Consider the following 55,576-nt stretch of genomic DNA (forward strand, 5'->3'; position numbering starts at 1 on the left):
CGATGGACTCGGCTGACACACGCCGGGCCAGGAACGCCAGCGCCTTCACCGACGACCGGTCCAGCCAGTGCGCGTCGTCGACGACGCACAGGACGGGGCGTTCCCGCACTGCCTCCACGAGAAGGCCCAGGGAAGCCACGCCGACCAGGAACGGATCCGGGGTGCCGGTGTCGAGCCCGAAGGCGATCTCCAGAGCCTTGCGGTGCGGCGCGGGCAGCGCGGTCAGCCCGCCGGTGACGGGGGCGAGCAGCTGGTGCAGTGCGGCGAAGGGCAGTTCCATCTCGAACTCCGCGCCGGACGCCCGTACCACGAGGAAGCCGCTCGCGGCGTCGCCGAGGTGCCGCAGCAGCGCGCTCTTGCCGATGCCCGGCTCACCACGCAGCACGAGGGCGCCGCCGCGCCCCTCCCGTGCCGCCTGCAGCAGGGCGTCGAGGCGGCGTATCTCGTCCTGGCGGCCGATCAGTGCGTCCGTACGTGTCTGGGGCATGTCCCAAAAGCTATGCGGTGAAGCGCCGTTGGCGGAATCGTCACCAGCCCCACCAGCCCCACCAGCCCCACCAGCCGCACCAGCCCCGCCGGCCTCCCCGGGCGGGCCGGCCCGCCCGGTCCCGGGCCCCCGGCGCGTCACCCGCGGCGCCCGACGGTACGGCAGTTACGGCCGCCTCCACCTACGGGTCCCGTCTCGGCGAACCGCGTATAGGTGATGACCACCGACGCGAGCGGAGTCCGCCGGCCGCGAAGCTGTGGCCATGACCCGCACCGCACCGGAAACACCCGCCGTCACAACCGGCTGGACCCCACTCGGAGTTCTGGCCACGGCCCAGTTCCTCGTCGTGCTGAGCACCTCGATCGTGAACGTCGCCCTGCCGCAGATCCGGGCCGGACTCGCCCTGACGGACACGAGCCAGGCCTGGACGGTCAACGCCTACGTCCTGGTCTTCGGCGCGCTGCTGCTGCCGGGCGGCCGGGCAGGCGACGTGTACGGCCTCCGGCGGGTGTTCCTGCTCGGCACCGCGGTGTTCGCCCTCTCCGCCCTGGGCGCGGCACTGGCCCCGTCGGCGATCGCGCTCATCGCCTTCCGGGTGACGATGGGGATCGGGGCCGCACTGCTGGCGCCGACCGGGCTGGCCCTCGTACTGACGCTCTACACCGGCCCGGACCGGCGCGGCACCGCGCTGGGGGTGTGGGGCGCGGTCTCCGGCGCCGGCGGTGCGGCGGGCGTACTGCTGGGCGGGCTGCTCACGGGTCTGTACGGCTGGCGGGCGGTGTTCGCCGTCATCGTGCCGCTCGCCCTGGCCGTGCTGGTGGCCACCCGGCTGCTCGTCGGCCCCGACCGGCCGCGCGGCGGCAGCATGGACGCCCCCGGCACGGTGACGGTGACGGCAGGGCTGGTCGCCCTCACCTACGGGCTGTCCGGACCGTGGCCCCTGGCCCTGGCCGGCCTGGTGCTGCTGGGCCTGTTCACCCTGCTCCAGCGGCGGTCGGCCGCCCCGCTGCTGCCGGCCCGGATGAGCGTCGTCGCGGTGCCCAACGTACTGATGGCCCTGCTCGGCGCGGTCTGGCTCGGAGTCTTCTACTTCCTGCCCCACTACCAGCAACGCGTCCTCGGCTACTCGCCCCTGGAAGCAGGTCTCACCCAGCTCCCGCTGGCCCTGACGATCACCCTTTCCTCCTGGTTCACCGGAAGGCTGCCCACCCGCAGGGCGCTCCCCGCCGGCCTGCTGGTCCTGGCGGCCGGACTGGCCTGGCTGTCGCGGACCCCGGCCGACGGCACCTTCCTCATGGATCTCCTCGGCCCCACGCTCCTCATCGGCGCGGGCCTCGGGACCGCCTTCGTACGGCTCACCACCACGGTCTCCACGGGCGTCCCGGCCGCCGACAGCGGTCTGGCCGGCGGCCTGGTCAACGCCACCCGCCAGATCGGCGGAGCCGTCGGCCTGGCCCTCCTGACCCTGCTCCCCACCTCCGGCGCGGCCTTCCTCGCCTGCGCCGCCCTGACCCTCCTGATCTCCGCACTCTCGACCCGAAAGGCCTGACCATGTCCCTCCGGAAGCCCTACATCAGCGAGCACTTCACCCCGGTCGCCGACGAGATCACCGGCCACGACCTGAAGGTCCGCGGCACCCTCCCGCCCGAGCTCGACGGCCGCTACTTCCGCAACGGCCACAACCCCAGGCCGGGCGTCACGCCGACCCACTGGTTCCGCGGCGAGGGCATGCTCCACGGCGTCCGCCTCCGGGACGGCCGGGCCGAGTGGTACCGCAACCGCTGGGTGCGCACCCCCTTCCTGGACGGCGTCCCGTTCACGGGAACCGAGCTGGAGGTCAGCGCCGCCGCCACCAACATCATCTTCCACGGGGGCCGCTACCTGGCCCTGCAGGAGGCCAACCTTCCCTGGGAGGTCGGCGCCGACCTCGAAACGATCGGCGTCCACGACTTCGGCGGCAAGCTCACCAGCTCCATGACCGCCCACCCGAAGGAGGACCCGGAGACCGGCGAGCTGCACTTCTTCAGCTACAGCCCCTTCGCGCCGTACCTCACCTACTACGTGGCCGACGCCTCCGGCGCCATCGTCCGTTCCGAGGCCGTCGACGGCTCCGGCCCCTCCCTCATGCACGACTTCGCCATCACCCGCGACCACGTCGTCTTCCTCAACTCGCCGGTCGTCTTCGACCACGCCGAGCACTCCGGCATCCCCTACCGCTGGCACGACGACGTCCCGCTGCGCATCGGCGTGATGCCGCGCGCCGGTGGCCGGACCACCTGGTACGAGGCGCCCGACCAGGCGGCGCTGCTGCACGTCGCGAACGCCTACACCGACCCGCACGGCCGGATCGTGCTCGAAGCACCCCGCTTCGACCGCTCCGCCTGGGAGAACTCCTGGAAGTGGTGGGTCGGCGCCCCCGGCCACGGCACCAGCCCCGCCGCCGGCTCGACCTTCCACCGCTGGATCGTCGACCCGGCCCAGGGCAAGGTCACCACCGAGTCGCTCAACGAGCTGGTCACCGAATTCCCGACGATCAACGAGGCCCGCACCGGCTCGGACCACCGCTACAGCTACGCCATCGCGTTCCCGGGCGCGGGCCTGTCGGGCTACCACACCGTCAAGCTGGACTCGCGGACCGGCGGCCAGACGCTGCTGGCACACGGCGAGGGCCGGATGCCGGGCGAGGCGGTCTTCGTACCCGCCGAGGGCGGCTCCGCGGAGGACGACGGCTACCTGCTCACCATCGTCAGCGACGTCAAGGCCGATGCCTCGGAACTGCTCGTCCTGGACGCGGGCGACCTGAGCACCGTGGCCGCGGTGGAACTGCCCCGCCGGGTCCCGGCGGGCATCCACGGCGACTGGATCCCGAACCCCACCGCCTGACGCCCACCACCCACCCCGTCACCCGCCGGGACCAACCCGGAATCGAGAAGCGACCATGACCTCCACGGCCCCCCAACACGACCACCACCCCACCACCATCGACGAGACCGCCCCCGTCATCGCCGACCACTCCATCCGCATCACCGCCCCCCTCGACCGGGCCTGGCAACTGCACACCGACATCGCAAGCTGGCCGCAGTGGCTGTCCGCCGTCACCGAGGCGCGCATCGACGGCCCCCTCACCCCCGGGACGGCCTTCCACTGGGCGACCGCGGGGATGTCCATCGAGTCCACCGTCTACGCGGTCGACCCCGCGGTGCACCGCATCCTCTGGGGAGGCCCCGCGCACGGCATCACGGGCATACACGAGTGGACCTTCACCGAAGACGGCGACGACGTCGTGGTCCGCACCCGCGAGTCCTGGTCAGGCGCCCCCGTCGACGCCGACCGAACCACCCTCGCCGCCGCCCTGGACGACGCCCTGACCACCTGGCTGACCGCCCTCAAACAGGCAGCGGAGTAACCGCCCCGCACCAGGCCCGGCCCCCAACGGGGCCGGGCTCCTCGCCGTTTCCCCACACAAAATCCGGCCACCTCCGCCCGCTTCCAGCCCTTCGCTCCCATCCTCGCTTCCCCATCACCGCGACGGCGCTACACATGAAGGCAGGGTGGCCCGCCGCCGTCTGCCGGTGAGGCCGATCGTTGGGGGAGGTCTGGACGGTTGCTGACCATCAACGTGGCCGTGCTGCTTGCGATCATCGTCTTCTTCCGGCTGCGGCGCCGTACGCAAGCTCGCAGCCGGAACGAGGAGCGCACCACGGCGCTGATCATCCTGGCGCTGGGCGTGCTGCTCGCTCCTACCCCGGTCGGCCAGGGAATCCAGGATGTCCTGACGCAGTTGGCGAGCGGCGTCACGCAGGCCAGTCGATGAGCCCGGGAGCCCGGAAGGGACGGCCCCGGGCGCGGCGGCGTACCCGCAGGGCGAGCCGGCGGCAGCGCGCGAACGAGCGTCTGACCGGCCTCCTGGCGGCTGTGGTCATGTCCATCGCCGTCGTGGTGACCGTCGTCAACTGGCTGCTGGCGCACTGGTGGATCCTGCTCGCCGCCGGCCTCCTCGTCCTGTCGGCCGCCGCGGGCCGACTCCACCAATTGAAGCAGAGGGCGCGGTGGGAGGCGGTACGCGCGCAGGGCCTGCGATACGCGCTGTCCCAGCTGGACAGCCTGCACCACACCCGGTTCGAGGACGCGGTACGGGACCTGATGCGCCGGGACGGCTGCCAGGACGCGGTGCGCGTCGGGGGCCGCGGAGACCTCGGCGCGGACGTGAAGGCCACCGACCCGTACGGACGGCGCTGGGTGATCCAGTGCAAACACCGTGGCAACGGTCTTGCCGGGTCTGCGGTCGGCACTCCCGATCTGCAAGTCCTCAACGGCACCGCTCGCCAAGTCCACGGCGCCGACGTCGCGGTGATCGTGACCAACGGCCGGGTCACCGCGCCGGCCCAGGCCTTCGCCGAGCAGCAGCGTCTCCATGTGGTGGACCGCCACACCCTCGCAGCGTGGGCATCCGGCTCACGCCCTCTCTGGGAGCTGCTCCGGGCCGTCCCGCCACCCCGGAGACCGACCACCCTGTCCTGAACAGGGCTACGTGCAGCCGGGCGGGTCACCCGGCGGCCGCGACCTCGCCGGCGGTGACCTGGGGAGGGTTCGGGAGCAAGGACGCGATGTTGTCCCGTACGAACTCAGCCGCGCGCCTGACCGACTCCTCGGCCCCGGCCCGGTCCTCGTAGACGCTGGTGGACACCATCACGCCACCCCCGGCGTCGATGAAGTAGTAGGCCACGAACCCGGTGACCTGGCGCAGCACGGGAACGAAGCCCTCCGCCACCCGGCGCCCCGTCTCCGCCGGATCGGTCACCCCTTCATACCGCCGAACCACTGCGTACACGGCTGCTCTCCTCACCCATCCCGAGGTCACGTTGCGTCAGACGACAACCTCCCCACGCACCGCCCCGCTCGCGGTACGACCGGAAGGCACCCGATAGGTGCAGCGGGACCGGCGGCACCTGGTACCCGGGAACGGGAAGCGGGCTGCGGGCCAGAGGGTGCAGTCAGGACGGAGCGCCGAGCGCCCGCATCGCCTCCGTCCACGGATCCGCGTCCTCGCAGCACGCGCGGAACGAGGTCGTCATGCCGCCACCCTGGCGCGGGCCGGTGGCCGAGCAGACGGCGGCCCCCGTCTCACGCCGGTCTCCCCGTCCCGGTCGCACCGCCGGGACCGGGGGTTTTCCCCCGCAACAGCCCTGCGGCGCACCGGATGTCGGGGCGCGCGGCGCATCCGTAGCGTTCCGGGCATGACGACCACGACCCGCACTCCACACACCCGGAAGGCATGGCTCCGGCGCGGTGCCGCTGCCGTGGCCCTCGCGGCCGTACTCGGCGGCACCGCCGCACCGGCAGCACTGGCCGCCGCGCCCCCGGCCGCGCCCGCCACCCACGCGCCCGCGCCCGCCCGGGGCACCCTGACCGGCATCACGCGGCTCGACACCCTCGGCCGCGCCCAGGTCGTCGACGCACTCGGCACCCTCGGCATCGACCCCGGCACCGTCCGGTACGGCGTCACCGCCCACCGCCTCACCTACGCCACGGTCGACCCGTACGGCCGCCCCACCACCGCCACCGGCCTGCTGGTCCTGCCCCGCGGCGGCCCGCACCGCCTCGACCTGGTCTCCGACACCCACGGCACCGTCGCGCACCGCGACGACGCCCCCTCCGGCGGCGCCGGCTCCAACCGCCTCCTCCCGTACCTGCACGCCTCCGCGGGCCGCGCCGTCGCCGCCCCGGACTACCTGGGCCTCGGCGGCGGGCCGGGCCGCCACCCGTACATGGACACCGCCTCCGCCGTCACCGCCTCCGCCGACATGCTGCGCGCCGCCCGCACCGCCGCCGCCCGGCTCGGCCGGCCCCTCACCCGCGACGTGTACGTGACCGGCTTCTCCCAGGGCGGCCAGGTGGCGATGGCCCTGGGCCGCGAACTCCAGCACGGCGGGCACGGCCTCCGCCTGCGCGCGCTGGCCCCGATGGCCGGCCCCCACGATCTCCTCGGCTCCGAGATCCCCGGCATCGCCGACGGGCGGGTGGCACCCCGCAGCGCCGTCTACTACCTCTCCTACTTCCTGACCGCGCAGAACCGGCTGCACCCGCTGTACGAGGACCCCGCCGAGGTGTTCCGCGCGCCCTACGCCCGGTCGGTGGAGGGCCTGTTCGACGGGAGCCACCAGGACGCCGAGATCGTGAACACCCTGCCCGGCACCCTGAGGGAGCTCCTGACCCCGGAGTGGGCCGAGAACGTCCTCGCCCCGCGCGGAGCCCTCCGCACCGCCCTCGCCGCGAACGACGGCGGCTGCGCCTGGCGGCCCACCGCACCCGTACGCCTCTACGCGGGCGCCGCCGACACCGACGTACCCATCGCCAACTCCCGCGCCTGCGCCGCCGACCTGGCCCGGCACGGGGCCCGGGCACGGGTCGTCGACCAGGGCCCGCACGTGGACCACTTCGGCAGCGCGATCCGCTCGGCTCCCCAGGTGGTCCGCTGGTTCGACACCCTCGCCCACCGCTAGCCCGCAGGGGCGCGCCGTGAAGGGGCCCCCACCATGTGTGGGGGGCCGCTTCGGGTACTTCTAGCGGGCCAGCGGCCCGACGGGGCCGTTGTGGCCAGCCGTGCCGAGGGATCCCCGCCGCACGCGCTGCCAGGCGGTGATGCCGGCGGACGTGCCGGCCCTCTTGACCTTCAGGACGTACAGGATGCCCGTCGACCGGTCGGATTCGGTGGTCGCGACGGGAGCGGCGAGGGCGAGTTCGGCCGTGCCGTCGCCGTCCACGTCCAGCAGGGCACCGCTGACGAGCTGGTCACCGTCGGTGTCCTGGGTGGCCTCCCAGGTGAAGTGGCCGGCGGTGGCGGGGCCGCGGGTGGACCCGAACATCAGCCCCGCGTACCCGGGGACCCGGTGGTCGTCGCTGCCGTCGTTGATCCGGCGGGAGATTGCGAGCAGGTCGTCGGTGCCGTTGGCGTCCACGTCGCCGACCGCCAGATCGTCACCGAACAAGGCACCGTGCACCCGCGGCCGTCCCACGCCGGCGGCGGTGAGCACGGTCGTCGCCGTCGCGGGAAGGCCCTCCTTGCCCCCGCGCACCACGGCCACCGCCCCCTCGCCGCACTTCCCGCCGTTCGCCTGCCGTCCGGAGACGGCCAGGTCCGCGTACGTGCCGCCGTACAGCCGGCCCGTGACGGCCGTGTTGGAGAAGGAGGACACGCCGCCGGTGATACCCCCGAGAGCGAGCTTCGCGGCGGTCAGGTACTGCACGCCACTGCTCGTGAGCGGGCCGCTCGTACCGCCGCGCAGCACCGTCACCGAACCCGAGGGCCTGGAGCGCTGGGTGGTCCCGGCCGGGCCGGCGCAGATGAACTCGGGCGTGCCGGCGGGCGGGCCGTCGTTCGGGGCGACGACGACCAGCTCGTCCGCCCGGCCGCCGGCCAGGTTGCCGGCGGCGAGCCGCAGGCCGAAGCGGGCCATGGGGTCCGCCGTGCCGGGGATGCCCCGGGTGTCCTGGGTGAGGAGCTTCGCGCCGGTGGCGGTGAGACCGCCCGTGCCGCCGCGCAGGATCGTCACGGACCCGGCGTCGGCCTTGCTGCCGAGGTCTTCCCGTGGGGTGCCGACGGCGAGGTCGGCGTACCCGTCGCCGTCGAAGTCACCGGCCGCGAGGGCGTCGGCGAACCGGTCGGAGCGCTCGGCGACGCCCGGGACGCCGGGGGTGTTCTGGGTGAAGAGCCTCGCCCGCGCGTAGTACGGGGTGCCTGCCCTGCCGTACAGGACGGTCACGGCGCCCGCCGAGGTGACGCCGCCGACGCTCGCCTCGGGGGCGCCGACGGCCAGGTCGGTGCGGCCGTCGCGGTTGAAGTCGCCGTACGCGAGGACCGTGCCGAACTCCTCGAAGGCGGCGGGGTCGTTCCCGAGCGGGATGCCGGGGTCGTTCTGGTTCACGGCGACCGCTCCGCGGCCGAGCCGGCCGACCGTCCCACCGGGGACGAGCTGGACCTCCTGGCCGCCCCCGTACCAGCCGCCGTAGACGGCGAGGTCCGCCTTCCCGTCGCCGGTCAGGTCCCCGCGGGTCGGCGCCGCGGCGGCCTCGGCCGGGGCGGGAGCGGCGGCCCGCGCAGCGCCCGGCCCGCCCACCCCCAGCCCGCCCGCAAGGGCTCCGGCCGCGGCGACCGCGACGATCCCGACCCTGAACTTCGCCATGCCCATGATCATGCCCATGCGGCGCACGCTACCTGTCGCCGCCTGCCGCGCGCCCGGGTCCTCGTCCGTGGGGAGGCACACGTTTGAGCGATCGGATTTCCGTGCAGGCGGGCCGCCGGAGGAGCGGAGGTGCGGGGAGGCGCGAGCGGGGGTCAGCCGGTGTCGAGGCCGTCGACCAGGCGGTTGAGGAAGCGGGTGAAGGTGGCTTCGGGAGTCACGGGGCGGCCGGGGGCGGCGAGCGCCTCGGCGAGTTCCGGGTGGCGTCCGTCCGCGGCGACGGCAGCGAGGTAGCGCGCCTCCAGCGCGGCCTGGCCGGGGGACTGCGCCGCTGCCGCCTGCGCGATCTCGTGGCCGACGTGCCCGGCCACGAAGCCCGTGAGCTGGGCGAAGACCTCCAGCTTCGCCGCACCGTCCAGCCCCGTGGGCCGCAGGGCGGCGAGTACGTGCTCCAGGAAGGCCAGGGCGTTCGGCCCGGGGACGCGGGGCGTGGCCAGGGCTGCCGGCAGCCAGCGGTGTCGCAGCATCAGGGCCCGCTGGAGGTGGGCGACGGCCTTGAGGTCGGCCCGCCAGTCGCCGGTGAGCGTGCCGCTGGCCGGCAGTTCGCCGCTGACGTGGTCGACCATCAGGTTCAGCAGCGCCTCCTTGTCGGGGGCGTAGCTGTAGAGCGACATGACGCCGGCTCCCACCTGCGCGGCGACCTTCCGCATGCTGACCGCTTCGAGCCCCTCCGCGTCCGCGAGGTCGACGGCCGCCGCCGTGATCGCCTCGCGGCTGAAGGCGGGCCTGCGGCCCCTGCGGGGCTCGGCGGGCCTCAGCCACAGCTGCTGGGGATCGACGCCCGGGGCGCCGGCGCCTCCGTCACCCGCCATGGTCCACGTTCCTTCCCTGATCGGCCGCTCGTACGCTGCCCAGTCAAGCATCCCCTATTCTCGTACACTGTACGGAAATGATGGAAGGGGAACGAGGAACGATGACGTCACGCACGCACGGTCTGCCCAAGCCGGCCTGGACACCACCCGCCGGGAAACCGCCCCTCGCCGCCCGGCTGATGAGGGCGACCTGGCGCCGCCTCCCGGCCAAGCGGCACGACGTGGGCTGGGAGCCCGGCCTGGAGGTCCCGGCCGCCGACGGCAGCCCGCTGATCACCGACCACTACTTCCCGCGCACCGCGGGCGACTTCCCCACCCTCCTGGTCCGCTCGCCCTACGGCAGGGGAGCGCCGTGGGCCCCCATGTACGGCCTGCTCTTCGCCGAACAGGGCTTCCACGTGGTCCTGCAGAGCTGCCGCGGCACCGGCGGTTCCGGCGGCGCGTTCGACCTGTGGCGCAACGAGCCGGCCGACGGCCGGGCCACGGTGTCCTGGTTGCGCGACCAGCCGTGGTTCAACGGAACGCTCGGCACCGTCGGCCCCAGCTACCTGGGCTACGTGCAGTGGGCCCTCGCCGCGGACCCGCCGCCCGAGCTGAAGGCCATGGTGGTGCAGGTGGGCCTGCACGATCCCCACGCCCTCTTCCACGCGGGCGGCGTTCCGCGCCTGGAGACCGCCCTCGCCGTCGCCGTCGGCATGACCTACCAGCACCAGGGCATGAGACCGTTCCTGACGGCGACCCTGCGCCTGCACCGCCGCCTGCGTGACGTCATCGGCGCGCGCCCGCTCCGCGGCGCGTACACCTCGGCACTCGGTGCCGAAGTGCCCTGGCTGGACGACGTGCTGACGCACCCGGACGGCACGGACACGTACTGGAGCGGCGCGTCCCTGGCCGGCGTGGCCGAACGCCTCCGCGTCCCCACGAGCCTGAGCACCGGCCGGTACGACGTACTGGCCGACCAGACCTTCGAACAGTACGAGCGGCTGCGCCGGGCGGGATGCGAGAGGGCCCTGCTCGTCGGCCCCTGGACCCACACCTCCGCCCTTCAGCAGGGATGGCCCGAGGTGTTCGCCGAAAGCCTCGCCTGGCTCCGCGCCCACCTGTACGGGGACCCCGCCGGCCTGCGCCCCGCCCGGGTGCGCGTCCACACCGGTGGCCAGGACGCCTGGCGGAACCTCGACGACTGGCCGCCGACCGCGGCCGTAAGCCCCTGGTATCCCACCGCGCAGGGACACCTCACCCCGCAGGCCCCCACCGACCCCGCACCACTGGCGGCCTTCACCTACGACCCGGGCGACCCCACCCCGTCCCTGGGCGGCCCCCTGCTCTCCCGCACCGCCGGTCCGCGCGACAACGGACCGCTGGAGGCCCGGGACGACGTACTGACGTTCACCGGACCGCCGTTGACGGAGCCGGTCGACGTCCTCGGCCCCGTCTCCGCGCGGCTCACCGTGTCCACCGACACCGGGCACGCCGACGTCTTCACCCGCCTGTGCGACGTGGATCCGCACGGCCGCTCCGTCAACGTCTGCGACGGACTGGCCCGGCTGCGGACGGACGGGCAGCACCCCTCGCAGACCACCGTGCCGATGAGCGCCACCGGTCACCGCTTCGCCGTCGGGCACCGCATGCGCTGGCAGATCAGCGGAGGCGCCCATCCGCGCTACGCACGCAACCCCGGCAACGGGCAGCCGCCACTGGACGCCACCACCCTCACACCGGTGCGCATCACCCTCCATGCGGACTCGGTGCTGCTGCTGTCCGGGCCCCCCGGCCCCGGACACAGCCGCGCCGCAACCGCATGACGGCCGGTCAGCGGCTCCCTGACCAGGCTGCGTTGTCAGTGGCGGACGATACGTTCGAGGTCTTGGAAGCGCTGTTGTACGACAGGAGTGGACGATGACCGAGAGCACTGTGCCGCCCGCGCTCAGGGTGGTGCTGACGGACGTCAACGAGCGTGTGGTGGAGGCGTGGCGCGCCGCGTTCGCCGACACCCCCGGCATCGAGATCCGCAAGGGCTCGATCCTCGACGAGGACGTCGACGCCTGGGTCACCCCCACGAACTCCCGGGGACGGATGGACGGCGGGGTCGACGCCGTCATCAAGCGGCACCTGGGATCCGGCATCCAGGTGCGCGTCCAGCGGGCGATCCGCGACCGGTTCGCCGGCCCCATGCCGGTCGGCAGCGCGGTCTGCGTCCCGTCCGGCGCGACCGTCCCCCGCTACCTGATATCGACGCCGACGATGGTGCGCTCCTCGCAGAACGTCAGCGCCACGCTGAACGTGGCGCTGGCGTGCGCGGCCGCGTTCCAGGCCGTCCACCGGCAGAACCGCAAGAAGCCCGGCAGCATCCGGTCGGTGGCGCTGGTCGGCCTGGGGGCGCAGACCGGCCAGGTGCCCGCCCGGGTGTGTGCCAACCTCATGTGGACGGGCTACACCCTCTTCCACGACCACTGGTTCGAGGACGACGACGAGCTCCGCGCCACGATCGTCTCGCAGCTCCACGGGATCGAGAGCGCGCCCGTCGACCAGCGGGTACGCATCGTCCCGCCGGCGGCCGCCCCGCCCGCCGCCCCCGCTCCGGCGCCGGGGGCCCTGGCCCCCGCCCCGGTACCCGAAGCCCCTGCGCCGGTGGCCGATGCTGCCGCTCCCTCTCCCACCCATCCTCCCCAGCCCCAGCCCCAGCCCCAGCCCGAGTCCGAGTCCGAGTCCGAGCCCCAGCCCGGGGCCGAGCCCGAGACCGGGCCCGACGCGAACGACCCCCTCGCCCTCACCGAACTCTTCGACGGCGGCGGGGAGGCCTGGCTCCCGCTGCTGAAGCCGGTCATCGAGGCCCAGCCGGACGCCGAGCGGTTCATCGGGAAGGGCCGCAGCCACGAGGTGGTCCCGGTCCGCGAGCTGACGTTCCAGGCGCTCAAGCCGAATCCGCCGCACAAGTGGAAGGTCGTGGTCTTCGGCCAGAACCCGTACCCGCGGCCGGAGAGCGCCACCGGCATCGCCATGTTCGACAACACCTTCAGCGACTGGAAGGACAGCCAGTTCGGCCGGGTCGTCAGCATCCGGTGCCTCATCAAGGCGGCGGCGATGTGGAAGTACGGCATCGCCAAGAAGACCCCCATCGCCGAGGTGCGGGCGCTGCTGAAGGAGCGGGACACGGTCCAGCCGCCGGAGTGGTTCCAGGCGATGCTGACGCAGGGCGTGCTCCTGCTCAACGCGTCGCTCACCGCGAGCGGCGACGGCGCGATGGGTGCCGACCAGCACACGGCGTTCTGGCGGCCGGTCGCCGAGCGGATCGTGGAGGAGATCCTGAAGGCGAAGCAGGACGCTCCCGAGGAGGACCGCGGGGTCGTGTTCGCCTGGTGGGGTGCGCACGCCCGCAGCCTGAAGCGGGTCGTCCTGCGGCTCCAGCAGAAGTACCCGGACGTCGAGGTCCGGCACCTCGACCACGCGAACCCGGCGGCACAGGGCGACATCTTCTGCGAGGGCGACCACTTCGCCCAGGTCAACGACGCGCTGACCTCGCTCGGCGCCGGCGGCATCGACTGGCTGCCGAGCAAGGGGTGGAACACCACGGCGGCCGGCGCGGGCGGCCAGGCCGGGGACGTCGCGGCGCGCATGGGCGCCTTCATCGAGTCGACGATGAACCTGCACCAGCTCTATCTGGAGCGCCTCACCAGCGTCAAGGACGAGGGCCTGGTCCTGCCCGCGATCACCGGCGTCTTCGACACCCCGCTGATGGACTTCCAGGGCGCCGTCGCCCCGGTCTCCGAGGCGCTGGCCGGGCTCGCCGGACACATCCGGCGCTCCCACGACTTCGGCAAGCACCGCGCGGACCTGGCGGCCGGCGGCGGCCTGTCCGCAGACGCGATCGCCGCGCTCCACCTCTACACCTGTGAGTCGGCCTTCTACCGCGAGATCAACAGCGTCCTGCGCTCCCCGGACCGCACCAAGGTCACGCCCTACCTCCCGTACCTGCGACTGCTGTTCTCGGCGGTCTCGGAGCTGCCGGCCTACACGCAGCCGCTGTTCCGCGGCGTGTCGCTGGACCTGCGGGCGCAGTACCCGGTGGGCCGCACGGTCACCTGGTGGGGCGTCTCCTCGTGCACCTCCGAGCTGAAGGTGGCCAAGGGGTTCCTGGGCAGTCGCGGCAAGCGGACCCTCTTCGAGGTGACACCGGCCCGAGCGGTCGGGATCAAGAGCTTCTCCGCCTTCACCGGCGAGGAGGAGTACATCCTCACGCCGGGCACCCAGCTCAAGGTGACGGAGGTGAGGAACGAATCCCGCGGGCTGTGCACGGTCCGCCTGAGCGAAGTCACGGACGCGCCCCCCGTGGTGTCCTGACCGTGGTCCGCTCCAGTCCCTCCCGCCCTCTGCGGGCGGGCGGGCCCGGAGCCCTCCGGGCCGGTCCTATACCGTCGCCCACTCGATGCAGACCCACTCGCCGTGGCGCCATCCACGCTTCACACAACCGCCGGTGGAGGAGTCGGGCTCGGGGGAGTCGCTGCGTGCGACGAACTCGGTGACGATGCTCTCGCCCTCGATACGGGACCGCCCGTGCCGGCGCGTGAAGTCGATGCCGAGCTTGCGTTCGAGCGCCAGATTCGCGAGGGCGTATTTGTCCGCCATCTCCGGATGCTGCTCGAACGCATACCGGATCTTGTCCAGGAACGCGCGGTCGGCCTCGGGCAGGGCGTCGGGACGAGTGGTCATGCTGTCTCCTGGAGGTACGTGGGAACGGCAGGGCGTGGGCACCACGCCTTCCCTCAGGAGAGCCCGGCAGGCCGGGCGCCGCAATCGTTCCGCAGCCATTCAGATCCACCCGCGGGACATCGCCGGCATGGCCGTCGCGGCCTTCGCGGAACACCTGTGAAGGTCCATTGGTCCAGACCTATTGACCGCCCCTCCTGCCCGCTCCTACGATCCGGACCGGCACGGCCCCACACGTCCCCACGCATCCAGAGCCGCGCGTCGCCCCCACCCCGGCCCTGTCATGGCCATGGCGTTCGGCAGGAAGGGAGCACCCCATGTTCCGTCGAAGGTCGCAGCCGACGCACCGGCCGCCGGGCGACACCGCCCCCCTGGTGCCGCCCCACCACTCCGCGAACGGTTCGAGGGCCCTACGGCGTTCGCTCGCCGCGATGAGCGCCGTCGCCCTCGTCGCCGCGGCCATGGCCGTGGCCGGATCCGTCTCGGCCGGAGCCGCGACCGCGGAGGACGTGGCCGGCAACCTCGTGGCGAACCCCGGGTTCGAGAGCGGCCTGACCGGCTGGACGTGTTCGGGCGACTCGGGCGCGGCCGTCAACTCCCCGGTCCGATCCGGCACTTCCGCTCTCAAGGCCACGCCCACCGGCCAGGACAACGCCCGCTGCAGCCAGACGGTCAGCGTGCAGCCCAACTCCGCCTACACGCTGAGCGCCTACGTCCAGGGCAGTTACGTCCACCTCGGCGCGACCGGGACCGGCCTCACCGGCACCACGTCCGCCTGGACGCCGAACAACGCGTCGTACGGCCCGCTCACCGTCGGCTTCACCACCGGACCGAGCACCACGTCGGTCACCGTCTACCTGCACGGCTGGTACGGGCAGCCGGCGTACCACGCGGACGACGTCTCGCTCGCGGGCCCCGGAGGCACCACGCCGCCCCCCACGAGCCCGCCGCCGCCCACCACCGCGCCGCCGACGACCCCGCCGCCCACCACCCAGCCCCCCACCACTCAACCCCCGACGACCGCGCCACCCGGTGAGACCTGCCCGACCAAGCCCAAGCCGTCGGGCAAGGTCCTCCAGGGCTACTGGGAGAACTGGGACGGCGCCGCGAACGGCGTCCACCCCGGCATGGGCTGGATCCCCATCACGGACGGCCGCATCGCCGCCCACGGCTACAACGTCATCAACGCCGCCTTCCCGGTGATCCTCTCCGACGGCACCGTCCTCTGGCAGGACGGCATGGACACCGGCGTCAAGGTCGCGACCCCCGCCGAGATGTGCCAGGCCAAGGCGGCCGGAGCGACGATCCTCATGTCGATCGGCGGCGCCACCGCAGGCATCGACCTCAGCTCCAGCACGGTCGCCGACCGTTTCGTGGCCACCGTCGTCCCGATCCTCAGGAAGTACAACTTCGACGGGATCGACATCGACATCGAGACCGGCCTGTCCGGCAGCGGCAACATCAACACGCTCTCCGCCTCCCAGGCCAACCTGATCCGCATCATCGACGGTGTACTGGCCCAGATGCCGGCGGGCTTCGGCCTGACCATGGCGCCCGAGACCGCGTACGTCACCGGCGGAAGCGTCACCTACGGGTCGATCTGGGGGTCGTACCTGCCGATCATCAAGAAGTACGCCGACAACGGCCGGCTGTGGTGGCTGAACATGCAGTACTACAACGGCAGCATGTACGGCTGCTCCGGCGACTCGTACCAGGCCGGCACCGTGCAGGGCTTCACCGCGCAGACCACCTGCCTGAACAACGGCCTGGTCGTCCAGGGCACCACCATCAAGGTCCCGTACGACAAGCAGGTCCCCGGCCTGCCGGCCCAACCCGGCGCGGGCGGGGGCCACATGGGGCCGAGTCTGGTCGGCCAGTCCTGGAACGCCTTCGGCGGCTCCCTCAAGGGCCTGATGACCTGGTCCGTCAACTGGGACGGCTCCAAGGGCTGGGGCTTCGGCGACAACGTCAAGTCCCTCCAGGGCCGCTGACCCCACCCACCCCCGTCGTGCCCCCGGAGCCGCTCACCGGCCCGGGGGCACAGCGCCCCCCGGCGGCCCGAAGCCCGGACGATCAGCCGCCGTGCGGCGGCCGCCACTCCTGCCGGCCGCCCGCCCGGTCCGGATCCCGCCGGGCCGGCACCCCCGAGCCCCACGGAGGGTGCACACGCCACGGATCCCGTACCATTCGATCACTTCGCGGGGGAAGGCGAGTGCTCACCGGTACATGGGGAGACGTGTCGGCGTCGGCGGTCGTTCCCTCGCCACAACCGTCGCACGATGCATGGGGGGATCCCACGCTCTACTACTACGCGGGTACCGGCAGGAAGGACACGCCCTTCAAGGCACGTGTCTTCGTCAGCACCGGCTGGAACTCCTACAGCAAGCTGATCGCCGCCGACAACCACGCCGGCAGGAAGGCGGACCTGTGGGCCGTCACGCCCGACGGCGTCCTGTACGTCCACCCCGGCAAGGGCGGCGGCCGGTTCGGGACTCCGCTCCGCTTCGGCGGCCCGACAAGCGTCACGCCTCCCTGGACCGACTCCGATCTCTTCGTCAACTCGGGGGTCACCCCCGTGTACGGCAAGCACGGCATCGTCGCGGTCGAAGCCTCCGGCACGGTCCGGGAGTACACCAACCTGACCAACGGGCACTTCGCCGCCACCCGCCGCACCCTCGACGCGAAGGTGCAGGCCGGGCAGCGGCTGATCAGCGCGGCGGCCCTGACCGACGACAACCGGGCGGAGCACTACACCTGGAACGGCTCCGCGCTTACGCACCTGACCACGGGCAAGACCGTCAAGGGCTCCTTCAGCGGCACCGATCTCGTCCTCGGCCCCGGTGACCTGAACGGGGACGGCAAGGGCGACCTGCTCAGCCGGGACGCGCACGGCACCCTGTGGCTGCGCGGCGGAACCGGAAGCACGACCACCTTCGACGGGCCGGTCGAGGTCAGCGCGGGCTGGGGCGCGTACCAGCAGATCCTCGGTGCCGGAGACATCTCCGGCGACGGCCGTGCCGACGTCGTGGCCACCGGCGCCGACGGGCGGCTGTACATCTTCCGCGGCACCGGCCGGGCCGACGCTCCCTTCGCGCCGCGCGAACTGATCGGTGGCGGGTGGAACGCGTACGACACGCTGGCCGCTCCCGGCGACCTCAACGGCGACGGCCGGGCCGACCTCGTCGCCCGCGACGCCGGCGGCACCCTGTGGTTCTACCGGGCCAGTGGCTACGACACCACCCGGACGCTGGACGCCCGTACCGTTCTCGGCAAGGGCTGGGGAGCGTTCAAGCAGCTGAGCTGACGCCACGGGCGCGGCGGGAGGGGGACGGCCACCGGCCGGCCCCCTCCCGGCAGCCCCGGGACCCGTTCCGACCCGTCCCGCCGCCCCCAACCTGTCCGGTCCCGATCCGTCCTGATCCGCCCCGTTCCGCGCCGGCGCCCGACGCGAATGCGGCACGCCGCGTCCGGGCCCACGCTGGAAGGATGAGCACCCAGAGCCATCGGACGGCGCGCGAGGGCATCGCGAGGCTCCTGGAGAGCCCTGTCGTGGGCATGGCCCCGTGGATCATCTTCGGCGTCCTCTCCGGCCCCGGCCGCTTCGAGCTCGCGGTGGGCATCGCCCTGGCCGTCACCGTCCTCCTGGTCGTGGCCGGCCGCTGGTCCCACCCCGGCAGCTCCTGGAAGCTGCTGGAGCTGGCCGACCTGATCTTCTTCACCGGGCTCGCGATCATCGGGGTCCTGGCGGACGACGGCACCCTGCGGTGGCTGGAGACGTACTCCGGCGAGATCTCCAACCTCGCCCTCGTGGCCATCGCCTTCGGCTCCATGGCCCTGCGCCGGCCGTTCACCCTCGCCTACGCCCGTGAACAGACGGACCCCTCGGTCTGGGACACCCCGCAGTTCCTGCGGGCCAACCAGGTCATCACGGGAGTGTGGGGCCTCGCCTTCCTGGTCGGAGCCCTGTCGGGCGGCTACGGCGACCTGGTCCTGCACGAGCCGGACAACCTCTGGACCGGCTGGGTCATACCGATCCTCGCCCTGATCGGGGCCGTGCGCTTCACCCTCTGGTACCCCGAGACCCTCCGGGCCCGTGCCCGGAAGGCGGCCGGTGAGCCGGGCCCGGAGCCGCCGGGCCTGAACGCCATGCTGGCCCCCCTGGCCGGCCTGCTGGTACCCGTCGGGGTCCTCGTCCTGATCGTCGAGGACGGGCCGTGGTGGCTGGGCGTCGCCCTCATCGCGGCGGGAGTCCTCTCCGGCAGGGCGCTACGGGCGGACGCCTGACCGCAACCGGCCTGGCATCAGGGCGTCCGGCGTCCGTGTGCCTCGCGCCTCGCGTCCAGACGAACCGCCCCGCCCCGCCCGGCGAAGCCGCGCCAGCATCTGGTAGGAAACTTTCCTATCAGATAGCATCCCCGGCGGCGGCTTGGCGCGGCGCCCCTCCCCGGTACGCCCGGGGAAGCAGGGGCGTGACGCGCTCAGCGAGAGCTCTGACCCGGCCGCCGTGCACGCGTACGCCCCGAGGCGCCCGCCGCCACGGGGCCGGCCCGCGCTGCCCGCACCGGTGCCCCAGCTCTCACCCTTCCCAGGCAAAGGGAGTCACAGGTATGCCACCGCACGCCTCCGCCCCATCACGCCGCACCACCACCCTGTCCCTGCTGCTCGCCGCCGTCCTCCTCGTCACCGGCGTCCTCGTCCTCGCGTCCACCGGCCGTGCCGAGGCCGCCGACCCGCTCCTCTCCCGAGGCAGGCCGGCCGCCTCCTCCTCCGACGAGGCCTCGGAGTTCACCCCCGCCAACGCCTTCGACGGCGATCCCGCCACCCGCTGGGCCAGCGCCGAGGGCTCCGACCCCCAGTGGCTCCGCGTCGACCTCGGCACCACCGCCACCGTCTCCCGCGTCCGCCTCAAGTGGGAGGCCGCCTACGGCAAGGCGTACCGCATCGAGATCTCCGCCGACGGCTCCGCCTGGACCACGCTCGCCACCGAGTCCGCCGGCAACGGGGGCACGGACGACTGGACCGCCCTGAACGCCAAGGGGCGCTACGTACGCGTCTTCGGCACCGCCCGCGGCACCTCGTACGGCTACTCCCTCTACGAGGCCGAGGTCTACGGGACGCCCGGCGACACCACGCCGCCCGGCACCGGCGCCTTCACCGTCGTCGCCGCCGGAGACATCGCCGCCCAGTGCACGGCCTCCAGCAGTTCCTGCGCCCACCCCCGGACGGCCGCGCAGGCCCAGCGCATCAACCCGAAGTTCTACCTGACGATGGGCGACAACCAGTACGACGACGCCCGCCTGTCCGACTACCGCAACTACTACGACAAGACCTGGGGCGCCTTCAAGGCCAGGACGCGGCCCGTCCCCGGCAACCACGAGACGTACGACCCGGCCGGAGCGTACGCCGGCTACAAGTCGTACTTCGGAGCGATCGCCTACCCCCAGGGCAAGCCCTACTACAGCTTCGACGAGGGCAACTGGCACTTCCTCGCCCTCGACTCCAACTCCTTCGACGACCCCGCCCAGATCCAGTGGCTCAAGAACGACCTCGCCCGCACCACCAAGGGCTGCGTCGCCGCCTACTTCCACCACCCGCTCTACTCCTCCGGCGGCCACGGCAACGACCCCGTCTCCAAGCCCGTCTGGCAGATCCTCTACGCCGCCAAGGCCGACCTCGTCCTCAACGGCCACGACCACCACTACGAGCGCTTCGCCCCGCAGGACCCCTCCGGCCGGGCCACCGCCGACGGCATCGTCGAGATCGTCGCCGGCACGGGCGGCGCCGAGCCGTACCCCATCGAGAACGTCCAGCCCCACAGCCAGAGGCGGATCAGCGGCCCCTACGGGGTGCTGAGGCTGGACCTCACCGACACGACCTACACCTGGCAGTACGTCGGCACCGACGGCCAGGTCAAGGACACCGGCCCGACCCGCGCCTGCCACTGATGTACCTCGCGACCACCGGTCGCCGGGACGCGTCGCCCGCCCCCTCCGGGGCGCGGCGGCGGGTCTCCGCCACCGTCCTCGCCCTGGGCGCGGTCAGCCTCGTCACCGACGTCTCGTCCGAGATGGTCACCGCGGTGCTGCCCCTCTACCTGGTCGTCGGCCTCGGCCTCACCCCTCTCCAGTTCGGCTTCCTCGACGGCCTGTTCACCGGCGCCACCGCGCTCGTCCGGCTCGCCGGCGGCCACGCGGCCGACCGCGGCGGCCACCACAAGGCGGTCGCCGGGGCCGGCTACGCGCTCTCCGCCTGCTCCCGGCTCGGGCTGCTGCTCGCCGGCGGCGCGACCGGCGGCATCGCCGCGGCCCTCGCCGCCGACCGCCTCGGCAAGGGCATCCGCACCGCCCCGCGCGACGCCCTGATCACCCTCGACAGCCCGCCCGACGGCCTCGGCCGCGCCTTCGGCGTGCACCGCGCCATGGACACCACCGGCGCCCTCCTCGGCCCCCTTGCCGCGTTCGCGCTCCTGTGGGCCACCGCCGACGCGTACGACGCCGTCTTCGTCGTCAGCTTCTGCACCGGGCTGCTCGGTGTGCTGCTCCTCGTGGTCCTGGTCCCCGGCGGACGGCGACAACCGGTCGGCGGCGCGCACCGGTTGCGCGACCTGGCCGCGCCGCTCCGGCTGCCCGGTGTACGCCGGATCGCGCTCGGCGCCGCGCTCCTCGGCGGCGCCACCGTCGGCGACGCCTTCCTCTACCTGCTGCTCCAGCAGCGGACCGAACTGGCCGCCACCTGGTTCCCGTTCCTGCCGCTCGGCGCCTCGGCGGTCTACCTCCTGCTCGCCGTACCGGCCGGCCGGCTCGCCGACCGCGTCGGGCGCCGCGCCCCCTTCCTGTACGGACACGGTGCCCTGCTCCTGGCCCTCGGCCTGCTCCTGGCGCCGCTGCCCGCAGCCCTGCTCCTGGTGGGCGTCCCGCTCGCGATCGGGGTCTTCTACGCCGCCACCGACGGCGTCCTGATGGCCCTCACCGGTCCGCTCCTGCCGCCCGGAAGCCGGGCCGGCGGGCTCGCACTCGTCCAGACCGCCCAGGCCCTCGCCAAGGTCGGCGCCGCAGCCGGTTTCGGAGCCGCCTGGACGCTGTGGGGGCCGACCCCCGCGCTCCTGATCACCCTCACCGGACTCGCGGCGGCGATGTGCGTCGCGAGCCGCCTGCTCCCGCCCGACCGCCGGCCCGCGTCCCCGCCGTCCCCGCCGCACTCCCCGAAGGGGTCCTCCCGTTGACCACCGAGCCCGCCCCGAACCGCCGCCGCCTGTGGGCACTGCTCCTCGGCGTCCTGCTCCTCGCCGGCGGAGCCACCGCCTACACGGTGCGCGCCGCCGGCGCCCGCCCCGACCCGGGCACCGCGACCCCGGACACCGGCTTCATGCTGGACACGGGCACCCCGGGCGCCCTCTGGTTCCGCGACACCGCCACCGGACGCGTCGCCCGCCAGGACCCCGGCGCCCCCGGCGGCCGCATGCCGCTCGGCCCCCGCTGCGACCGCTTCCACGCCGCCGGCGGCACCGCGCTGTGCCTGCAACTGCGCCCCGGCGTGCCTGCCCGTACGTACGTCCTCGTCCTGGACCGGCGCCTGCGCGAGGTGCGCAGGATGAGCCTGCCCGGGATCCCCAACCGCGCCCGCGTCTCGGCCTCCGGCAAGGTCCTGGCCTGGACCACCTTCGCGAGCGGCGACTCGTACGCCACCTCCGCGTTCTCCACCCGTACCTCGATCCTCGACCTGCGCACCGGCTACCTGGTCAAGAACATGGAGCAGATCCCGCTCACCCTCGACGGGCGCCGCCACCACGCCCCGGACGTCAACTACTGGGGCGTCACCTTCGCCGCCGACGACAACCGCTTCTACGCCACCGTCGCCACCCGGGGCCGCACCCACCTGGTCGAGGGCGACCTGAAGAAGTGGGCGGCGCGCACCCTCAAGGAGAACGTCGAGTGCCCCTCGCTCTCCCCGGACGGCACCCGCATCGCCTACAAGAAGAAGGTCTCCACCGACCCCCGCGCGCCCTGGCGCCTGCACGTCCTCGACCTCGCCACCCTCCGCGACCACCCCCTCGCCGAACCCCGCTCCGTCGACGACCAGGCGGCCTGGGCCACCCCCGACTCCGTCGCGTACGCACACGACGGCGCGGTCTGGGCCGTCCCCGCGGACGGCACGGGCGCACCCGACCGCCTCGCGGCGGGCGCGTCCTCACCCGCGGTGCCGAAGTGAGGCCGGTAGCGCCGCGTCAGCGCGTGATCAGGGGCAGGCGGCCGGAGCCGGGCAGCCCCCGGGCGCGCAGCGCCGCCGCCTGCGCCGCCGCCCAGCGGGGCCAGGCCGCGTCCGTGGGCCGCCCGGGGGAGACCGGTGCCGGACCCGGGCCGGACCTCCTGCCCCAGCGCTCCAGCACCGCCACCGCCGTGTCCAGGAGGCCGGGGCCCACCGGGGCGCCGTCCAGGGCGAGCTTGGCCACGAGTACGGCCGCCTGCCGGCGCCGCAGCGGACGCCACGACCGCAACTCGGCATCGACCAGGGCGGGTTCGGCCGCGATCAGCCGGGCCGCGCGGAACAGCGCGTACGACTCCCGGTCCCGCTTCATGCAGTCCTCGGCCACCTGGCGGACCGCCCGCTCGTCCGGCGTGCGGTCGCGCACCCAGCGGCAGGCGGCGAAGTAGTCGGCGAACAGGGCGTGGCTGAAGGCGTGGCGGCCGGACCCGCCCGGTTCCGCCGAGGCCAGCAGGCCTGCTCCGTGCAGGTGGGAGCGCACGGAGCCGTTCCAGCCCGCCCCGCCCGGCAGCGGCTCCTTCGAGGGCATCCGCGCGATGAGTTCGTCGAGGGTGGGGCGCGGCCCCGGTGGCGGTTCGGTGAGGACCCCCGCGTACTCCTCCAGAACGGACCGCAGTTCCCGCTCGGGGAACGCGGCGGCGTCGCCTCCGCGCCGGCCCGCGCCCGCCAGCAGGTGCCCGGTGAGCCGCTCGAACAGGGTGAAGCGGCCACCGGTCAGGCCCGCCACGCCGTCCGAGAGGTAGAGCGCACACAGCGCGACGCAGAGCATCGGACGCATCGCCAGCTCCGCGAGGCCCACCTGCTCCAGCCGGTCGAGCAGGGCGGTGACCTCGGCCGGCCCGGCGTCCGCCCCGAAGGCGGCGAGGGCCTTGGCCGCCAGCTCGCGGCGCACCTCGTCCGTCAGTCCGCACAGCCGCATCCCGGCCAGCCCGGCGCCGTCGAGGCTGCGCACCCAGTCGCCGTCGCGGCTGGTGACCACCACCGTGCAGTGCGGGGAATTGGCGAAGGTCAGCACCGCGTTCTCGACCTGCGCACGCCGTCGGGGGTCGACCTCGTCCATGCCGTCCACCAGGACCAGCCACTTGCGGGCCGGGTACGGCGGATTCTCCAGCTCGTCCGGCGCGGGCGTGGCGCTGCCCGCGCGCACGTCCGCGGCGTTCCGGGCCGAGGCCCCGATGAGGCCCTGGTCCACGGCGTACGAGAGCCAGCTGTACGGCGCCCAGGCCGAGTGGGCGATCCGGTCGGCCATCACCGGCGCCGCCGCGTACACCGGTACGTACTCGCAGACGGTGCCGCCCAGCCAGGCCCCCGCGGCGTCGCGGGCCACGGTCCGCAGCAGCGTGGTCTTGCCGGTGCCGGCGTCCCCGACGACATGCGCGCCGCCCAGCAGGGCCGCGGTGTCCAGTGGCCGGCAGCCGCTGCCCGGGCCCTCGGAGCCGTGGCCGGGCTTGGCCCGTACCGGCACCCTGAGGTCCGCGACGAAGGCCGCGGCGCCCGCGGGGCGGCCGCGCAGGGCGGTGTACAGTGCCTCCACGTACGGGTTCTCCCCGGCGGCGTCGTGCAGCAGCCGGAGGTAGTCCCGGCGCCTCGCCCCCGCCGCCTCGCCCCACTCGGCCGTGCGCAGCTGCTCGTCGGAGAGCAGCGCGAGCCAGTCCCGCAGTGGCGGGTAGCCGGCCCATTGTGCTTCGGCGAGCTCGGGGAAGGCCTTCCGGACGGCCTGTACCGGGATCAGCCGGGCCTCGTCGTCGGCCGTGGGGGAGGTGCGCTGCTGGCGGGCCCGCAGGACGCCCACCACGCAGCCCGTCGCTTCGTCGATCACCGGGGACCCGCTCGCCCCGGGCCAGACCTGCGAGCCGGCGACCTTCAGCAGCCGGGCGCCGCCTCTGTGCAGGGACTGGCCCACCACGCGCAGGGCGTAGCTGTCCCCGCGCGCGTAGTCGTGCCCGGGGTGGCCGTACGCGTACAGCCGCACGCCCTCGCGGGGGAGGGCGGGGGAGCGGGAGAGCGCCGGACAGGTCTGCCGCAGCGGGGCGCCCCCGGCCACCCGGATCAGGGCGAGGTCCTCGCCGCTGCCGGGGCCGCCCTCGTGCTCGGGGCGGTCGAACGGCCGGACGTCCATGTCCGCCACGGCGAAGGACAGTTCGTGCGCGCGGCCGTCGAGGTGCCAGGTGCCCTTCACGGTTTCGGCCGGCCGGCCGCCCGGCCGGACCACGTGGGCGCAGGTCAGGACGAGTCCGGGGCCGACGAAGAAGCCCGTGCCCACGGCCTGCGCACCCGTCGCGGAGGTCCTCAGGGCCACCGTCACCCGGGACAGCGCCGATGTGATCCCGGCCCAGGCACCGGGCCCCGGAGGCATCAGCCCTGCCGGCCGGAGCCGCCGCCTCCGGCAGGGCCGTCTCCCGCCGGGCCGCCTTCGGTCGGGCCGCCCCCGGACGGTGCGCCCCCGGATGGTGCGCCCCCGGATGGTGCGCCTTCGGCGAGAGGCGCCGCGGGACCGTCCCCGTCCGCGGCGCCCGGCGCCCCCGCAGCGGTCCAGTCCCACTCCATGGTCACGGTCAGCGAGGCCTCTGCGGTGCCCTTGGTGATCAGCGCCACCAGGCCACCGGCCTCCACGCCCACCTGGCAGCCGAACTCGACCGTCAGGCGGTGGGGCTGGGCGCGGCGCAGTGCGGCCGTGACCCCTTGCGCGAACGTCCCGATCGAGGCGGTGACCTGGTCGAGGTTGAAGCTCAGGAGGCCCACCTCCTCCTCGACCGGCCCGTCGGTCGCCTCACCGGCCGCCGCGGCGGGTCCCCCGGGCAGCGGGCCCACGTCCACGGCCCGCATCAAGAGATGTGTTCCGTCGGGCAGTTGAACAGCCGTCAGTACCTCGTCCGCCGCCATCCCGTTTCCCCCAACCCGCGTACGCAGCCCCTGCGGCAGAGTAGCGTCGCACCAGGGCACGAGGGGGGTCGATGGACGAAGAACGGGGCCCGCGGGGGCGGGCGCGACGCGCGGAACGACGGCCCCCCACCCTGGAACTCGTCGTCCCCGGCACCCCGCTGGCCACCCCGGAGCACATGCTGGGCGACCCGCACACCGTCCAGATCCTCGGCGACCGGACCACCGGCATCCATCGCCGCGCCGACGACCTGGAGGCGGAACACGCCGACCGGGCCGGCGGCCGGACCGAGGTCGTGACCGAGGCGTACACCTGGGAGAACCGCCCGGGGGCGGCGTTCGCCCGAGGCCTGTGGCTGACCCTCCTGCCGCTGCTGCTGGTCAACCTGGTCTGCTGGATGCGGCCGCAGGGGCCCGCCGGCCGGCCGCCGGCCCGGGCGTACGCGGTGCTCTCGCGGCTGCTCGGGGCGGCGTTGACGGTCCAGCTGGTCGCGTCGGCCGCCACGGTGTCGATGGACCTGGCGGTGTGGCAGTGCGCGGTCACGGATGCGGCGTGCCGGGACCGGCACGCCTGGCTGTTCGTCCTCTCGCCGGAGGCCTGGTGGGGGAGGCCCGGCCCCCCGCTGGTCCTCGGCGCGCTGCTTCCGGTCGCCGTGCTGGCGCTGCTGGCCCGGCTGAGCAGGAAGAACTGGGCCAGGACCGAGGCACTGCGGCCGGCGGAGACGTACGGCGAGGACCACGGGTCCGCCTCCGGCGAGCCCCCGCTGGCCGGCGCGGGCATGTGGTTCGGGCGCAGGCAGGTGGCACGCCTGCGGTACGCGCACGCCGCGCTCGGGCTGGCGACGGTCTCCCTGCTCCTGCTGGCTCCCGTGCTGACGTACGACCGGCAGGACGGCTCCGCCGCGGCCCACGCGGCGGGCACGGTGCTGGGCGTGCTGGTGCTGGTCTCCGCCGCGGTGGCACTCGTGGAGGTCGCGCGGGCGGGGCGCAGCCGGGTCCTCGACCAGCGGATGGATCCGTACCCGCGCCTCCAGCCGGCCGTCGGAGCCGGGCTCCTGCTGCTGGCCGCCGGGTACGCCCTGTGGCCGCGGGCCGGCTGGACGCCCGCGGTCCAGCCCGCCGGCGGCACCGCGATGTTCGGTACGGCGGTCGGGCTGCCGGGTCTGAGCCCACTGCTCGCCCTGCTGTTGTGCACCGAGGTGCTCCTGGTCGTCGCCCTGGCCGTCTGCTGCCTCGGTGCGCGCAGGCGGCACCCGGTCCCCCGGCCGGTCCTGGCCGGCTTCGCCGGGCCGACGGTGGCGGTGCTCGCCTGCGCCCTGGCGCTCGCGCTCGGCTCGGTGCCGGCCACGGTCACCGAGGCGCTGCTGCTGGGCGGCCCGCCGCCTTCGGGTGCGTGCCCGGTCGAGGGGACGCCGAGTGCGCTCCGGGCCGGCGCCGGCGTCACGCAGATGATTGCGATGTCCTGTGTGTACTTCGCCCTCTGGTCCTGGATCGCGCTGCGCCGTCAGGCCCGGGACCTGGCCTTCTCGGTGGAGGCGGAGTACCGGCACGAGCACGTGGAGCCGGAGCGCAGGAAGGAGATCGTCCGTGCCCTCGCCGGCGCCCGGCTCACCGACGCCGCGCCGGTCCTGGTGGGGCTCGCCGGCGTGGTGTCGTTCGTCTTCCTGCTCTACGCCTCGCTGTTGGAACTCCGGGGCTGCGCGCCGGACACGGCGGAGGCACCGGCGGGCCTGCTGCGCTGGTCGCACTGGCTGCTGACGACCGGCACCTGGTTCGGCCCGGTGCTGGTGGGCCTGCTGGTGACGGCCGGCTGGCTGGCGTACCGCTGGCCGGCCGCCCGGCGTTCGGTGGGACTGCTGTGGGACCTGGGCACGTTCTGGCCGCGCGGCGCGCATCCGTACGGGCCGCCCTGCCTGGCCGAGCGGGCCGTGCCGGACATCCAGTGGCGGCTGACCACCTGGACCCGCAGTTTCGGCGGACGGATGCTGCTCTCCGCGCACGGGCCCGGTGCCGTGCTCGCGGCCGCGGCGGCCTTCCAGCTGGCACCGGTCGTACGCGCCCGGCTGGCGCTGCTCACCTACGGGTCGCCGCTCGCGCGCGTCCACGGACGCTGGTTCCCCGCGTACCTGGGACCGGAGGCGCTTCGCCGGCTGGAGCGGGAGGTGCTCGCCTGGCGGAACCTCTACCGGACCACCGACCCCATCGGCGGGCCGGTGATCCAGGATCCGGCGAGCACGGTCGACAGCCCGCTGACCCGGGATCCGCTCTCCGTGCAGCGTTCCGACCAGCACCCGCTGTACACCCCGATCAGGGGCCACGAGGAGTACCAGGCAGACCCCGCCTTCGCAGCCGACCGGGGCCTCCTCCTGACCCGCATGCTGCCGCCACCGCCTCCTCCCCGCCCCGCGGCCCCGAGGGAATCCCGCGAGGGCTGACCGACCGCCACGCCCACCGCCCGTCGGTGGCGCGGAGCGGCGCGGTGCAGCGCCGCCGCCGGCGTTCCTCCGTCATCACAGGACCGCAGGGCACCTCAGGGTCGGGTGCCGAAGGGGCCGAGGACCTTGTGGTCGAGCCGCAGGGATTCGACCATGGTCCAGGCGTTGTCGTAGGTGAAGACGTCGGCGCCGCCGAGCCGGCCGGTCCAGGCCGGGGTGACGGCATCGGCCGTGGTCTGGGTGAGGATGTCGAGGTACTCCTTGAAAATGGCCCATGCGTTGCCCGGGTACTTGGCGAAGAGGTAGCCCACGTCGACGAATTCGGTGATGGCCTTCCTGCCGTGGTGCTCCAGGTCGCGCAGGTACTCCTGCTGGATCTCGACGTCCTGCCGCGTACCCAGCCGGGTCAGGTGCCCTCCGATGAAGGTCGCGAAGTCGAACTCCAGGATCTGGTCGTGCGCCTTGAGCCAGCCGGGGATGTCGGTGGACACGACGAGGTTCCTGAACGGGACCCAGCCGGGGTAGACGATGTCCGCGACGTTCAGGACCTTCTGCCGCGGCGCGTGGACGAACAGGTTGTCCTGGCTGTGGTTGGGGCCCTTGTAGTGGAGCTCCAGGACCTGGTCGTCCACCTCCAGGCGGTAGCGGCTGGAGACGGTGCGGGTCGGCAACGGCGGCCGGCTGGACTCGGGTACCCGCCGCAGCAGGTGGGCGGTCTGCTCGTGGGCGATGATCACCGGCTTCGGGACGCCCGCGGCGCGGAGCTTGTCCGCCGCGCCGATGTGGTCCGCGTGGTAGTGCGTGTACACCAGGTGGCTGATGCGGGCGCCCGGCGCCACTTCCTCGATCGCGCGGAGGATGTTGCCCCCCAGCGTCGGGGGAGCGTCCACGACGATGACCCTCTGCTTCCGGCCCTGGTGACGTTCGGTCACCAGGAACATGATCTGGTAGAAGCCGTCCGTCAGCCAGTACAGGCGCTTGCCGATCTCCTGGACCAGATAGCCCTTCGCGGGGATCTGCGGACCGATGGCGGTGGGTGGCACGGGTGCGTACGCGCCCGGGGCGGCGGCCGCAGCGGGGTTCGCGAGCACGGACTGGAGCGCGGGTACCGACGCCGCCAGGGCCGAGTACTTCAGGAAGTCGCGGCGGCTGGCCGGGTCGTGAGTGACGGGGGGAACGGGTTCCCCGCCGGGAGTCTTCGTCATGGCTCTCCCAGAAGCGTGCGTCCGAATCGAGGGTGTGGCAGCCCTCCTGCCTCGGAGCAGCCCACTGCAACCCGTAGACGACGCAGACTGGAAGGGCGGGGCAAATCTAGGTGCCCCCGCCGTGGCGGATCGATGAGCCACGCTGAGCCGCTGCTCCGACCTGCGCAGCCGATGCGGATCAACCACTCCGTCGGACGGCACGCTGCCGAGGTGACGCGCCGATGTGCACCCCCTGGCCCCGGCCGGGACTTCGCCGTTGCGGTGGTCGCCGGTGTGCGCGGCAAACACAATGAGCGGGGCGCGACCGGGAGGGGGCTGGGCGGATGGCGGACGACGACCCGCTGGTACGCCTTCGGCACGCACGACGGCTACCACCTGTGGGAGGCGCCGGACAACGTGTCCATGGCCTCGGTGGCGCTGGCGATCAGTGGGGGCGGCGCGCTCAGCTCGTTCGAGACGACCGTTCTCCTGACCGTCGAGGAAACCCTGGACGCCCTCGCCGGAGCCGAGCACATCCGGTACCGGGCTCCTGGGGCCGAGCGGTGAGAAGCGCCTGCCGCGGCCTCAACGCCGGCCCCCTCGCCCGGCTGTCGGCTGCCGGCGGTCAGCGGGTGCGGCGTTGTTCGTTGCTGTCGGTGCGGAGCCGGTCGGTCTGGCGGATGAGGGTGTCGATGCGGTCGGCGAGACCGCGGTGGTGGGGGCGCAGGTGGGGTGCTGCCGCTGCCAGTGGGCCGAGCAGGGTGGCGGGGTCGGGCCCGCCCAGGGCGCGGCGTACCTGGTCGACGGAATCGTGGCCGGGGCCGTCGAGGCCGGTGACGGCGCTGACCTGTCCGGCGATCTGGCGCAGGTCGGCGGCGTGGTCGCGGGCCCAGGCGTTGACGGAGCGCTGGGCGGCGCGGCGGTCGCGGGTGGCCTGTACCCGTTCTTCGCCGGTGGCGCCCTCGGCGCCCGGGCGCAGCCGCAGGTAGCGGCGTTCGGCGGCCTGGCGGCTGGCCACGCCGAGGGGGCCTGCCAGGTCGGCCCAGCTGGCGCCCGCGGCCCGGGCCGTCTCGATCAGACCGGACTCCCAGCCCGCGAGCTGCTCGCGGACCTCGCGCAGCAGCATCAGCGCGGCCAGGGCCTGACTCGGTTCGGCGGTCGTGGTGCCGGCCGCGTCGTGGGCGTCGCGCAGCTCCCGTTCCACGGCCGCCAGCGCGGTGGCCGCGGCGAGGAACGAAGCGGGTGAGCCGGTCGGCATCCCGGCAGGTGATGAACCACGGGGCATGGAACCTCCACAAGGTCGGCAGCGGGGCATCGGCGGGCACGGCGCGTCCGCGTTCCCGGCTCGTCATCCATTGGATGCCAGACTGGATTGTCATCGTTTCGATGACATGCTAGAACAGAAGAGCCTGAAGCGCACTGGCACCCATTGCAGACACATCAGGAGGTTTCCATGCTGATGCGCACAGATCCTTTCCGGGAGCTCGACCGCCTCACCCAGCAGCTCATGGGCCCGGGCACGTGGTCGAAGCCGTCCGCGATGCCGATGGACGCGTACCGCGACGGGGACGTGTACGTCATCGCCTTCGACGTCCCCGGTGTGGCCAAGGACGCCATCGACATCGACGTCGAGCGCAACATGCTCACCGTCAAGGCCGAGCGCCGCCCCGCGGCGAGGTCGGAGCAGGCCCAGATGGAGCTCTCGGAGCGTCCGCTGGGCGTCTTCTCGCGGCAGGTCATGCTCGCCGACACCCTCGACACCGAACACATCGACGCCGAGTACGACGCCGGCGTGCTCACCCTGCGCATCCCGATCGCCGAACGCGCCAAGCCGCGCAAGATCGCCATCGGCGATGGCGGCCGCAAGCAGCTCAACGCCTGAACCCCGCTGCCCGCGCGCGCCGTCCCGCGCCGCAACCGCACCGCCGGGCTTCCCGGCCGGCGGTGCCACCTGGCGGAGGACGGGAGTACCCCCTCCCCCCGCTCCCGTCCTCCACCGCCACCGTTCCTCGCCCCGCGCACCCCAGCGCGCGCGGGGCGCGAGGCGCAAGAGTGCGCCGGAGGAGGAGTCAGCGATGACCCTGCGATGGGACGCCTTCATCCACAGCGTCCAAGAACGCGGCGAGTACCCCTCCCAGCAGGAAGCCGACCGCGCCGCGCGCGTCGTCCTCGCCCTGCTCGGTGCCCACCTCGTCGGCGAGGACCGCACCCGGGTCGCGGCCCGCCTGCCCGAGACGTACGCCCTGATCCTGCTCAACCCGCTCCAGGCCGCCGAACCCCTGGACCCGCAGCGGTTCGTACGCGCCACCGCCGCCTGGATCGACGGCGCGACCGAACGCACCGCCGCCTGGGACGTCAGCGCCGTCCTCAGCGTCGTCGCCGACGCCGTCGACGAGGACCTCCTCAGCCGCATCCTGCTCCAGCTCCCTCCCGGCTACGACCTTCTCTTCGGCCACCCCCAGACCACCTGACCCGGGGGGCAGTGCAATGGATCACGGTGTGGGCGCCGACGGCCCGCTCGGGGAGGACGACCTGAGCAGCGAGCGCATCGAGGTGGCAGCCCTCGACGGCACGATCGTCATCCGCCTGCACGGTGAGATGGACATCGCCCGCTCCGAAACCTTCCGGCTCACCCTCCGCCATGCGCTCCCCGCCGGTACGACATCCCGGCACGTGGTGGTCGATCTTCAGCACCTGACGTTCTGCGACTCCGCGGGCCTCCATGCCCTCCTCGAAGCGCGCAGACAGGCAGCCCGCCTCGGGCACGAGCTCTGCCTCGCCGCGCCCCGGGAGCAGTTCCTGCGGCTGCTGGAGCTCACCGGGACGTTGCCCCTGTTCGCGGTCAGACCCGCGCCACCGTTCTGATCACGGGCAGAGCATCCTGCGGACACCGACGGCACCGGCACACGGACTACGGGCGCCGCAGCCTGCGTGCGGTCCGGTCCAGGGTGCCCCAGTCGCCAGGCTGCGCATCGACCTCGCGGGCGGCCTCCTCGATCACCGCGTCGTCCACCCACCCCGCCGGCACCACGTCGATGACGAGGGGCTCGTTGTCCGGGCCCCGCCCGCATTCGGTGCCGTACAGCAGCCACGGACGCACCCGTCGGTCCTCGGCTTCGGGCAGGTGGGCGTAGTCGTACAGGCGGCGCGCGATCCACAGGCGCAGCGGACGTTCACCCCACCAGGGCTCGACGTCCAGGGGGTTCGCCGACAGCCCGGGCATGGCGATCCCGGTCAGGTTGTCGCGGCTGCTGACCGAAGGAAGGTCCGCTCCGGGCCCCAACGACCACCGCACGTACACACCGGTGCGTCCCGCGACGAGACCGGTCAACTCGTCGAGCGAGCCGACCCGCGGCATGGAAGTCGAAACGTGCTCGTCGTGCACCACCTGCGGTTACCCCGCTTCGGTTGCGGTACCCCTCGATGCGCGTCGATGCGCGTCAGGCGGGTTCGCGGCCGAGGGTGGTGGCGCGCCGGCAGTACTCGTAGAGGCCGTTGAAGATCGGGGCGGCGATGGCCATGGTGTGGGTGTCGTCGCCGGTCATGGACAGGCCGCGCAGGACGACGTCGAGGCCGGGGGCCTCGGGAGCGTTGAAGCGTTCGTCGTCGATGTCGGCTTCGTGGACTATCTCCGCGATGCGACGCAGGGCGGGGTCGTCGGTCAGCCGGTGGACCCGCAGGATGGTCTCGAAGCTGCAGTCGCCGTGGTGGTGGCCGAGTGCGGCGCCGCGCATGTCGAAGGGGGTGGCGTCCGCGGGGACGTGGGCGGGGTCGGTGACGAAGACGAATTCGGCGTCCGGGTCGATGAAGCGGCCGATCAGCCAGGCGCAGGCGGCGCGGTCGATGTGGATGCCGGCGCGGGTGGCCCACTTCATGGGGTGCTCTCTTCCGTGGTGTTGGCGGGGTGCAGGGAGCTGACGGCTCGTTCTGCCGACTGCCGGTCCGGTGGGGGAAAGTAGTCGCGGCGCTGGATGCGCCGCAGTTCGGCACGCAGCCTGGCCAGTGTGCGCCGCCTTCCGGCCTCGTCCCCTTCGCCGGCCGCTTGGGCTTCGGCGAGCAGCTGGCGGTACTCGGCCGCGCGGGCCTGCGTCATGGCCTCGACGAGCTGCTGCTCGTCCCCGGCGGCTGCCGGATGCGCGATCCACACCGTGGCGGTGCCGCCCAGGTCGCTGACTTCCTCGGCGATCCACTCCACCTGCTCACGGGTACGGGCGTCCGCGGGCAACGCGACGAGGCCGTCGCTGATCTGCGCGACGCCCATCCGCCTGAGCTTGCGCCATACCGTGATCCGCGGGGTGGAGGGCTCCCGCGGCAGGCGGTAGGAGAGCAGCACCCACTGCCTCCCGGCGCCCGGGCCGCTCACCCGAGGCTCCGGAAAGAGCCGACTGCTGTGGTGTCCGAAGGCTGCAACAAGCTGTTCATGTCCATCCACCGGACTCCGTCTTCAATCCACCCGACCTCTAATGCAACCATGGTTACATCGCAGTGGGCGGGGTGGGGGCGCGATCGCGCATGCCGAAGCCGTCCGGAACCCAGACCGTGCCGCACGGTGTGATCAGGACACAGGGGAGTGCCGATGACCGCCATCGACCAGCCGCCCGGCCTCCGGGCCGGAGCAGACGGCGGCGCCGCCGCCGGCACTGACGTGATTCCCCTGCGGCAGGCGACCCGCACGTGGTTCGCGATCTCCTGGCAGACCTTCGGAGGCCCGGCCGGACAGATCGCCGTCATGCAGCGGGCGTTGGTGGAGGACAGACGCTGGATCGGCCAGCAGCGGTTCAACCATGCCCTGAGCTACTGCATGCTCCTGCCCGGACCCGAGGCCCAGCAGCTGGCGATCTACACCGGCTGGCTCCTCAACGGCACCCGCGGCGGCCTGATCGCCGGCACCCTCTTCGTCCTGCCGGGCGTCCTCGCCCTGCTCGCCCTGTCCGCCCTCTACGTCGCCTTCGGCTCGACGGCAGCCGTCACCGGCGTCTTCGCCGGCCTTGCCCCCGCGGTCGTGGCGATCGTCGTCCAGGCCGTCTCCCGGGTCGCCCAGCGCTCCCTGACCCACCCGCTGCTGATCGGGCTGGCGGCCACGTCGTTCGGGGCCCTGGCCCTGTTCTCCGTACCGTTCCCCGCGGTCATCGCCGGAGCCGCCCTCGCCGGCTGGCTCATCGCCCGCCACAAGCCCGACGCGCTCAAGCCCTCAGGCGGACACGGGGCCGACGACGGGCCGGCTCCGCTGATCCCCGACGACGCGCTCCACCACGAGCAGCCCAGCCGCCGCCGCACCCTGCGCATCCTCGCGATCGGCCTGCTCCTGTGGGCCGTCCCGGTGGCGGCCGTCGCCGTGCTGACGGGCACGGGCAGCGTGTTCACCACCCAGGGCATGTTCTTCTCGGGCACCGCGCTGGTCACCTTCGGCGGCGCCTACGCGGTCCTGGCCTTCGTCGCCCAGCAGGCCGTGCAGACCTACGGCTGGCTCAGCGCGAAGGACATGGTCAGCGGCCTGGCCCTGGCCGAGACCACCCCCGGCCCCCTGATCATGGTGGTCCAGTTCGTCGCGTTCCTCGGCGCCTACCACAACCCCGGCGGCCTCGACCCGTGGGCCGCGGCGCTGCTGGGCGCCCTGCTCACCACCTGGGTCACCTTCGTACCCTGCTTCCTGTTCATCTTCCTGGGCGCCCCCCACATCGAGCGCCTGCGCGGCAACCGCCGCATCTCCGCCGCCCTGACCGGCATCACCGCCGCAGTTGTCGGCGTCATCGCCAACCTCGCCCTCTACTTCGCCGAACACGCCCTCTTCACGGACGTCGACGACAAAACCCTCGGCCCTGTCAGTCTCGCCCTGCCCGACCTGACCACCCTGCGCCCCGCCGCCCTGGCGATCAGCGTGATCGCCGCAGTGCTGATCTTCAAACTCCGCTGGAGCGTCCTGCGCACCCTGGGCATCTGCGCGGCCCTCGGCCTGGGCGCCGCCCTGGTGGGCCTGCCCGGCCTCTGACCCGCCGACGAGCGATGCGCGCCTCAGCGACAGGCTGAGGCGGGTGAAGCTCCCCAATCGTGTTGACGACCTCCGGCGTGCGGTGTTGGAGTCGGGATGTGGACAGCATCCCCGCCAACCGGCGGCTCTGGAACCGGATCAGCAGCACCTACCAGGAGGAGCACGACCCGCGCATCGGCGCCACGCCCCGGCTGTGGGGCATGTACTCCATCCCCGACGCGCACCTGCACGCCCTGGGTGACGTCACCGGCAAACGCGTCCTCGAACTGGGCTGCGGCGCCGGCCAGTGGTCCAGGGCGCTGGCCGCGGAGGGCGCCACCGTCGTCGGGCTCGACCTGTCCGAAGCCCAACTCGCCGCGGCAGCTGGCGCGATGGGAGAGAGCCGCTACCAACTGGTGCAGGGCGCGGCCGAACAACTCCCCTTCGCCGCCGAAAGCTTCGACCTGGTGTTCTGTGACTTCGGCGGGCTCAGCTGGGCGCCGGCGCACCTGGCCGTCCCGCAGGCCGCACGCGTCCTGGCCCGAGGCGGGCGCCTGGTGTTCAACGTCGCCAGCCCATGGTTCGAAGCGTGCTACGACGAAGCCGCTGGCCGCGTGACCACGACCCTGCAGCAGGACTACTTCGGCCTGAACGCCATCGCCGAAGGCGACGGCGCCACCAGCTATCAGCTCACCTACGGTGACTGGGTCAGGGTCCTCCGCGGCGCGGGCCTCGTCATCGACGACCTCATCGAGCCACGGCCGGAACCCGGAACATCCAACGGCTACAACGAGACCGAACCGCCCGACTGGGCGCACCGCTGGCCGGCGGAGCTGCTCTGGGTCACCCGCAAACCGTGAGCCCCGCGGTGCTGCCGGCCTTCCGCGCGCGAATTCTGCGTATCTGGCCTAGTTTGTCCATCGATCGACCGTTTCTCCGGAAAGGGAGTGTTTTCCATGGCTGAGAAGGCCAAGGGCAAGATGGAGCAGGCCAAGGGCAAGGCCAAGGAGGTCGCCGGCAAGGCGACCGGCAACGAGCGTATGAAGGCCGAGGGCAAAACCGACCAGGTCAAGGGCAAGGCCCGCGAGGTCGCGGGCAAGGCCGAGGAGCAGGCCCGCGGAATCAAGGACTCCCTCCGAGACCGCCGGCCCTGACTCGCCGGCCCGCTCCGGGTACGGCGGCCACGGCGCGTTCGGCGCGGTGGCCGCCGTACCTGCGTGTCAGAGCAGGCCTATGCGGCGGGCGATCAGTTCGTTCTGTCCGAGTTGCTGGTGTGCTCGGGGGCCGAGCGTGCTGATGACGTGGGCGATGAGGACTTCGATGACCGCGAGGGTGGGGACGAGGCTGTCGTAGGGGGCCATGGTGCCGACCTGGCTGGGCAGGACGACGTCGGCGTGGGTGGCGGCGGGGGAGAGCCAGGGGTCGGTGAAGAGGACGGTCTTGCCGCCGGCCTCCCGGGTGAGCTGGGCGATCGCGGTCTTGTCGTCCTCGTACCGTCGGTAGTCGAACAGGACGACGACGTCGCGCCGGTTCAGCTGTGTCAGGGCCGCGGTGCGTTCGACCGGCCGTTCGGGCAGGAAGCGGACTTCCTCGCGCAGCTGCATCAGGTGAAGGCCGAGGTACTGGGCGAGCAGGTGGGTGAAGCGGCCGCCGGCGAGGGTGATGTGGCGTTTGCGGTCGGCGAGGAGTTCCACCGCGCGCGTGAAGTCGTGCGGGGGGATTTCGGTGAAGGTCTGAGTCAGAGCGGGCGTGAAGGCGGCGTCCGCCTGCTCGGGGAGGCCGGCTGTGCCGGTGTCGTCGTGGGGGAGGCTGCCCAGGCCGGCGGCTTCGTAGAGCGCGATGGGGGAGGCGTTGCGGGCGTCGAGTTCGGCGCGTACGGCGGCCTGGAGGTCGGGGAAGCCGCGGTAGCCCATGCGTGCGGCGAAGCGCAGGACGGTGGGGGCGGAGACGGCGGCGCGGTCGGCGATGACGGCGACGGTCTCGAAGACCGCTGAGGGGTATCCGGCCAGCAGGGTGCGGGCGACCTTGCGTTCGGCGGGGCTGAGCTCGCCGAGGTCGGCGCGGATGCGGTCGGCCAGGGTGCCGCTCATCGTCCTTGGTTCCTTTCGGGGGGCTTGTGCCGCGTCCGCCGAGCCTAGTGCCAGGCGCGGCGGACGCGGCTGTCCGGGGGCTGTGGCGGCCGTCCGGTCAGTGGGGGGCGACGCCGAGGGTGAGGCCGGTGATCGTGGCAGGCTCTGACGGCGCGGTGGACCGGGCCCAGGCCAAGGTGCTCGGTCCGGGAGGCGTGGACAGCGTCACGGTGAAGCGCGGGTTCGTCTCGAAGGTGGAGGCTGTCGCGGTGCGCTGGACGCGGGTGGCGGCCAGGGCCCGGGCGGTGGCCAGGAGGGAGTAGGGCCGGCCGGTGGGGTTCTCCGGGGAGTGGAAGACGTCGTCGTTGGCGGGCACCGGGGTGTCGCCGGCCGGGACGGCGGGGTGTTTGCCGGGGGCGGGCACTGCCCGCCAGGCCTGCGGGAGGTAGCGGTCGCCGTCGGTGAGGTGGGTGTAGCGGGCGCCGCTGAGCGACCAGCCGGCGGTGGTGGTGCGCGTGCGGGCGTGGCGCAGGTCCAGGATGGTCAGGCCGCGCGTGCCCTTGACGGTGGCGGTCTCGGCGGGCGTGCCGGGGCGGTCGATGATCAGGGCGGTGTTCTCTTCGAGGCCGTAGACACGGTCGTGGCCGGTGTCGGCGGCCAGGCGCAGTGCTCGCCCTTCGCGCCCGTAGGCGCCGGTGTGGGTGTCGACCAAGCCGGAGTGGAGGAACCCGAAGCCGCCGGCCGGCAGGTAGCCCAGCCGGGTGGGGTCGTCGAAGTAGCCGGGGGCGCTGCCGTCGCGCAGCCCCTGGTGGGACTCGCCTCCGGTGACCATGTCACGGCCGGCCATGATCTGGGCTCCGGCGGAGGATCCGGCGACGACCGCGCCGGCGGCGAGCTTGGCACGGATGGCGGCCAGGACCTTGGTGTCGGTGTGCGCGTCGCCGTGCAGGAGGGTGGTGACGTAGCGGTACTGGTCGCCGCCCCCGAAGAAGAAGCCGGTCATGGAGTTGACCTGGGCGACGACCGCGTCGGAGTCGGCGTTGGCGATGTGGTCGAGGTCGACGGGTATCCACTGCGCGTCCGCCGCCCCGTGCCGGGTGAGCAGGGACGCGTAGTAGGCGCCGTTGCAGGCGGAATTGCTGCACCGGTCGGGGTCGTCGGCGTGGGGGTCCTGACTGGCGGGCACCGAGGCGGCCGTCAGGACGCCGATGCGGGCGTTGTCCCCACCGGCGCGGCGGATGATCTCACCGTAGACGGCCTCGTTGTCGGCCTTGAGGCCGCCGCCGATCAGTACCAACGAGCCGGAGACGGCGGGGCGGGACGCGGGCGTGGCGTGGGCGGCGGGGATGGTCAGGGCTGCGAGCAGCGCGGTGGTGGCGGCCATGAGGCTGCGCCGTGAGCGGGTGCCGGGCATGAGGGCTCCGTTCAGGGGGCGGTGGTGTGACAGAGGCGGGCGATCAGCAGGGCCAGCAGCGTGACGCGGTCGGTGATCGTGGCGGTGTCGAGCCACTCCTGGGGGGAGTGGTCGGCTCCGCCGACAGGCCCGAGCCCGTCGAGGACCGGGGTGCCGGCGGCGGCGATGGTGTTGGCGTCGCCGACTCCTCCGGTGTGGGCCGCTCCGAAGGTGACGCCGAGTTCTGCGGCGGCGGAGCGGGCGAGGTCCAGCATGTGGCGGCCGGCCTCGGTGGGCTCCATCGGCGGGCACAGGTCCAGCTGCCGTACGGTGGCTGTGGTGCCCGGGACGCGCAGGTGCGCGGCCGCGTCCGCGAGGGCGTGGCCGATGCGGTCCAGGCATGCGGCGGCGGCTGCACGGACCTCGACGTGGAGTTCGGCCCTGTCGGGCACGATGTTCGGGCGGGTGCCGGCCTGCAGGACGCCGACGTTGATCGTGGCATCCGTTTCCCTGCCGTTGAGGGCCTGCAGGGCGATGGTCAGGTGGGCGGCGGCCAGGGCGGCGTGCGCGCCGCGTTCGGGCTCGATGCCGGCGTGTGCTGCCCGGCCTTCGACGGTGATCAGGTATTCGGCGACGCCCTTGCGGGCGATGACCAGATCGCCGTTCTCCCGCGCGCACTCCAGGGCCAGGGCGAAGTCCGCCTCGGCGGCCAGCGCGCGGGTCAGGGCGGAGCTGCCGGGCGAGCCGATCTCCTCGTCCGGCGTGGCCCAGAAGATGATCTCGTCGTAGTCGTCGAAGCCCTCTTCCGTCAGGATCTCCACTGCGCTCAGGCCGGCCAGCAGGCCGCCCTTGTCGTCGCTGACCCCCGGGCCGTGGGCCAGGGAGCCGTCGAGGCTGAAGGGCCGCTCGGCGGCGGTCCCGTCCTCGAAGACGGTGTCCATGTGGCCCGCGAGCAGGATCCGCCGCCCGCCGTCGGCCGCCGGGCGGGAGCCCTTCTTGCGTGCGACGAGTGCATGGCCCAGGGCGCGTCCCCGGTGGCGGCCGGTGGGGACGGTCTGGGTGGTGGCGCCGCAGCGTTCGAGCCGGTCGGTGAGCCAGGCCGCCACGCGGTTGACGCCGTCGGGGCTGTAGGAGCCGGAGTCGATGGCCACCAGCGCGGCGAGATCGGCGAGGTACTCGCTGTGGCGGGCTGCGGCCCGGGCCCGCAGGGTCCGCGTGGACGGCAGGGGCCGCGTGGCGGCGCTCACAGGACTTTGGACAGGAACGCACGGGTGCGGTCCTGTGTCGGCTCGGTCAGGACCTGGCGCGGGTCTCCGGCTTCGACGACGACCCCTTCGTCCATGAAGACGGCCGTGTCGGCCACTTCGCGGGCGAACCCGATCTCGTGGGTGACGACGACCATGGTCATGCCGTCCGCGGCCAGGCGCCGCATCACGTCCAGCACGTCTCCCACGAGTTCCGGGTCGAGGGCGGAAGTGGGCTCGTCGAAGAGCATCAGCTTCGGTTTCATCGCCAGCGCGCGGGCGATGGCGACGCGCTGCTGCTGGCCACCGGAGAGCTGCCCGGGATAGTGGCCCGCCCGGTCGGCGAGCCCGACCTGCTGCAGGAGCCGGTGCCCTTCGGCTTCTGCTTCCGGCTTCGAGACGCCGCCGACCTTCACCGGCGCCTCGCAGACGTTCTCCAGGGCCGTCATGTGCGGGAAGAGGTTGAAGCGCTGGAAGACCATGCCGATGTCGCGGCGGCGCGCGGCGACCTCGCGCTCGCGCAGCTCGTGGAGCCTGCCGGCCTGGCGGCGGTAGCCGACGAGGTCGCCGTCCACCGCCAGGGTGCCGCCGTCGATCCGCTCCAGGTGGTTGATGCACCGCAGGAAGGTCGACTTGCCCGACCCGGACGGGCCCAGCAGGCAGCACACCTGGCCGCGCTCGACCGTGAGGTCGATGCCGCGCAGCACCTGGAGGCTTCCGTAGTTCTTGTGGACTCCACGGGCCTGGACCATGGGACGGGTCATCGCCCGGCCTCCTTCTTCGTACGACGCGTCCACGAGGTGCCCGCGCTGCCGAGCATCCGCTGAAGGGCCGGGGTGCTCCGGCCGCGGGTCGTACCCCGCCCGTACCGGCGTTCGAGCCAGGCCTGCGGGACGCTCAGCAGCGAGACCAGCGCCAGATACCAGCAACTGGCCACCACCAGGAGGGGGATGACCTGGTAGTTCTGTGCGTAGACCTCCTGGACGTTGCTCATCAGGTCGTGGGCCGCGATCACGGAGACCAGCGCGGTCATCTTCAGCATGTTGATGGTCTCGTTGCCCATGGGCGGGATGATGACCCGCATCGCCTGCGGCAGGACGATCCGCCGCATGGTCAGGCCGGGGCGCATGCCCAGCGAGTGCGCGGCCTCGGCCTGTCCGGGGTCGACGGACTGGATGCCCGCCCGGACGATCTCGGAGGCGTACGCGGCTTCGTTCAGGCCCAGGGCCAGCAGGGCGGCCACCGCCGGGGTCAGGACGGCGTTGGTGTCCCAGGAGACGAAGGTGACGCCCGTGAAGGGGATGCCGATCTTGATCTGGGAGTACAGCGCCGCGGCGTAGCCCCAGAAAATGATCTGCACCAGCAGCGGAGTGCCGCGGAAGGCCCACACGAACAGCGACGAGAGCCCGTACAGCACGGGGCTGTCGGACAGCCGCATCACCGCGATGACGGTGCCCAGCACCAGGCCCAGCGCCATGGCGGCCGCGGTCAGCCACAACGTCGTGGCCATCCCGTCGAAGATCAGGCTGGCGAAGAGGTAGTCGCCGACGACGTCCCAGTGGAGGTTGTCGTTCTTGGCCAGCGACCCGACCAGGCCGATCAGCGCGGCCACGGCCCCTACGGCCGCGGCCCAGCGGCCGTAGTGGCGGACCGGGACGACGTCGAGTGCCTCGCCGCTGCCGGTGGCCAGGGGTGGGGTGCCGGTCGGTGCGGTGGTGCCGGTCACCGGCCACCCGCGTTCTTCGTGGCTTCCTTGACCGCGATGGAGGCGACCCCGTACTTCTCGCAGATCTTCGTCAGGGTGCCGTCGTCGATGAGCTGCTGCAGCGCCTTCTGGATCGCGTCGGTGAGCTGCGGCAGCTTCTTGGACACCGCGATGCCGTTCGGCGAGGCCTTGTAGCCGCCCTGGGCCGCCGGGTCCTCCACCGAGTCGAAGGCGGTGCCGTTCTCGGCGGTCTTGGCCGTCCAGCCGGCGGCCGGCTTCGTCAGGACGTCCGCGACGACCTTGCCCGCGCGCAGGGCGAGCTGGGCATCGGAGTCCTTGGGGAAGGTCTGGATGTCGACGGGCTGCCGGCCCAGCTCGGTGCAGCGTGCCTGATGGGCCTTGAGCAGGTCCGCCTGGTTGGTGGCGGCCTGCACCCCGACAGGGTGCCCGCACAGGTCGTCCAGCGTGGTGATCCTGGCGGGGTTGCCCTCGGCGACCAGCAGCCCGGAGCCGGACTGGGAGTAGTCGACGAAGTCGACGACCTGCTGGCGCTCCTTGGTGTCGGTGATGGCGGAGATCGCCACGTCGTACTTGCCCGCCTGGATCGCCGGGATGATGCCGTCGAACTTCTGGGGCGTGAAGGTGAACTTCACCCCCAGCTTGGCGCCCAGGGCCTGGCCCAGGTCGTAGTCGAGGCCGGTCAGCCGGCTCTCGCCCTCCTTGACGAACATCTCGAACGGCGCGTAAGGGACATCGGTCGCCACGCGGACGGTGCCGGACGCGCGGACCGCCTCCGGCAGCGCGTCGTGCAGGCCTGCGTCCTTCAGGACCTGCACGCCGGCGACCTCCACGGAGGCAGGGGCGGTCGCGCCGGGCGCGGGGGTGTTGCCTCCGCACGCCGTCAGGACGGCGGAGCCGACGAGCGCGACGGCCGCGGCCGAGGGGAAGCGGACGGATCTCGTGCGTGTGTGCATGGCTGAGGGACCTCGTTCACTGAGGAGTGGAGACACGGGGGACGGCCGCCGTTGGCGAGCCACACCGGAAGTTACAGATCCGCGCAGCATTTGACTAGATGTATCGCATGTTACGAGCGGGTGAGTGTGCCGGACGGTGGCGGGCTGTCTCGATTTCGCGCCGATATGCGGCTTATCGACCGGTCTTCCAGCATCGGCCGTCGATTACCTCGTTACATCTATGCACGAACTTGGCTGGCTTGTATCTTCCGCTACTACCCGGATGTGGCACCGGCCGCATCCTCCCCACCTCACGAGCGAGGGCACCGCCATGCATCGCACCAACCGCCGCTCCCGACCCGTTCTCGCCGCCGCAGCCACCGCCCTGCTGACACTGTCCGGCATGCTGCTCGTCGCCGAACCGGCCCACGCCGCGGCGTCCCGGATCCGCCTGGGCAGCGCCGCGGACGCCTCCCGCCCCTCCTGGCAGGGCCCCGCCTACACGATGAACGGCGCCGGCGCGGTCGTCCCGGGTTCCATGAGCCGCGCGATCGACGACATCCGCGGCGGCACCGGCAGCCTCGACGTCGTCGTCCTGGCCGGCTCCGCACCGGCCACCGGCAGCAGGACACCCGAATGCGACACCGTCATGACCCTGCCCGGCGTCAGCTCCTGCACCACCTGGACGCTGACCACCGCGTCCGACGCCGGCAACGCCCAGGCCAACGCGGACGTACGCAACGCCGAGTTCGTCTACTTCGCCGGCGGCGACCAGTGTCGCTACGCCGCGTGGAAGGGAACTCCGCTGGAGGCCTCCGTGGAGTCGGTCGTGGCCAAGGGCGGCGGATCGGGCGGCGGCAGCGCCGGCCACCACATCAACAGCCCTCTCGTCTACGACGCCTGCAACGGCAGCGTGACCAGCAGCGAAGCCCTCGCCAACCCCTACGACCGCTCCATCAGCTTCACCACCGGCCTGTTCACCTGGAACCACTACGACAACGTCGTCAACGACTCCCACTTCGTCGCCCGCGACCGCATGGGCCGCCTCATGACGTTCGTCGCCCGGTCCGTCAAGGACGGCCTGACCACCGCCGGTTCCGCCTGGGGCGTGGGTGTCGAAGAGTCCGGCGGATCACTGCACATCGACAGAAACGGCCTGGCCACCGCCTACGGCAAGACCAGCTACGTCGTCCTCGGCGACCACCAGCCCGAACAGGCCGTGGCCCGCAAACCCCTCACCTACACCAACTACAAGATCTTCAAGCTCACCCCCGGCACCACCTTCGACTTCGCCCACCGCCCCACCTGCGGGTACTACCTGCGCAGCGTCATCGCCGGCGTCCCCGACCCCAACCTCTACGACGGCACCCCGCAGACCACCTGCACCCCCGACTCCACCTCCACCCTCACGGAAACCGAACCCAACGACACCCGGGACACCGCCGACGACGCCACGACCCTGACCGCACCGGCCGCCCTCACCGGCAACCTCGCCTCCAGCGGCGACCGCGACCACTACGCCCTCACCCTCACCGCCGGCCGGCGTACCGACATCCAGTGCGCCGTACCCGGTGACTACGACGCCGACGTCTACCTGCTGAGCGCAAGCGGAAGCACCCTCACCCGATCCGTCAACGACGGAGCCGGCACCGACGAGGCGCTCACCCACACCGCCACCGCCACCGGCACCCACTACCTCGAGGTCGCGGCCTACTCGGGCTCCGGCACCAGCACCTACAGCTGCACCCTGACCACCACGTAGCGCGCCACAACACGGCGGGAGGTCCCGGCGAGGCAAAACGACGCAGAAGCACTGCGAGTTTCCAGCCGTCGCCGCGTTCATCAAGCTGAACCCCTCGGGACCGGCTCATTCCACCCTTCTGGGAGGGACCATGCGTCTGCAAGAGGAACTGCCCGTGGACCACCGGCTCCACCGCGTCTACGGCATCGGCGCCGGCCTGTGCGGCCTGCTGCTCCTCGTCTTCGGCTTCCTCGGCTTCGCCGACAGCCTGTCCTTCTTCAGCACCGAGGGGCAGCGGATCGCCGGGCTGTCCACCAACGGCCTGCTCAGCTCGATCTCGGTGCTCTTCGGGGTCCTTCTGATCGTCGCTGCGGTGATCGGCGGCAACTTCGCCTCCACGGTCAACATCGCCGTCGGCGTGCTCTTCGTCGCGAGCGGCTTCGTCCACCTGTTCCTCATCGACCGGCCGGGCAACATCCTCGACTTCGGGCTGTCGAACGTCATCTTCAGCTTCCTCATGGGGCTGCTGGTCATGACCTTCGGGATGTACGGCCGGGTCAGCGGCGGCCTGCCCCACGACAACCCGTACTGGCAGCGGCGCCACCCCCGGCAGGCGGCGCGCGAAAAGGCCGCCGCCCGCCGGCGGGCCCTGCAGCCCGCGGACCGGGCGGCCCTGCCCGCGCACCAGCACGAACACGCCTGACCGACACGGGAGGAATCATGTCCACACCCAAGGTGCCGCCCGAGGAGACACCGGAGGCCGAGGCCTCCACGGCAGCCGCTCACCACGAGCGCCCGGACGGAGGGGTGTGGGAACACCCCTGGGCCTTCCTGGGCCTCATCGCCGTCGGGGCGGTCATGGTGGCCGCGTTCTTCGTCGTCCGCATCGCGGGCTGGTGAAGCCACGGCGTCCGCAGCCACCCGTCCCGACCGGCTCGCATTGATACTGCATCGTATGGTGGCGGCATGACCGAAGGAAGCCCCGGAGTCTCCACGGGCGCGGTGGCCCGGCGACTGGGTGTATCACCCACGACGGTCCGTTCCTGGGAGCAGCGGTACGGCATGGGACCGGCCGTCCGCGAAGGCAACAGGCACCGGCGGTGGATGCCCGCCGATGTCGCGATGCTGGAGGAGATGTGCCGGCTCACCTCGTCGGGGATCCCTCCGGCGGAGGCCGCCCGTGCCGCCGTGGCACTGCGGCGCCGGCTCGACGCGGATGAGCCCGCCGAGCCGGCGCCGCGCCCGCCGCAGCACGCGGACGGGCCTGAGAGCGTTCCGCGGCGGCGCCCCCAGGGCGGTGCAGGTGGAGGGCTGCCGCTGGGCCGGGTGCGTCAGGAGTGCCGCGGGCTGGCGCGGGCCGCGGTGCGGCTCGACGGTCCGGCCATGGAGGGCCTGCTACAGGAAGCGATGCGGGCCCACGGCCTGGTCACCGCCTGGGAAGAGGTGATGGCGCCGACACTGCACGCGGCCGGCCGCAAATGGGAGGCGGCGGGCGACCGCTACGTCGAGGTGGAGCACCTGCTGTCGTGGCACGTCTCGACCGTCCTCAGGCGAGCGGCGGCCACCGCCCCGGCCGCGACCCAGGCGGCACCGGCGGTCCTGGCGTGCCTTCCCGGCGAACAGCACACGCTCCCGTTGGAGGCCCTGGCCGCGGGTCTGGCCGAACGGGCGCTGCCGGCCCGGATGTTCGGCGGGGCCGTGCCCGCGGAGGCCCTGCTGGCAGCGGTACGCCGACTGGGGCCGCCGGCCGTGGTGCTGTGGTCGCAGTCCCGCTCCACGGCCGACACCACCCTGGCCCGGCAGGTGGCCTCGACCGCCTTCGGGGTCAAAGGCGCGCGCAGGTCCCCCCTGGTCCTCCTGGCGGGCCCGGGCTGGCCCCCGCAGGCAGCCACGGCGGGCATGAGGCGTCCCGGCGGACTGCGGCAGGCACTCGATGCCATCGGCGCGCTCTACACCGTGCAGGACGCGGCTCCGGCAGACGACGGGGAGCGGGCGGGCCCGGCCGACGTGAAGATCTCCCCGCCATGACGGCACCCCGGACACCCCGGACGCCCCGGACGCCCAGGCACGCACGGCGCTCGCTACAGCGGACGGCGGGCGTCCCGGGGCGGGCGCGGCGGCCGGGGGAAGAAGCCACTGGTGCGGGCCTGGTAGGCGGCGTAGCCCGGCCGGTCGGCCATGTGCACCTCCAACAGGCGTTTGCCGCTGCCCTTGATGAGCAGGGCGCTCATCACCAGGGGTGAGACGACGGTGGCGACGGCGGTGGGCCAGGTGGCACAGGCCGTGAGGTACAGGCCCCACCAGACGAGGAAGTCGCCGAAGTAGTTGGGGTGCCGGGTCCAGGCCCACAGGCCGCGGTCCATGATCCGTCCCTTGTTCGCCGGATCGGACTTGAAGCGGGCGAGCTGGTGGTCCCCCACCGCTTCGAAGAAGAGTCCGGCGGCCCACAGGGCGAGCCCCAGCGCAGCCGTGACGTCCAGGGGCCGGGGCAGCAGCAGGGCCGTCTGCACCGGGAGGGAAACCAGCCAGACCAGAGCGCCCTGGAGCAGGTAGATGCTCCGCAGGGCGTACAACGACCGGCTCCCGGAGGCTCGGGCGAGCATGCGGGCGTACCGCGGGTCCTCGCCGTGTCCGCGGGCGCGCCAGGCGATGTGCGCCGCCAGGCGCAGCCCCCACACGACGGTGGCCAGGGCGACGACGGTGCGTCGTGCGGGGTCGCCGTGCCCGGCCGACAGGAACCACCCGACGACCGCCACGGCGGCGAAGGCCAGGCCCCAGGCGATGTCGACGATCCGGTGCACGCCCTTGACCGTTCCGGCGGCGAAGGCCACGAGCATGACGACGAGCGCCGTGGCCGCCGACGCGGCGAGGACGGTGCCGAGGGCGGCGGTGTCGACGGTGCTCATGCCGGCGTTCCCTTCGCACGCGGTGCCGCGCTCATCGGACGTCCTCGCCGGGCCGCCCGCCGGCGGTGAGGACGAGCTGCCGCACGTCGAGGTAGCCCGAGCGGAAACCGGCCTCGGAGTAGGCGAGGTACAGCTCCCACATGCGCAGGAAGGCATGGTCGAAGCCGAGGGCGGTCACCTCGGCGGACCGGCGGACGAACTCTTCGCGCCACAGCCGCAGCGTCTCCGCGTAGTGGTCGCCGTATCCGGTGTCGTGCACGACCCGCAGTCCGGCCGCCGCACTCTCCCGGCCGATGGCTTCCCGCGAGGGGATCAGGCCCCCGGGGAAAACGTACTTGCTGATCCAGGTGTGCGTGCGGGCGGTGTTCAGGACCTGCTCGTGCGGCATGGTGATGGCCTGGAGCGCGGCGCGGCCGCCGGGGGCCAGCAGGCGGCGCAAGGCACCGAAGTAGGCGGGCCAGTAGGCCGCTCCCACCGCTTCGATCATCTCGACGCTCACGACGGCGTCGTACGTGCCCTCCAGGCGCCGGTAGTCGCACAGCTCGACCGTGACCCGGTCGGCGACCCCGGCCTCCGCCACGCGGCGCAGGGCCAGCTCCCGCTGTTCCCGGGAGAGGGTGACGGTGCGGACGCGGGCACCGCGCATCGCGGCCCGGATGGCGAGTTCGCCCCAGCCGGTCCCGATCTCCACCAGGCGGGTGCCCGGTCCGGTTCCGGCCAGGTCCAGGAGCCGGTCGATCTTGCGGTGCTGTGCCGCGGGCAGGTCTCCCGCATCGGCCGGGAGGCTGGCGAAGACGGCCGAGGAGTAGGTGAGCGTGGGGTCGAGGAAGGTGGCGAACAGCTCGTTCGACAGGTCGTAGTGGCGGTGGATGTTCTCGCGGGCCCCCTCGACGGTGTTCAGGTCCGACGGAGGCCTGCGGCGGACCCACGCGCGGCGCAGACCGCGCAACGGCCCGGGGACCAGCTCCTCCACGTGGCCGGCCAGGACGGTGAGGACCTCGACCAGGTCGTCGCTGTCCCATTCGCCGGCCATGTACGCCTCGCCGAAGCCGATCAGTCCGTCCGCGCCGATCCGCCGGTAGAACGCTTCCGGGTCGCGCAGCGTGAGGACCGGCACGGGGGCGGCTCCGCCCTGCGGCTGGTGGGGGAGGGGCGTCCGGGCGCCGCCGGTCCGCACCCGCATCGGCAGTCGCCGGAAGGCGCGCTCGACGATCCGGCGCGCTATGGACGTGCGGAGGGCCGAGGCCGGGGGCAGACGGGCGACGTCGGGCCAGCGTGCGGCGTCCACGAGGTGGCGGCCGGCGCCGGTTTCGTCGTGGGGAGCGGGAGGAAGGGTGAGCGTCACGGTGTGTCTTCCTGGGCGACAGGGCCCGGAGGGGCGGGCCGGGGCTGGACGGGGAGGCGTTTGAGGTAGAGGCGTATTCCGTGCCGGCGGATGCCGAGGGACACCCCTGCCGTCGACCACGGGTTGCGCAGGAGGGCGGCCAGCAGGGCGCGGCCGCCCGCGGGGCGGTGCGTCCCGCGCACGGTGGCGGTCAGAGGGCGGGAACCGTCGCCGTGACGGAGCTGGACGGTGAGGTCGAGGCGGTCGCCGGGCAGCGGCAGCCTCATCCGGTAGCTGCCTTCGACGCCGAAGAACGGGGAGACGTAGAAGTCCTTGGCCACGTCGGCACGCCCTTCGGCGTCGGGGCGCAGGAGGTAGCAGTGGCGTTCGCCGTAGGTGTTGTGCACCTCGGCGACGACGCAGTCCAGGCGCCCGGACCCGTCGTGGCACCAGTACAGGGTCAGGGGATTGAACACGTGTCCCAGCACGCGGGCGTGGGCGAGCATCAGGACGCGTCCCTCCGGCCGGTGCGCGCCCTGGGCGGCGAGGTACGCGTCGAGCCCGGCACGCACGCTGGGCGCCCCACCCGCGAAGTGGTCCCGGGCCTCGAAACGGGCGAACGGCCGCAGGACGCGGGGGAGGACGGGCAGGTCGTCCAGGTCGACCAGCCACATGTACGTGCGGTGCCGCAGGCCGTACCCGAAGGGCGCCGTCCGCACGTGCCGCACCTCGGTCGCGTAGAGGGCGGGAACGTGGGGGGCGCTCGGCGGGGCCGCTGTCGCGGTCACCAGGTCGCTCCCAGCGCTCTCGCCGCCTCTGCGCCCGAGCGGCAGCCGTCCTCGTGGAACCCCCACCCGTGGTAGGCGCCGGCGTACGCGGTCACGCGGTCGTTCAGGGCGGGCAGCAGGCGCTGCGCCGCGACCGAGGCGGCCGTGTAGACCGGGTGCTCGTAGGTCATGCGGGCCAGGACCATCGCCTCGTCGATGCGGTCACCGGGGTTCAGCGTGACGATGTGCGGCTCGTGGGCCGGCAGGCGCTGCAGCCGGTTCATGTCGTAGCTGACCTGGACGGACCCGGGGCGGGCGGAGCAGGACGGGAGGCGGTAGTTCCAGGAGGCCCGGGCGTGCTCGCCGCGCGGCAGCTGGGAGGTGTCCCGGTGCAGCACCGTCGGATTGCGCGAGTAGGTGAAGGCGCCCAGAACGCGTCGCTCCAGGTCGGTGGGGCCGTCCAGCAGGCGCAGCGCCTGGTCGGGGTGGACGGCGATGACGACGGCGGCGTGCTCGGCGGTCTCGCCGTCGTCGGTGAGGATGCGTACGCGGCCGGCTCCGCGCACGATCTTGCGGACGGGCGTGGAGGTATGGACGCGGGACGGTGACTTGGCCGCCCGCTCGACGTAGGCCGCCGACCCTCCGGTGACGGTCTTCCACTGCGGGGATCCGGTGACCGAGAGCAGTCCGTGGTGGTCGAGGAAGCGGAAGAGGTAGCCCGCCGGGTACTGGAGGGCGGTGTCCGGTGCGCAGGACCAGACGGCCGCGACCAGGGGTACGGCGAAGTGGCTGACGAAGTGGGCCGGGAAGCGGTGGTCCCGCAGGAAGTCGCCGAAGGTGCGGCCGGTGTCGCCGTCGGCGAGGAGCCGGCGGGCGGCGCGGTGGAACCGCGGTACGTCGGCGAGCGTCAGCAGGTGGCGACCGCGCAGCAGGTTGCCCCCGCCCAGCAGCCCCCGCAGGCCGCGGGCACCGGCGTACTCCAGGCCGCATCCGTCGCACCGGACCGACATGCTCATCTCGGAGTCCTGTGTGGTCACGCCCAGTTCACGGAAGAGCCGTAGGAGGTGGGGGTAGGTCCGCTCGTTGTGGACGATGAACCCGGTGTCGACGGCGACCGTCCCGCCCGCCGCTGTCGGCACCTGGTGGGTGTGCGCGTGCCCGCCCAAGCGCCCGTCGGCCTCGTAGAGCACCACGTCGTGGGTGCGTGACAGGACGTGTGCCGCCGTGAGCCCCGAAATTCCGGCACCCACGACCGCGATGCTCGTGCTGTCCATCCCCTCTACCCCCTGATCTCGACGGGCCGGGAGGGGTGCCTCCCGAGGCCCGGGCCTTCAACACTGGTGATTCGGTGCCGCGCTGCGGGCGGACGGGTGCGTTTCACCGGCCCGGCTCCACGGCGCCCGTGGCCGCACGGAGCCGCAGCCTGTGCACACCCCGGCGGGCGTGGCTCTTGACGGTGCCCAGCGGCATCCCGGTGCGCTCGCTGATCTGCACCTGGGTCAGGTCGGCGAAGTAGAAGAGCGCCAGCACGTCGCGCTGCGGCGGCGGAAGCCGTTCGAGTTCGCCGGTCACCACGATCCGGTCGATCACCTGGTCGGCACCCTGGACCGGCTCGTCGAAGCGGTACCTGTCGGCCGCGTCCACGATTTCCCGGCGCCGCGTGCGCGCGCTGAGCGCGTCCGCGGTCTTGCGCCGGGTGATGCCCATGAGCCACGCCGGCAGGGTCCCGCGATCAGGGTGGAACCCCGCCCGGCCTCGCCACGCGGCGAGGAACACCTGCTGGGTGACGTCCTCCGCCTCGCGCCAGTCACCCAGGACGCGCGAGGCGTACGAGTGCACGAAGCCGCTCCAGCGCCGGTGCGCAAGCGACAGCCAGCGCTCGTCACCCTGCAGGAGCAGCGCGGTGACCTCCTCGTCAACCCCCTCGTCGTCCGGTCCTGTCCCGGGCCGGGCGGACGGGCGATCAGCGATCTCGCCTGCTCGTGGCGCCCTCATCACGTACTCTCCTCCGGCTCGCCGTACCGCGCCCCGGCCAGAAGGAACGGCAGCCCCCGTGGGGGAGAAGGCCTCCACCGGTCCGGAGGCGCGGTGTGATCAGCCTCCGCGTGGCAGCACGGCCGATACAACTCGCAGCGTTTTCGCAGCGAAAATTCCGGACGTGCCCCGCTGCCCCGCAGCGGATCGACAGGCGCGGCGGCCCCGCCGCACCTCCTCGCCTCCTCCGCGGAGGCGCGGCGGGGCCGCCGTCCGATCCCGTGCGGGCCGACCGGCTACTTCGGCATCAGCACGGTGTCGACGATGTAGACGTTGGCGTTGGCGGTCCTGACGTTGCCGCAGACCACCTCGGAGGCGTCGTTGACCTTGTACGACTGGCCGGAGCCGGTGGTGGTGACCATGCCCTTCTGCAGCGTCTCGAAGTTGCCGTTCTCCAGCTGCTGCGGGGTGAGCCTCTGCCCGACCACGTGGTACGTGAGGAGGTTGGTGAGGGCGGCCTTGTCGGCGAGGACCTTGTCGAGTTCGGCCTTGGGGATCTTTGCGAAGGCGTCGTCGGTCGGGGCGAAGACCGTGATGTCCTTCGCGTTGTTCAGTGTGTCGACCAGTCCGGCCTGCTTGACCGCGGCGACGAGGGTGGACAGGGCCGGGTTGTTGGACGCGGCGGTCGCCACCGGGTCCTTGGCCATGCCGCCGAAGGAACCGGCGCCGTCCTTGGGAACACCCGCACAGGCCGGTCCGAACGGCTTGCCACCGGTCATCGCGTCGCCGGCGGGGCTGCTCTTCCCGGTAGCCGCCGCGGCACCTGCGGCAGCGGTGGGTGCGGCCTTGGCCTCGCTGCCGGAGTCGGAGCACGCGGACAGGGAGAAGGGGAGCAGGGCCGCCGCGGCGACGGCGACGGCGGTGCGGCGGATCGTGATGTTGTTCATGGTCTCGTGCTCCTTGAGCTGTGATTCGTGACGCGGTGGTGTTGCCGGATCCGGCCCGTGCGGGCCGCCGACCTCGTTGGACACGCAGGTCGGGGTGGCGCGGAAGCTGCTCACACCCGTCATTCGCCGGCACCGGCCCGGCGGATTGGTGCGGCCCCGAAAGAGTGAACCGGCCGACCCTGTTGCCGCTCACCCGCCGCAGCAGGAGCCGTCGGCCAAGCCGCAGGCGATCACCACCGCGCATGCCCCGCCCCACCGTCGCCCGGTCGCCGACCGTGGCCGGCACGCCCTGCCTCCCCATGAGGGACCGCCAGGGCGAGGGCGACGAAATGTGCCCCCATCCGCATGCCCGTCCGCTACGAAGAACTCCTGAGACGTCCACCCGCTCCGGTGAACGGACCGGCTGCCAGGGGCGGTCCGGACCGCCACCGTGAGCCCCGAGAAGCCAAGGACCGGCATGCGATGGACACCCCGCCCCCCGACGGCCCCGCCCGGCCGCGCCTTCGCCGTCTCGCCGCGGCCGGAGACCCTCACGTGAATCAACCACTCCCCTTCCGCGGCGGACCGGCGACAGGCCGGGCCGACCTCGCCGAGACCATGCAGAAGGTCGCCCGTGGCGACAAACAGGCCTTCTCTGCTCTCTATGACGCGCTCGCGCCCCTGGTGTTCGGGATCGTGGTCAAAGTCGTACGCGACCGGGCGCAGTCCGAGGAGGTGGCCCAGGAGGTCATGATCGACCTGTGGCGGCAGGCCGCCCGCTATCGTCCGGACACCGGGGCGGTGACCACCTGGGCCGCCACCATCGCGCACCGGCGGGCCGTGGACCGGGTCCGCTCCGCCCAGGCCGCCTCGGACCGGGAACAGGCCCAGGCGGCCCGCGAACACACCACCGCCTTCGACGAGGTCGCCGAACAGGTCGAGACCCGCCTGGAGTCGGAGCAGGTCCGCCGCTGCCTGGGCGGCCTGACCGAACTCCAGCGGCAGGCGGTGACCCTGGCCTACTACCGGGGTCTGACCTACCGTGAAGTCGCCGAAGCCCTGGGCACACCGCTTCCCACCATCAAGACACGCATGCGCGACGGGCTCATCCGGCTCCGCGACTGCATGGGGGTGACCACGTGAAACACCACGCATCCGACGCCCACACCCTCGCCGCCGCCTACGTCCTCGGCGCACTCGAGGCCGGGGAACGGGACGCCTTCGAAGCCCACCTGCGGGCCTGCGACGCCTGCCGGCAGGAGGCCGCGGAGCTGGAGGCGACCGCGGCGCGGCTGGCTGCGGCGGTGGCCGAGCCGCCGCCCGCGTCGGCCAAGCACCAGGTCATGGCCGCCATCGACGGGGTGCGTCAACTCCCTCCGCGCATCCCGGCCCCCGCCCCCGCACCCGCCGCCGTCGGTCGGCTGCGCCGCGCAGCGCTGCCGCTGGCCCTGGCCGCCAGCGCGGCCGTCGCCGTACTGGGCGGCGTCACGGTGTGGCAGGCGTACCACAGCCGTGACCTCACGCAGGAGGCCCGCCAGGCCCAGCAGCAGCTCGACGCGGTCACCGCCGTCCTCGCCGCGCCTGACGCCCGCACCGTGCACGGACGTGCCGCCAACGGCGCGTTGACCACCGTCGTCACCTCCGCCCGCCAGAACAGGGCCGTCTTCGCCGCCGCCAACCTCCCCGCACCCGGCACGGGCAAGACCTACCAGCTGTGGCTCGACCACGACGGCACCATGCGCCCGGCCGGCTTCGTCGACCACGACGGCACCGTCATGCTGACCGGCAACCCCGCCGACGCAGGTGCGGTCGGCCTCACCCTCGAACCCACAGGCGGCTCACCCCAGCCCACCACCGACCCCCTCCTGCTGATGACCCTTCCCTCCTGACCGGACACGGGGGGCCGGGTTCGAGTGACCCCCAGGCACTCGGACCCGCCCCGTGCTTCCGGGCCGGAGCAGGGTGGGGAGTTGACCACGACCGCCGGCCAGGTGCCTGGCGGCGTACCGAGGAGCCGGAGGTGCTGCTCGACCGGCTCGGACAGGAGTCCAGGACGCCTTGCAGGCTGTGGCATTCGGCCAGGGTGGGCTGGACGCCGATCCCGGTCCAGAGGCGAAAGGGCCACCGGCAGCGCATTGGTGACGGAGCCCACCGGCACCGGTATGCGCGGCGTCGCGGGCCGCTTCGCGGTGTCGTCCGCTATTCCCGCAACCCCCGGAGGACCCCGGCGGCCTCCGCGGTGATCGCATCCACTTCCTGCCGGTCCGCCGGGGTGAGGTCCAGCCGCTTCGCGGACCAGCGGGCCTGTTCCTGCCTCAGTCCGCGGACCCGGTCGGCCTCGCCCGCCCGCTCGGCCGCGGCGATGAGTCCCGAGTACGCCCCCACCACCTGGTTGATCCCGTCCAGGGCGACTTCATAGGCCCTGCCGTCCTCCTCCGACCAGGCGGCCGGTCCCAGGCTGCCCAGTACCGCTTCAGGCTCCGTCACGGTGTTCTCCCCTCCGGATGCGCCGGGCGGACCCGACGAACCCCGAGCGTACGCGGGCTGCGGAGGACGGGCCGGGCCCGAGTGGCCCGGGGAAAGGGACGCCGCACGGGCCCGTCAGGTGGGGTGGAACAGGTAGCAAGTCGGCTGCAAGTGGCGTGCAACCGGGCTCCGAAGACTGGCGGGCATGAACGCGAGCAACCCTTCCGAAAACGCTGCCACCACCATCCATCCCTACACCCGCGAGATGGCGATGATCCACCAGGTGTTCCGCCGTGGGTCGCGCCTGCTGGCCGAACTCGTCCAGGACGTCCGCCCCGCCGACACCGCCCGCTCCCGGATCCTCGCCGAGCACTGGCGGCTGTACTCCGGATCCGGCAGTCCACCAGCTGCCCGAGCAGCATCACCCGCAGCAGCGCCGCGTCCTGGTCGGCGAAAGCGGCCGGATGGTCCGAGAGGAGCCCGAGGGCCGCGTCCAGGAGGGCCTCGGCGTTCTGCGGGGCGTAGCGGCGCACCGCCTGCTCGCACGCGAGCCGGGCGTAGCGGACCGCGGGCCCGGCGTCGGCGGTCATGACCGCGGCCGCCCGCAGCAGGTGGTGGGCGGTGGCGGCGACGTCGTCCGAGCCGAGGGCGATCAGGCTCCGGCCCAGACGGGAATGCATCCGGGCCAGCCGCAGGCGCGTGAGGTCGCTCTCCAGGGCGTCCCGTACGAGGGCGTGGGTGAAGCGGACCATGCCCGGACGCGGCTCGGTCAGCAGACCGGCGGTCACCCCCGTGTCCAGCGCGTCGAGCAGCTGATCGGCGTCGCTGTCGGCGGCGTGCACGAGCAGGGCCACGGGAGCCTCGCGGCCGGCGACGGCCGCCAGCCGCAACCCTGCCGTGACGGTCGGCGCCAGCAGGGCCAGCCGTCGCCGCAGTACGTCCTGGACACCCTGCGGGACCCGGGCCAGTGCCTGCTGTTCCCCCTCGCCGGCCAGCAGCAGCGAACTCTCGCGCAGGTGGAAGGGGTTGCCCCCGGCCCGCTCCGCCAGGGCCGCCGCGGCGTGGTCGCTCATGTCCGCCGCACCGCGCCGCAGCAGCTCCACCGCCTGGCCGTCCGACAGCCCGCCGAGCGC

Annotated in this window: 53 protein-coding genes and 2 pseudogenes (2 of these 55 running past the window's edge); 29 read left to right on the forward strand and 26 right to left on the reverse strand. The window is 73.0% G+C overall.

Features of this window, described 5'->3' with window-relative positions:
• On the reverse strand, positions 1-487 hold the 5' portion of the coding sequence (locus ACIF6F_RS08690) for an ATP-binding protein (RefSeq protein WP_399943180.1). The gene continues 2,204 nt to the left of window position 1, outside the view; the window shows 487 of its 2,691 coding nt (coding positions 1-487); its start codon is at positions 485-487; its stop codon lies beyond the left edge, outside the window.
• A gap of 262 nt (positions 488-749) precedes the next feature.
• Here ACIF6F_RS08690 and ACIF6F_RS08695 point away from each other — a divergent pair, with 262 nt between their 5' ends.
• The 5 genes from ACIF6F_RS08695 to ACIF6F_RS08715 all read left to right on the forward strand — a co-directional run bounded on the left by ACIF6F_RS08695 (position 750) and on the right by ACIF6F_RS08715 (position 5,008).
• Positions 750-2,036, forward strand: coding sequence for an MFS transporter (locus ACIF6F_RS08695; RefSeq protein WP_399943182.1), 1,287 nt, complete (start codon positions 750-752; stop codon positions 2,034-2,036).
• A gap of 2 nt (positions 2,037-2,038) precedes the next feature.
• Positions 2,039-3,370, forward strand: a complete 1,332-nt coding sequence (locus tag ACIF6F_RS08700) for a carotenoid oxygenase family protein (RefSeq protein ID WP_399943184.1) — start codon at positions 2,039-2,041, stop codon at positions 3,368-3,370.
• A gap of 55 nt (positions 3,371-3,425) precedes the next feature.
• Positions 3,426-3,893 carry an SRPBCC family protein gene (locus tag ACIF6F_RS08705; RefSeq protein ID WP_399943186.1) on the forward strand — a complete coding sequence of 156 codons (468 nt, stop codon included), beginning with the start codon at positions 3,426-3,428 and terminating at the stop codon, positions 3,891-3,893.
• A 198-nt stretch (positions 3,894-4,091) separates the two neighbouring features.
• Positions 4,092-4,301, forward strand: a complete 210-nt coding sequence (locus tag ACIF6F_RS08710) for a hypothetical protein (protein ID WP_399943189.1) — start codon at positions 4,092-4,094, stop codon at positions 4,299-4,301.
• Entirely contained in the window at positions 4,298-5,008 is a 711-nt protein-coding gene (locus tag ACIF6F_RS08715; RefSeq protein WP_399943190.1) for a restriction endonuclease, read from the forward strand. Before ACIF6F_RS08710 ends, ACIF6F_RS08715 begins: the two co-directional genes overlap by 4 nt.
• A 25-nt stretch (positions 5,009-5,033) precedes the next feature.
• Here the strand turns inward: ACIF6F_RS08715 and ACIF6F_RS08720 are convergent, their stop codons facing one another.
• The gene (locus ACIF6F_RS08720; protein ID WP_399943193.1) at positions 5,034-5,318 is read right to left on the reverse strand and encodes a hypothetical protein; all 285 of its coding nucleotides are present in this window, start codon (positions 5,316-5,318) and stop codon (positions 5,034-5,036) included.
• 406 nt (positions 5,319-5,724) lie between these two features.
• On the opposite strand from ACIF6F_RS08720, the gene ACIF6F_RS08725 reads away from it, so the two are divergent.
• Complete coding sequence (locus ACIF6F_RS08725; protein ID WP_399943196.1) at positions 5,725-6,990, forward strand: alpha/beta hydrolase family protein; 1,266 nt, start codon at positions 5,725-5,727, stop codon at positions 6,988-6,990.
• 60 nt (positions 6,991-7,050) lie between these two features.
• On the opposite strand, the gene ACIF6F_RS08730 is transcribed toward ACIF6F_RS08725, so the two are convergent.
• Both ACIF6F_RS08730 and ACIF6F_RS08735 read right to left on the reverse strand, forming a co-directional pair.
• Positions 7,051-8,688: an FG-GAP repeat protein gene (locus tag ACIF6F_RS08730; protein ID WP_399943197.1), complete on the reverse strand. Its 1,638-nt coding sequence runs from the start codon at positions 8,686-8,688 to the stop codon at positions 7,051-7,053.
• Between the two features lie 134 nt (positions 8,689-8,822).
• On the reverse strand, positions 8,823-9,539 hold the full coding sequence (locus tag ACIF6F_RS08735; RefSeq protein ID WP_399943200.1) for a TetR/AcrR family transcriptional regulator: 717 nt from the start codon (positions 9,537-9,539) through the stop codon (positions 8,823-8,825).
• Between the two features lie 101 nt (positions 9,540-9,640).
• Here ACIF6F_RS08735 and ACIF6F_RS08740 point away from each other — a divergent pair, with 101 nt between their 5' ends.
• Positions 9,641-11,344 carry a CocE/NonD family hydrolase gene (locus tag ACIF6F_RS08740; RefSeq protein WP_399943202.1) on the forward strand — a complete coding sequence of 568 codons (1,704 nt, stop codon included), beginning with the start codon at positions 9,641-9,643 and terminating at the stop codon, positions 11,342-11,344.
• A 94-nt stretch (positions 11,345-11,438) separates the two neighbouring features.
• Positions 11,439-13,880 (forward strand): ADP-ribosyltransferase domain-containing protein, encoded by a 2,442-nt coding sequence (locus ACIF6F_RS08745; protein WP_399943204.1) that lies wholly within the window; start codon positions 11,439-11,441, stop codon positions 13,878-13,880.
• A 66-nt stretch (positions 13,881-13,946) separates the two neighbouring features.
• On the opposite strand, the gene ACIF6F_RS08750 is transcribed toward ACIF6F_RS08745, so the two are convergent.
• Complete coding sequence (locus ACIF6F_RS08750; protein WP_399943207.1) at positions 13,947-14,249, reverse strand: hypothetical protein; 303 nt, start codon at positions 14,247-14,249, stop codon at positions 13,947-13,949.
• A gap of 458 nt (positions 14,250-14,707) precedes the next feature.
• On the opposite strand from ACIF6F_RS08750, the pseudogene ACIF6F_RS08755 reads away from it, so the two are divergent.
• The 7 genes and pseudogenes from ACIF6F_RS08755 to ACIF6F_RS08785 form a co-directional block, all read left to right on the forward strand.
• Positions 14,708-15,055 (forward strand): annotated as a pseudogene (locus tag ACIF6F_RS08755) (carbohydrate binding domain-containing protein); the annotation flags it as partial.
• 210 nt (positions 15,056-15,265) lie between these two features.
• Positions 15,266-16,237, forward strand: a pseudogene (locus ACIF6F_RS08760) (chitinase); the annotation flags it as partial.
• 221 nt (positions 16,238-16,458) lie between these two features.
• Positions 16,459-17,550 carry an FG-GAP repeat domain-containing protein gene (locus ACIF6F_RS08765; protein ID WP_399943209.1) on the forward strand — a complete coding sequence of 364 codons (1,092 nt, stop codon included), beginning with the start codon at positions 16,459-16,461 and terminating at the stop codon, positions 17,548-17,550.
• A gap of 182 nt (positions 17,551-17,732) precedes the next feature.
• Entirely contained in the window at positions 17,733-18,530 is a 798-nt protein-coding gene (locus tag ACIF6F_RS08770) for a hypothetical protein (protein WP_399943211.1), read from the forward strand.
• A gap of 323 nt (positions 18,531-18,853) precedes the next feature.
• Positions 18,854-20,191 (forward strand): discoidin domain-containing protein, encoded by a 1,338-nt coding sequence (locus ACIF6F_RS08775; RefSeq protein WP_399943214.1) that lies wholly within the window; start codon positions 18,854-18,856, stop codon positions 20,189-20,191.
• The gene (locus ACIF6F_RS08780) at positions 20,191-21,468 is read left to right on the forward strand and encodes an MFS transporter (protein WP_399943217.1); all 1,278 of its coding nucleotides are present in this window, start codon (positions 20,191-20,193) and stop codon (positions 21,466-21,468) included. The genes ACIF6F_RS08775 and ACIF6F_RS08780 overlap by 1 nt, the downstream gene beginning before the upstream one ends.
• A complete protein-coding gene (locus tag ACIF6F_RS08785; RefSeq protein ID WP_399943220.1) occupies positions 21,465-22,454 on the forward strand; it encodes a hypothetical protein in 990 nt (329 codons plus the stop codon). The genes ACIF6F_RS08780 and ACIF6F_RS08785 overlap by 4 nt, the downstream gene beginning before the upstream one ends.
• 16 nt (positions 22,455-22,470) lie before the next feature.
• Here the strand turns inward: ACIF6F_RS08785 and ACIF6F_RS08790 are convergent, their stop codons facing one another.
• Both ACIF6F_RS08790 and ACIF6F_RS08795 read right to left on the reverse strand, forming a co-directional pair.
• Entirely contained in the window at positions 22,471-24,813 is a 2,343-nt protein-coding gene (locus ACIF6F_RS08790) for a trypsin-like peptidase domain-containing protein (protein WP_399943223.1), read from the reverse strand.
• A 50-nt stretch (positions 24,814-24,863) separates the two neighbouring features.
• Positions 24,864-25,334 (reverse strand): CU044_2847 family protein, encoded by a 471-nt coding sequence (locus ACIF6F_RS08795; protein WP_399943226.1) that lies wholly within the window; start codon positions 25,332-25,334, stop codon positions 24,864-24,866.
• 128 nt (positions 25,335-25,462) lie between these two features.
• On the opposite strand from ACIF6F_RS08795, the gene ACIF6F_RS08800 reads away from it, so the two are divergent.
• Positions 25,463-27,823 carry a hypothetical protein gene (locus ACIF6F_RS08800; RefSeq protein ID WP_399943229.1) on the forward strand — a complete coding sequence of 787 codons (2,361 nt, stop codon included), beginning with the start codon at positions 25,463-25,465 and terminating at the stop codon, positions 27,821-27,823.
• 95 nt (positions 27,824-27,918) lie between these two features.
• On the opposite strand, the gene ACIF6F_RS08805 is transcribed toward ACIF6F_RS08800, so the two are convergent.
• A complete protein-coding gene (locus ACIF6F_RS08805; RefSeq protein ID WP_399943231.1) occupies positions 27,919-29,028 on the reverse strand; it encodes an MBL fold metallo-hydrolase in 1,110 nt (369 codons plus the stop codon).
• Positions 29,029-29,160: 132 nt separating this feature from the next.
• Between ACIF6F_RS08805 and ACIF6F_RS08810 the strand changes: the two genes are divergently transcribed.
• Positions 29,161-29,574: a GYD domain-containing protein gene (locus ACIF6F_RS08810; protein WP_399943233.1), complete on the forward strand. Its 414-nt coding sequence runs from the start codon at positions 29,161-29,163 to the stop codon at positions 29,572-29,574.
• A 58-nt stretch (positions 29,575-29,632) separates the two neighbouring features.
• Here the strand turns inward: ACIF6F_RS08810 and ACIF6F_RS08815 are convergent, their stop codons facing one another.
• The gene (locus ACIF6F_RS08815; protein ID WP_399943235.1) at positions 29,633-30,265 is read right to left on the reverse strand and encodes a hypothetical protein; all 633 of its coding nucleotides are present in this window, start codon (positions 30,263-30,265) and stop codon (positions 29,633-29,635) included.
• 195 nt (positions 30,266-30,460) lie between these two features.
• On the opposite strand from ACIF6F_RS08815, the gene ACIF6F_RS08820 reads away from it, so the two are divergent.
• The 3 genes from ACIF6F_RS08820 (at position 30,461) to ACIF6F_RS08830 (ending at position 31,872) form a co-directional block, all read left to right on the forward strand.
• On the forward strand, positions 30,461-30,889 hold the full coding sequence (locus tag ACIF6F_RS08820; protein ID WP_399943237.1) for an Hsp20/alpha crystallin family protein: 429 nt from the start codon (positions 30,461-30,463) through the stop codon (positions 30,887-30,889).
• 193 nt (positions 30,890-31,082) lie between these two features.
• Positions 31,083-31,478, forward strand: a complete 396-nt coding sequence (locus ACIF6F_RS08825; protein ID WP_399943240.1) for a DUF2267 domain-containing protein — start codon at positions 31,083-31,085, stop codon at positions 31,476-31,478.
• Positions 31,479-31,494: 16 nt separating this feature from the next.
• The gene (locus tag ACIF6F_RS08830; protein ID WP_399943242.1) at positions 31,495-31,872 is read left to right on the forward strand and encodes an STAS domain-containing protein; all 378 of its coding nucleotides are present in this window, start codon (positions 31,495-31,497) and stop codon (positions 31,870-31,872) included.
• A gap of 46 nt (positions 31,873-31,918) precedes the next feature.
• Here the strand turns inward: ACIF6F_RS08830 and ACIF6F_RS08835 are convergent, their stop codons facing one another.
• From ACIF6F_RS08835 to ACIF6F_RS08845, 3 genes are all read right to left on the reverse strand, one after another.
• On the reverse strand, positions 31,919-32,365 hold the full coding sequence (locus ACIF6F_RS08835) for a DUF6098 family protein (protein ID WP_399943489.1): 447 nt from the start codon (positions 32,363-32,365) through the stop codon (positions 31,919-31,921).
• An 82-nt stretch (positions 32,366-32,447) separates the two neighbouring features.
• Entirely contained in the window at positions 32,448-32,882 is a 435-nt protein-coding gene (locus tag ACIF6F_RS08840) for a chromate resistance protein ChrB domain-containing protein (RefSeq protein ID WP_399943244.1), read from the reverse strand.
• Positions 32,879-33,370, reverse strand: a complete 492-nt coding sequence (locus tag ACIF6F_RS08845; protein WP_399943247.1) for a Chromate resistance protein ChrB — start codon at positions 33,368-33,370, stop codon at positions 32,879-32,881. Before ACIF6F_RS08845 ends, ACIF6F_RS08840 begins: the two co-directional genes overlap by 4 nt.
• Before the next feature lie 213 nt (positions 33,371-33,583).
• On the opposite strand from ACIF6F_RS08845, the gene chrA reads away from it, so the two are divergent.
• From chrA to ACIF6F_RS08860, 3 genes are all read left to right on the forward strand, one after another.
• Positions 33,584-34,996, forward strand: coding sequence for a chromate efflux transporter (gene chrA / locus ACIF6F_RS08850; RefSeq protein WP_399943250.1), 1,413 nt, complete (start codon positions 33,584-33,586; stop codon positions 34,994-34,996).
• 98 nt (positions 34,997-35,094) lie between these two features.
• On the forward strand, positions 35,095-35,835 hold the full coding sequence (locus ACIF6F_RS08855; RefSeq protein WP_399943252.1) for a class I SAM-dependent methyltransferase: 741 nt from the start codon (positions 35,095-35,097) through the stop codon (positions 35,833-35,835).
• Between the two features lie 96 nt (positions 35,836-35,931).
• Complete coding sequence (locus ACIF6F_RS08860) at positions 35,932-36,129, forward strand: CsbD family protein (RefSeq protein WP_399943255.1); 198 nt, start codon at positions 35,932-35,934, stop codon at positions 36,127-36,129.
• A 66-nt stretch (positions 36,130-36,195) separates the two neighbouring features.
• Here ACIF6F_RS08860 and ACIF6F_RS08865 read toward each other — a convergent pair whose 3' ends face one another.
• From ACIF6F_RS08865 to ACIF6F_RS08890, 6 genes are all read right to left on the reverse strand, one after another.
• Positions 36,196-37,065, reverse strand: a complete 870-nt coding sequence (locus tag ACIF6F_RS08865) for a MurR/RpiR family transcriptional regulator (protein ID WP_399943258.1) — start codon at positions 37,063-37,065, stop codon at positions 36,196-36,198.
• Between the two features lie 97 nt (positions 37,066-37,162).
• Positions 37,163-38,458, reverse strand: coding sequence for a cyanophycinase (locus ACIF6F_RS08870; protein WP_399943260.1), 1,296 nt, complete (start codon positions 38,456-38,458; stop codon positions 37,163-37,165).
• Between the two features lie 11 nt (positions 38,459-38,469).
• Positions 38,470-39,684, reverse strand: coding sequence for a M20 family metallopeptidase (locus ACIF6F_RS08875; RefSeq protein ID WP_399943262.1), 1,215 nt, complete (start codon positions 39,682-39,684; stop codon positions 38,470-38,472).
• Entirely contained in the window at positions 39,681-40,433 is a 753-nt protein-coding gene (locus ACIF6F_RS08880; protein ID WP_399943491.1) for an amino acid ABC transporter ATP-binding protein, read from the reverse strand. Before ACIF6F_RS08880 ends, ACIF6F_RS08875 begins: the two co-directional genes overlap by 4 nt.
• Positions 40,434-40,441: 8 nt before the next feature.
• Positions 40,442-41,407: an amino acid ABC transporter permease gene (locus tag ACIF6F_RS08885; protein WP_399943264.1), complete on the reverse strand. Its 966-nt coding sequence runs from the start codon at positions 41,405-41,407 to the stop codon at positions 40,442-40,444.
• Positions 41,404-42,360, reverse strand: a complete 957-nt coding sequence (locus ACIF6F_RS08890) for an ABC transporter substrate-binding protein (RefSeq protein WP_399943266.1) — start codon at positions 42,358-42,360, stop codon at positions 41,404-41,406. Before ACIF6F_RS08890 ends, ACIF6F_RS08885 begins: the two co-directional genes overlap by 4 nt.
• Before the next feature lie 310 nt (positions 42,361-42,670).
• On the opposite strand from ACIF6F_RS08890, the gene ACIF6F_RS08895 reads away from it, so the two are divergent.
• The 4 genes from ACIF6F_RS08895 (at position 42,671) to ACIF6F_RS08910 (ending at position 46,108) form a co-directional block, all read left to right on the forward strand.
• Positions 42,671-44,101 (forward strand): pre-peptidase C-terminal domain-containing protein, encoded by a 1,431-nt coding sequence (locus ACIF6F_RS08895; RefSeq protein WP_399943267.1) that lies wholly within the window; start codon positions 42,671-42,673, stop codon positions 44,099-44,101.
• A 130-nt stretch (positions 44,102-44,231) separates the two neighbouring features.
• Positions 44,232-44,783, forward strand: coding sequence for a DUF4383 domain-containing protein (locus ACIF6F_RS08900; RefSeq protein WP_399943269.1), 552 nt, complete (start codon positions 44,232-44,234; stop codon positions 44,781-44,783).
• A gap of 17 nt (positions 44,784-44,800) precedes the next feature.
• The gene (locus ACIF6F_RS08905) at positions 44,801-44,980 is read left to right on the forward strand and encodes a DUF6480 family protein (RefSeq protein WP_399943271.1); all 180 of its coding nucleotides are present in this window, start codon (positions 44,801-44,803) and stop codon (positions 44,978-44,980) included.
• A gap of 66 nt (positions 44,981-45,046) precedes the next feature.
• Complete coding sequence (locus ACIF6F_RS08910) at positions 45,047-46,108, forward strand: MerR family transcriptional regulator (protein WP_399943274.1); 1,062 nt, start codon at positions 45,047-45,049, stop codon at positions 46,106-46,108.
• A gap of 53 nt (positions 46,109-46,161) precedes the next feature.
• Here ACIF6F_RS08910 and ACIF6F_RS08915 read toward each other — a convergent pair whose 3' ends face one another.
• The 6 genes from ACIF6F_RS08915 to ACIF6F_RS08940 form a co-directional block, all read right to left on the reverse strand.
• The gene (locus ACIF6F_RS08915) at positions 46,162-46,986 is read right to left on the reverse strand and encodes a DUF1295 domain-containing protein (protein ID WP_399943277.1); all 825 of its coding nucleotides are present in this window, start codon (positions 46,984-46,986) and stop codon (positions 46,162-46,164) included.
• 31 nt (positions 46,987-47,017) lie between these two features.
• Positions 47,018-48,331 (reverse strand): class I SAM-dependent methyltransferase, encoded by a 1,314-nt coding sequence (locus ACIF6F_RS08920; protein WP_399943280.1) that lies wholly within the window; start codon positions 48,329-48,331, stop codon positions 47,018-47,020.
• Positions 48,328-49,101 carry a DUF1365 domain-containing protein gene (locus ACIF6F_RS08925; RefSeq protein ID WP_399943494.1) on the reverse strand — a complete coding sequence of 258 codons (774 nt, stop codon included), beginning with the start codon at positions 49,099-49,101 and terminating at the stop codon, positions 48,328-48,330. The genes ACIF6F_RS08920 and ACIF6F_RS08925 overlap by 4 nt, the downstream gene beginning before the upstream one ends.
• Positions 49,095-50,351 carry an NAD(P)/FAD-dependent oxidoreductase gene (locus tag ACIF6F_RS08930; protein WP_399943282.1) on the reverse strand — a complete coding sequence of 419 codons (1,257 nt, stop codon included), beginning with the start codon at positions 50,349-50,351 and terminating at the stop codon, positions 49,095-49,097. Before ACIF6F_RS08930 ends, ACIF6F_RS08925 begins: the two co-directional genes overlap by 7 nt.
• A gap of 103 nt (positions 50,352-50,454) precedes the next feature.
• The gene (locus ACIF6F_RS08935; RefSeq protein ID WP_399943285.1) at positions 50,455-51,072 is read right to left on the reverse strand and encodes an RNA polymerase sigma factor; all 618 of its coding nucleotides are present in this window, start codon (positions 51,070-51,072) and stop codon (positions 50,455-50,457) included.
• 275 nt (positions 51,073-51,347) lie between these two features.
• Complete coding sequence (locus ACIF6F_RS08940) at positions 51,348-51,998, reverse strand: fasciclin domain-containing protein (protein ID WP_399943497.1); 651 nt, start codon at positions 51,996-51,998, stop codon at positions 51,348-51,350.
• Between the two features lie 534 nt (positions 51,999-52,532).
• Here ACIF6F_RS08940 and sigK point away from each other — a divergent pair.
• Together sigK and ACIF6F_RS08950 are read left to right on the forward strand one after the other, a co-directional pair.
• Positions 52,533-53,120 (forward strand): ECF RNA polymerase sigma factor SigK, encoded by a 588-nt coding sequence (gene sigK / locus ACIF6F_RS08945; RefSeq protein WP_399943288.1) that lies wholly within the window; start codon positions 52,533-52,535, stop codon positions 53,118-53,120.
• The gene (locus tag ACIF6F_RS08950; protein ID WP_399943291.1) at positions 53,117-53,866 is read left to right on the forward strand and encodes an anti-sigma factor domain-containing protein; all 750 of its coding nucleotides are present in this window, start codon (positions 53,117-53,119) and stop codon (positions 53,864-53,866) included. The genes sigK and ACIF6F_RS08950 overlap by 4 nt, the downstream gene beginning before the upstream one ends.
• A 310-nt stretch (positions 53,867-54,176) precedes the next feature.
• Here the strand turns inward: ACIF6F_RS08950 and ACIF6F_RS08955 are convergent, their stop codons facing one another.
• Both ACIF6F_RS08955 and ACIF6F_RS08960 read right to left on the reverse strand, forming a co-directional pair.
• Positions 54,177-54,464, reverse strand: a complete 288-nt coding sequence (locus tag ACIF6F_RS08955; RefSeq protein WP_399943294.1) for a hypothetical protein — start codon at positions 54,462-54,464, stop codon at positions 54,177-54,179.
• Positions 54,461-55,576, reverse strand: partial view of a BTAD domain-containing putative transcriptional regulator gene (locus ACIF6F_RS08960; protein ID WP_399943297.1) — the final stretch only. 1,467 nt of this gene lie beyond the right edge of the window; the window shows 1,116 of its 2,583 coding nt (coding positions 1,468-2,583); its start codon lies off the right edge, out of view — the gene reads right to left on this strand; its stop codon occupies positions 54,461-54,463. Before ACIF6F_RS08960 ends, ACIF6F_RS08955 begins: the two co-directional genes overlap by 4 nt.

This window comes from Streptomyces sp. NPDC086023 (genome assembly GCF_044540325.1).
Lineage (GTDB): Bacteria > Actinomycetota > Actinomycetes > Streptomycetales > Streptomycetaceae > Streptomyces.

Excerpts from the sequence above, each read along its gene's own strand:
- ACIF6F_RS08695 (WP_399943182.1), top strand. The coding sequence starts at position 750 with ATGACCCGCACCGCACCGGAAACACCCGCCGTCACAACCGGCTGGACC.
- ACIF6F_RS08700 (WP_399943184.1), top strand. The coding sequence starts at position 2,039 with ATGTCCCTCCGGAAGCCCTACATCAGCGAGCACTTCACCCCGGTCGCC.
- ACIF6F_RS08705 (WP_399943186.1), top strand. The coding sequence starts at position 3,426 with ATGACCTCCACGGCCCCCCAACACGACCACCACCCCACCACCATCGAC.
- ACIF6F_RS08715 (WP_399943190.1), top strand. The coding sequence starts at position 4,298 with ATGAGCCCGGGAGCCCGGAAGGGACGGCCCCGGGCGCGGCGGCGTACC.
- ACIF6F_RS08725 (WP_399943196.1), top strand. The coding sequence starts at position 5,725 with ATGACGACCACGACCCGCACTCCACACACCCGGAAGGCATGGCTCCGG.
- ACIF6F_RS08730 (WP_399943197.1), bottom strand. The coding sequence starts at position 8,688 with ATGGGCATGATCATGGGCATGGCGAAGTTCAGGGTCGGGATCGTCGCG.
- ACIF6F_RS08735 (WP_399943200.1), bottom strand. The coding sequence starts at position 9,539 with ATGGCGGGTGACGGAGGCGCCGGCGCCCCGGGCGTCGATCCCCAGCAG.
- ACIF6F_RS08740 (WP_399943202.1), top strand. The coding sequence starts at position 9,641 with ATGACGTCACGCACGCACGGTCTGCCCAAGCCGGCCTGGACACCACCC.
- ACIF6F_RS08745 (WP_399943204.1), top strand. The coding sequence starts at position 11,439 with ATGACCGAGAGCACTGTGCCGCCCGCGCTCAGGGTGGTGCTGACGGAC.
- ACIF6F_RS08750 (WP_399943207.1), bottom strand. The coding sequence starts at position 14,249 with ATGACCACTCGTCCCGACGCCCTGCCCGAGGCCGACCGCGCGTTCCTG.
- ACIF6F_RS08770 (WP_399943211.1), top strand. The coding sequence starts at position 17,733 with ATGAGCACCCAGAGCCATCGGACGGCGCGCGAGGGCATCGCGAGGCTC.
- ACIF6F_RS08775 (WP_399943214.1), top strand. The coding sequence starts at position 18,854 with ATGCCACCGCACGCCTCCGCCCCATCACGCCGCACCACCACCCTGTCC.
- ACIF6F_RS08780 (WP_399943217.1), top strand. The coding sequence starts at position 20,191 with ATGTACCTCGCGACCACCGGTCGCCGGGACGCGTCGCCCGCCCCCTCC.
- ACIF6F_RS08795 (WP_399943226.1), bottom strand. The coding sequence starts at position 25,334 with ATGCGGGCCGTGGACGTGGGCCCGCTGCCCGGGGGACCCGCCGCGGCG.
- ACIF6F_RS08800 (WP_399943229.1), top strand. The coding sequence starts at position 25,463 with ATGGACGAAGAACGGGGCCCGCGGGGGCGGGCGCGACGCGCGGAACGA.
- ACIF6F_RS08805 (WP_399943231.1), bottom strand. The coding sequence starts at position 29,028 with ATGACGAAGACTCCCGGCGGGGAACCCGTTCCCCCCGTCACTCACGAC.
- ACIF6F_RS08810 (WP_399943233.1), top strand. The coding sequence starts at position 29,161 with ATGAGCCACGCTGAGCCGCTGCTCCGACCTGCGCAGCCGATGCGGATC.
- ACIF6F_RS08815 (WP_399943235.1), bottom strand. The coding sequence starts at position 30,265 with ATGCCGACCGGCTCACCCGCTTCGTTCCTCGCCGCGGCCACCGCGCTG.
- ACIF6F_RS08820 (WP_399943237.1), top strand. The coding sequence starts at position 30,461 with ATGCTGATGCGCACAGATCCTTTCCGGGAGCTCGACCGCCTCACCCAG.
- ACIF6F_RS08825 (WP_399943240.1), top strand. The coding sequence starts at position 31,083 with ATGACCCTGCGATGGGACGCCTTCATCCACAGCGTCCAAGAACGCGGC.
- ACIF6F_RS08830 (WP_399943242.1), top strand. The coding sequence starts at position 31,495 with ATGGATCACGGTGTGGGCGCCGACGGCCCGCTCGGGGAGGACGACCTG.
- ACIF6F_RS08835 (WP_399943489.1), bottom strand. The coding sequence starts at position 32,365 with ATGCCGCGGGTCGGCTCGCTCGACGAGTTGACCGGTCTCGTCGCGGGA.
- ACIF6F_RS08840 (WP_399943244.1), bottom strand. The coding sequence starts at position 32,882 with ATGAAGTGGGCCACCCGCGCCGGCATCCACATCGACCGCGCCGCCTGC.
- chrA (WP_399943250.1), top strand. The coding sequence starts at position 33,584 with ATGACCGCCATCGACCAGCCGCCCGGCCTCCGGGCCGGAGCAGACGGC.
- ACIF6F_RS08860 (WP_399943255.1), top strand. The coding sequence starts at position 35,932 with ATGGCTGAGAAGGCCAAGGGCAAGATGGAGCAGGCCAAGGGCAAGGCC.
- ACIF6F_RS08865 (WP_399943258.1), bottom strand. The coding sequence starts at position 37,065 with ATGAGCGGCACCCTGGCCGACCGCATCCGCGCCGACCTCGGCGAGCTC.
- ACIF6F_RS08870 (WP_399943260.1), bottom strand. The coding sequence starts at position 38,458 with ATGCCCGGCACCCGCTCACGGCGCAGCCTCATGGCCGCCACCACCGCG.
- ACIF6F_RS08880 (WP_399943491.1), bottom strand. The coding sequence starts at position 40,433 with ATGGTCCAGGCCCGTGGAGTCCACAAGAACTACGGAAGCCTCCAGGTG.
- ACIF6F_RS08890 (WP_399943266.1), bottom strand. The coding sequence starts at position 42,360 with ATGCACACACGCACGAGATCCGTCCGCTTCCCCTCGGCCGCGGCCGTC.
- ACIF6F_RS08895 (WP_399943267.1), top strand. The coding sequence starts at position 42,671 with ATGCATCGCACCAACCGCCGCTCCCGACCCGTTCTCGCCGCCGCAGCC.
- ACIF6F_RS08900 (WP_399943269.1), top strand. The coding sequence starts at position 44,232 with ATGCGTCTGCAAGAGGAACTGCCCGTGGACCACCGGCTCCACCGCGTC.
- ACIF6F_RS08905 (WP_399943271.1), top strand. The coding sequence starts at position 44,801 with ATGTCCACACCCAAGGTGCCGCCCGAGGAGACACCGGAGGCCGAGGCC.
- ACIF6F_RS08910 (WP_399943274.1), top strand. The coding sequence starts at position 45,047 with ATGACCGAAGGAAGCCCCGGAGTCTCCACGGGCGCGGTGGCCCGGCGA.
- ACIF6F_RS08915 (WP_399943277.1), bottom strand. The coding sequence starts at position 46,986 with ATGAGCACCGTCGACACCGCCGCCCTCGGCACCGTCCTCGCCGCGTCG.
- ACIF6F_RS08930 (WP_399943282.1), bottom strand. The coding sequence starts at position 50,351 with ATGGACAGCACGAGCATCGCGGTCGTGGGTGCCGGAATTTCGGGGCTC.
- ACIF6F_RS08935 (WP_399943285.1), bottom strand. The coding sequence starts at position 51,072 with ATGAGGGCGCCACGAGCAGGCGAGATCGCTGATCGCCCGTCCGCCCGG.
- ACIF6F_RS08940 (WP_399943497.1), bottom strand. The coding sequence starts at position 51,998 with ATGAACAACATCACGATCCGCCGCACCGCCGTCGCCGTCGCCGCGGCG.